Annotated in this window: 51 protein-coding genes (1 of these 51 only partly in view); 27 read left to right on the top strand and 24 right to left on the bottom strand. The window is 67.1% G+C overall.

What is annotated here, in order from left to right; translation table 11 throughout:
- Positions 1-2,560, top strand: the 3' portion of a protein-coding gene (locus ACY34H_RS12745; protein WP_464977872.1) for a sensor histidine kinase. The gene continues 374 nt to the left of window position 1, outside the view; the window shows 2,560 of its 2,934 coding nt (coding positions 375-2,934); its start codon lies off the left edge, out of view; its stop codon occupies positions 2,558-2,560.
- 47 nt (positions 2,561-2,607) lie between these two features.
- Here ACY34H_RS12745 and ACY34H_RS12740 read toward each other — a convergent pair whose 3' ends face one another.
- From ACY34H_RS12740 to ACY34H_RS12680, 13 genes are all read right to left on the bottom strand, one after another.
- Entirely contained in the window at positions 2,608-3,546 is a 939-nt protein-coding gene (locus ACY34H_RS12740; RefSeq protein WP_464977871.1) for a type II secretion system F family protein, read from the bottom strand.
- Between the two features lie 30 nt (positions 3,547-3,576).
- Positions 3,577-4,551 (bottom strand): type II secretion system F family protein, encoded by a 975-nt coding sequence (locus tag ACY34H_RS12735; protein WP_464977870.1) that lies wholly within the window; start codon positions 4,549-4,551, stop codon positions 3,577-3,579.
- Positions 4,548-5,906 (bottom strand): CpaF family protein, encoded by a 1,359-nt coding sequence (locus tag ACY34H_RS12730; protein WP_464977869.1) that lies wholly within the window; start codon positions 5,904-5,906, stop codon positions 4,548-4,550. Before ACY34H_RS12730 ends, ACY34H_RS12735 begins: the two co-directional genes overlap by 4 nt.
- Positions 5,907-5,974: 68 nt before the next feature.
- Positions 5,975-7,147: an AAA family ATPase gene (locus ACY34H_RS12725; RefSeq protein ID WP_464977868.1), complete on the bottom strand. Its 1,173-nt coding sequence runs from the start codon at positions 7,145-7,147 to the stop codon at positions 5,975-5,977.
- A 9-nt stretch (positions 7,148-7,156) separates the two neighbouring features.
- Positions 7,157-7,417, bottom strand: coding sequence for a hypothetical protein (locus ACY34H_RS12720; RefSeq protein ID WP_464977867.1), 261 nt, complete (start codon positions 7,415-7,417; stop codon positions 7,157-7,159).
- Positions 7,414-8,877, bottom strand: coding sequence for a type II and III secretion system protein family protein (locus tag ACY34H_RS12715; protein WP_464977866.1), 1,464 nt, complete (start codon positions 8,875-8,877; stop codon positions 7,414-7,416). Before ACY34H_RS12715 ends, ACY34H_RS12720 begins: the two co-directional genes overlap by 4 nt.
- Before the next feature lie 9 nt (positions 8,878-8,886).
- Entirely contained in the window at positions 8,887-9,732 is an 846-nt protein-coding gene (cpaB, locus tag ACY34H_RS12710) for a Flp pilus assembly protein CpaB (RefSeq protein ID WP_464977865.1), read from the bottom strand.
- A complete protein-coding gene (locus tag ACY34H_RS12705; protein WP_464977864.1) occupies positions 9,732-11,108 on the bottom strand; it encodes an ATP-binding protein in 1,377 nt (458 codons plus the stop codon). Before ACY34H_RS12705 ends, cpaB begins: the two co-directional genes overlap by 1 nt.
- A complete protein-coding gene (locus tag ACY34H_RS12700) occupies positions 11,105-11,671 on the bottom strand; it encodes an A24 family peptidase (protein WP_464977863.1) in 567 nt (188 codons plus the stop codon). Before ACY34H_RS12700 ends, ACY34H_RS12705 begins: the two co-directional genes overlap by 4 nt.
- Positions 11,672-11,756: 85 nt before the next feature.
- Positions 11,757-11,933: a Flp family type IVb pilin gene (locus ACY34H_RS12695; protein ID WP_464977862.1), complete on the bottom strand. Its 177-nt coding sequence runs from the start codon at positions 11,931-11,933 to the stop codon at positions 11,757-11,759.
- Between the two features lie 29 nt (positions 11,934-11,962).
- Positions 11,963-12,097 carry a hypothetical protein gene (locus tag ACY34H_RS12690; RefSeq protein WP_464977861.1) on the bottom strand — a complete coding sequence of 45 codons (135 nt, stop codon included), beginning with the start codon at positions 12,095-12,097 and terminating at the stop codon, positions 11,963-11,965.
- 163 nt (positions 12,098-12,260) lie between these two features.
- Complete coding sequence (locus ACY34H_RS12685) at positions 12,261-12,914, bottom strand: response regulator (RefSeq protein WP_464977860.1); 654 nt, start codon at positions 12,912-12,914, stop codon at positions 12,261-12,263.
- A gap of 41 nt (positions 12,915-12,955) precedes the next feature.
- Positions 12,956-14,617, bottom strand: coding sequence for a sensor histidine kinase (locus ACY34H_RS12680; protein ID WP_464977859.1), 1,662 nt, complete (start codon positions 14,615-14,617; stop codon positions 12,956-12,958).
- A gap of 137 nt (positions 14,618-14,754) precedes the next feature.
- Here ACY34H_RS12680 and ACY34H_RS12675 point away from each other — a divergent pair, with 137 nt between their 5' ends.
- The 14 genes from ACY34H_RS12675 to ACY34H_RS12610 all read left to right on the top strand — a co-directional run bounded on the left by ACY34H_RS12675 (position 14,755) and on the right by ACY34H_RS12610 (position 29,555).
- Positions 14,755-15,219: a TadE/TadG family type IV pilus assembly protein gene (locus ACY34H_RS12675; RefSeq protein ID WP_464978091.1), complete on the top strand. Its 465-nt coding sequence runs from the start codon at positions 14,755-14,757 to the stop codon at positions 15,217-15,219.
- On the top strand, positions 15,216-15,818 hold the full coding sequence (locus ACY34H_RS12670) for a TadE/TadG family type IV pilus assembly protein (protein ID WP_464977858.1): 603 nt from the start codon (positions 15,216-15,218) through the stop codon (positions 15,816-15,818). The genes ACY34H_RS12675 and ACY34H_RS12670 overlap by 4 nt, the downstream gene beginning before the upstream one ends.
- Positions 15,818-17,131 (top strand): VWA domain-containing protein, encoded by a 1,314-nt coding sequence (locus tag ACY34H_RS12665; RefSeq protein WP_464977857.1) that lies wholly within the window; start codon positions 15,818-15,820, stop codon positions 17,129-17,131. The genes ACY34H_RS12670 and ACY34H_RS12665 overlap by 1 nt, the downstream gene beginning before the upstream one ends.
- Positions 17,132-17,518: 387 nt before the next feature.
- The gene (locus ACY34H_RS12660; protein WP_464977856.1) at positions 17,519-18,613 is read left to right on the top strand and encodes an LLM class flavin-dependent oxidoreductase; all 1,095 of its coding nucleotides are present in this window, start codon (positions 17,519-17,521) and stop codon (positions 18,611-18,613) included.
- Between the two features lie 38 nt (positions 18,614-18,651).
- Complete coding sequence (locus ACY34H_RS12655) at positions 18,652-21,081, top strand: beta-glucosidase (RefSeq protein WP_464977855.1); 2,430 nt, start codon at positions 18,652-18,654, stop codon at positions 21,079-21,081.
- Complete coding sequence (locus tag ACY34H_RS12650; RefSeq protein ID WP_464977854.1) at positions 21,078-21,683, top strand: NADPH-dependent FMN reductase; 606 nt, start codon at positions 21,078-21,080, stop codon at positions 21,681-21,683. The genes ACY34H_RS12655 and ACY34H_RS12650 overlap by 4 nt, the downstream gene beginning before the upstream one ends.
- Before the next feature lie 7 nt (positions 21,684-21,690).
- Entirely contained in the window at positions 21,691-22,386 is a 696-nt protein-coding gene (locus tag ACY34H_RS12645; RefSeq protein ID WP_464977853.1) for a gluconate 2-dehydrogenase subunit 3 family protein, read from the top strand.
- Positions 22,387-22,394: 8 nt separating this feature from the next.
- Complete coding sequence (locus ACY34H_RS12640; RefSeq protein WP_464977852.1) at positions 22,395-24,113, top strand: FAD-dependent oxidoreductase; 1,719 nt, start codon at positions 22,395-22,397, stop codon at positions 24,111-24,113.
- A gap of 20 nt (positions 24,114-24,133) precedes the next feature.
- Entirely contained in the window at positions 24,134-24,808 is a 675-nt protein-coding gene (locus ACY34H_RS12635; protein WP_464977851.1) for a TetR/AcrR family transcriptional regulator, read from the top strand.
- Between the two features lie 30 nt (positions 24,809-24,838).
- Complete coding sequence (locus ACY34H_RS12630; RefSeq protein ID WP_464977850.1) at positions 24,839-25,783, top strand: sugar phosphate isomerase/epimerase family protein; 945 nt, start codon at positions 24,839-24,841, stop codon at positions 25,781-25,783.
- Positions 25,784-25,792: 9 nt separating this feature from the next.
- The gene (locus ACY34H_RS12625) at positions 25,793-26,797 is read left to right on the top strand and encodes a sugar phosphate isomerase/epimerase family protein (RefSeq protein ID WP_464977849.1); all 1,005 of its coding nucleotides are present in this window, start codon (positions 25,793-25,795) and stop codon (positions 26,795-26,797) included.
- Between the two features lie 12 nt (positions 26,798-26,809).
- On the top strand, positions 26,810-28,018 hold the full coding sequence (locus tag ACY34H_RS12620) for an MFS transporter (RefSeq protein ID WP_464977848.1): 1,209 nt from the start codon (positions 26,810-26,812) through the stop codon (positions 28,016-28,018).
- Positions 28,015-28,794, top strand: coding sequence for a TIM barrel protein (locus ACY34H_RS12615; protein ID WP_464977847.1), 780 nt, complete (start codon positions 28,015-28,017; stop codon positions 28,792-28,794). Before ACY34H_RS12620 ends, ACY34H_RS12615 begins: the two co-directional genes overlap by 4 nt.
- 113 nt (positions 28,795-28,907) lie before the next feature.
- Positions 28,908-29,555, top strand: a complete 648-nt coding sequence (locus tag ACY34H_RS12610; protein WP_464977846.1) for a TetR/AcrR family transcriptional regulator — start codon at positions 28,908-28,910, stop codon at positions 29,553-29,555.
- Positions 29,556-29,570: 15 nt separating this feature from the next.
- On the opposite strand, the gene ACY34H_RS12605 is transcribed toward ACY34H_RS12610, so the two are convergent.
- The 3 genes from ACY34H_RS12605 to ACY34H_RS12595 form a co-directional block, all read right to left on the bottom strand.
- On the bottom strand, positions 29,571-30,503 hold the full coding sequence (locus tag ACY34H_RS12605; protein WP_464977845.1) for a TIM barrel protein: 933 nt from the start codon (positions 30,501-30,503) through the stop codon (positions 29,571-29,573).
- 78 nt (positions 30,504-30,581) lie between these two features.
- Positions 30,582-32,063 (bottom strand): MFS transporter, encoded by a 1,482-nt coding sequence (locus ACY34H_RS12600; RefSeq protein ID WP_464977844.1) that lies wholly within the window; start codon positions 32,061-32,063, stop codon positions 30,582-30,584.
- Positions 32,064-32,120: 57 nt separating this feature from the next.
- A complete protein-coding gene (locus tag ACY34H_RS12595) occupies positions 32,121-33,029 on the bottom strand; it encodes a LysR family transcriptional regulator (RefSeq protein ID WP_464977843.1) in 909 nt (302 codons plus the stop codon).
- A gap of 257 nt (positions 33,030-33,286) precedes the next feature.
- Between ACY34H_RS12595 and ACY34H_RS12590 the strand changes: the two genes are divergently transcribed.
- The 4 genes from ACY34H_RS12590 (at position 33,287) to ACY34H_RS12575 (ending at position 38,592) form a co-directional block, all read left to right on the top strand.
- On the top strand, positions 33,287-34,501 hold the full coding sequence (locus tag ACY34H_RS12590; protein WP_464977842.1) for an MFS transporter: 1,215 nt from the start codon (positions 33,287-33,289) through the stop codon (positions 34,499-34,501).
- A 114-nt stretch (positions 34,502-34,615) separates the two neighbouring features.
- Positions 34,616-35,605 (top strand): sugar phosphate isomerase/epimerase family protein, encoded by a 990-nt coding sequence (locus tag ACY34H_RS12585; protein ID WP_464977841.1) that lies wholly within the window; start codon positions 34,616-34,618, stop codon positions 35,603-35,605.
- Between the two features lie 17 nt (positions 35,606-35,622).
- On the top strand, positions 35,623-36,027 hold the full coding sequence (locus ACY34H_RS12580; protein ID WP_464977840.1) for a C-glycoside deglycosidase beta subunit domain-containing protein: 405 nt from the start codon (positions 35,623-35,625) through the stop codon (positions 36,025-36,027).
- Between the two features lie 336 nt (positions 36,028-36,363).
- Positions 36,364-38,592 carry a TonB-dependent receptor gene (locus ACY34H_RS12575; RefSeq protein WP_464977839.1) on the top strand — a complete coding sequence of 743 codons (2,229 nt, stop codon included), beginning with the start codon at positions 36,364-36,366 and terminating at the stop codon, positions 38,590-38,592.
- A 29-nt stretch (positions 38,593-38,621) separates the two neighbouring features.
- Here ACY34H_RS12575 and bluB read toward each other — a convergent pair whose 3' ends face one another.
- From bluB to ACY34H_RS12560, 3 genes are all read right to left on the bottom strand, one after another.
- A complete protein-coding gene (bluB, locus tag ACY34H_RS12570; RefSeq protein ID WP_464977838.1) occupies positions 38,622-39,290 on the bottom strand; it encodes a 5,6-dimethylbenzimidazole synthase in 669 nt (222 codons plus the stop codon).
- A 59-nt stretch (positions 39,291-39,349) separates the two neighbouring features.
- Positions 39,350-41,374: an AsmA family protein gene (locus ACY34H_RS12565; protein ID WP_464977837.1), complete on the bottom strand. Its 2,025-nt coding sequence runs from the start codon at positions 41,372-41,374 to the stop codon at positions 39,350-39,352.
- Positions 41,375-41,857: 483 nt separating this feature from the next.
- Entirely contained in the window at positions 41,858-42,763 is a 906-nt protein-coding gene (locus ACY34H_RS12560) for an alpha/beta fold hydrolase (protein ID WP_464977836.1), read from the bottom strand.
- Positions 42,764-42,892: 129 nt separating this feature from the next.
- Between ACY34H_RS12560 and ACY34H_RS12555 the strand changes: the two genes are divergently transcribed.
- Together ACY34H_RS12555 and ACY34H_RS12550 are read left to right on the top strand one after the other, a co-directional pair.
- Complete coding sequence (locus ACY34H_RS12555) at positions 42,893-43,489, top strand: CGNR zinc finger domain-containing protein (RefSeq protein ID WP_464977835.1); 597 nt, start codon at positions 42,893-42,895, stop codon at positions 43,487-43,489.
- Positions 43,486-44,289: a TlpA family protein disulfide reductase gene (locus ACY34H_RS12550; protein ID WP_464977834.1), complete on the top strand. Its 804-nt coding sequence runs from the start codon at positions 43,486-43,488 to the stop codon at positions 44,287-44,289. The genes ACY34H_RS12555 and ACY34H_RS12550 overlap by 4 nt, the downstream gene beginning before the upstream one ends.
- A 13-nt stretch (positions 44,290-44,302) precedes the next feature.
- Here the strand turns inward: ACY34H_RS12550 and ACY34H_RS12545 are convergent, their stop codons facing one another.
- Genes ACY34H_RS12545 through sugE form a run of 3 tightly spaced genes read right to left on the bottom strand, consistent with a single transcriptional unit; the run spans position 44,303 to position 45,158 of the window.
- Complete coding sequence (locus tag ACY34H_RS12545) at positions 44,303-44,470, bottom strand: hypothetical protein (RefSeq protein WP_464977833.1); 168 nt, start codon at positions 44,468-44,470, stop codon at positions 44,303-44,305.
- The gene (locus tag ACY34H_RS12540) at positions 44,467-44,841 is read right to left on the bottom strand and encodes an NADH-quinone oxidoreductase subunit A (RefSeq protein WP_464977832.1); all 375 of its coding nucleotides are present in this window, start codon (positions 44,839-44,841) and stop codon (positions 44,467-44,469) included. Before ACY34H_RS12540 ends, ACY34H_RS12545 begins: the two co-directional genes overlap by 4 nt.
- Entirely contained in the window at positions 44,838-45,158 is a 321-nt protein-coding gene (gene sugE / locus ACY34H_RS12535) for a quaternary ammonium compound efflux SMR transporter SugE (protein ID WP_464977831.1), read from the bottom strand. The genes ACY34H_RS12540 and sugE overlap by 4 nt, the downstream gene beginning before the upstream one ends.
- A 121-nt stretch (positions 45,159-45,279) precedes the next feature.
- Here sugE and ACY34H_RS12530 point away from each other — a divergent pair, with 121 nt between their 5' ends.
- Entirely contained in the window at positions 45,280-46,182 is a 903-nt protein-coding gene (locus ACY34H_RS12530) for a LysR family transcriptional regulator (RefSeq protein ID WP_464977830.1), read from the top strand.
- Between the two features lie 32 nt (positions 46,183-46,214).
- Here the strand turns inward: ACY34H_RS12530 and ACY34H_RS12525 are convergent, their stop codons facing one another.
- The gene (locus ACY34H_RS12525) at positions 46,215-49,586 is read right to left on the bottom strand and encodes a glycosyl hydrolase (RefSeq protein WP_464977829.1); all 3,372 of its coding nucleotides are present in this window, start codon (positions 49,584-49,586) and stop codon (positions 46,215-46,217) included.
- A gap of 288 nt (positions 49,587-49,874) precedes the next feature.
- Here ACY34H_RS12525 and ACY34H_RS12520 point away from each other — a divergent pair, with 288 nt between their 5' ends.
- The 3 genes from ACY34H_RS12520 (at position 49,875) to ACY34H_RS12510 (ending at position 53,727) form a co-directional block, all read left to right on the top strand.
- Entirely contained in the window at positions 49,875-52,583 is a 2,709-nt protein-coding gene (locus ACY34H_RS12520) for a bifunctional diguanylate cyclase/phosphodiesterase (RefSeq protein WP_464977828.1), read from the top strand.
- Between the two features lie 109 nt (positions 52,584-52,692).
- The gene (locus ACY34H_RS12515; protein WP_464977827.1) at positions 52,693-53,229 is read left to right on the top strand and encodes a carboxymuconolactone decarboxylase family protein; all 537 of its coding nucleotides are present in this window, start codon (positions 52,693-52,695) and stop codon (positions 53,227-53,229) included.
- 60 nt (positions 53,230-53,289) lie between these two features.
- On the top strand, positions 53,290-53,727 hold the full coding sequence (locus tag ACY34H_RS12510; RefSeq protein ID WP_464977826.1) for a MerR family transcriptional regulator: 438 nt from the start codon (positions 53,290-53,292) through the stop codon (positions 53,725-53,727).
- 94 nt (positions 53,728-53,821) lie between these two features.
- On the opposite strand, the gene aqpZ is transcribed toward ACY34H_RS12510, so the two are convergent.
- Positions 53,822-54,574, bottom strand: a complete 753-nt coding sequence (aqpZ, locus tag ACY34H_RS12505) for an aquaporin Z (RefSeq protein ID WP_464977825.1) — start codon at positions 54,572-54,574, stop codon at positions 53,822-53,824.
- 250 nt (positions 54,575-54,824) lie between these two features.
- Here aqpZ and ACY34H_RS12500 point away from each other — a divergent pair, with 250 nt between their 5' ends.
- On the top strand, positions 54,825-55,397 hold the full coding sequence (locus tag ACY34H_RS12500) for a TetR/AcrR family transcriptional regulator (protein ID WP_464977824.1): 573 nt from the start codon (positions 54,825-54,827) through the stop codon (positions 55,395-55,397).
- 85 nt (positions 55,398-55,482) lie between these two features.
- Positions 55,483-56,685: an efflux RND transporter periplasmic adaptor subunit gene (locus tag ACY34H_RS12495; RefSeq protein ID WP_464977823.1), complete on the top strand. Its 1,203-nt coding sequence runs from the start codon at positions 55,483-55,485 to the stop codon at positions 56,683-56,685.
- Positions 56,686-56,688 lie beyond the last annotated feature (3 nt).

Below are 56,688 nucleotides of genomic sequence, written 5' to 3'. Positions count from 1 at the left end.
AGGCTCCGTGGCCGCGTTGACCGTGGGACCCGAGCATGCCCTGTACGCCGGCAGCAGCACCGGCCTGGCAAGGCTCGATGCAACAGGGGGGCGGTGGACCCGCATGACCGGGCTGCATGCCCCGCGCAGCTACATCGAGTGGATCCGGTTCGATGCCGGCGGTACGCTGTGGGCCATGTCGGACTCGCACCTGTATGCAAAGGAGCCGGGCGCCGCACGATTCCGGCACGTGGTGCCGCTGCCGCGGAACACCACCCCGGCCATCGTCGGCGGCGTGCTGGCCGTCTACACCGGCCGTGGCCAGCTCACCCGCTTTTCATCCAGCGCCGTGCCGGCAGCGTGGCGCAACGCTGTCGGCTACAGCGAGGACCATACGCTGTTCGAAGGGCCCGATGCCAGCGTGTGGGCGTGGCTCGGGCAGGGCACCACGCTGTTGCGCGCCGGACCGGACGGCACCCTGCATGCGGCCCAGACGTTCGACGGCGGCAGCCTGCCCGGCCGGATGGTCGCGCGCACGCTGGTCGACCGCGAAAACAACCTGTGGGTCACCACGCTCGATGGCGTCGAGCGTTATCGCATGCGCCGCCTGCATGAAGTGCCGCTGCCCGCGACCGGTCAGCAATTCCTGGCCGGGCCGGGTCTCGGCCATGGCATGCTCGTCGCCAGCGGCGCCGGCGGCCCCGTATGGCAGGTCGAGACTGGCACGGCGAAGGTCCTGCCGGGGTTGGCGGGCACCAGGGCCATGTACCGCGAACATGCCGGCAGCGTGTGGCTCGGCGGACAGTCGGCGCTGCACCGCATGACGCCGGCGGGCGTGACGTCGTGGCCGCTGCCGGCCGATATCGGCAGGGATTTCGGCGTGCAGGCGATCGTCGCGGACAAGGCTGGAAAACTGTGGGTGTCGGTCGTCCGGCATGGCCTGTTCCACTTCGCGAACGGCACGTGGACCAGGCTGCCGCCCGCGATCCCGGGCGCCGACGAAACGCCGATCACCATGCTGACAGCTGCTTCCGGACGCACCTGGCTTGGCTTCACCAGTGGCCGCCTGGGCGAACTGGCCGACGGCATCATCCGCCCCATCACCACCGGTCTCGCCGGTTCCGTTGGCAACATCCTCAGCCTGCTGGAGCACGGCGGCGGTCTGCTCGTGGCCGGCGACCGGGGCATCGTCTGGCTGCACCACGGCGACGCCCGGCCGCTGGTGCCCGAGCACATGCCGGCATTCCTCGGCATATCGGGGATGGCGATGGACCGCCGCGGCGACCTGTGGCTGCACGGCCCGGACGGGCTGTTCCACGTCGCGGCCGAAGCCCTCGGCCGTTTCCGGGCCGATCCGGCGCACCGCCTGCCGTGGGAAGTGTTCAGCTTCGAGGATGGCCTGCGCGGCCAGGTGGCGCAGATCCGCCCACTGCCGTCACTGAGCGTCGCCACGGACGGCAAGGTCTGGTATGCGACCGGTTCGCAGGTGGGCTGGATCGATCCGGCCGCCATCCGGCGCAATACCCGTCCACCGACCGTTCTGGTGCAATCGCTGCGCACGCGCCGCGGCAGCTGGAACGCCGTGCAGGCGATGACGCTCGCGCCAGGCACCACTGGCGTGGAAATCCACTTCACCGCCACCGCGCTGTCGATCCCGGAACGGGTGCGCTTCCGCTACCGCCTTTCCGGTGTCGACGCGGAGTGGCAGGAGCCGCAATCCGAGCGCGCCGCCCGCTACACCAACCTCGGGCCGGGCGACTACCGCTTCCAGGTCGTGGCGGCCAACGAGGATGGCGTCTGGAACGAAGAGGGCGCCACGCTGGATTTCCACATCGCGCCCACGGTCTGGCAGACCACCTGGTTCCGCAGTATCGTCGTCATTGGCATCGCATCGCTGCTGTTCGCGCTGTACCGCTGGCGCATCGCGGCGGCGGCGCGCCGCGCCGCCGAAAAAATGGCAGCGCGGACCGAGGAGCGCGAACGCATCGCCCGCAACCTGCACGACAACCTGCTGCAGGGCGTGCAGGGCCTGGTACTCAGTTGCCATGCGGTGCTGATGCGCATGCAGAAGGGGACACCCGAGGAAAAAGCGCTGGACAAGGCGCTGGCGCGGGCCGATCTCGTGATCGAGGAAACCCGCGACGAAGTCATGAACTTGCGGCGCGAAGCGGTGCAGCCTTCGCTGGCCGCGCGCCTGGCGCACGCCATCGACGGACTCGAGCCGGCGGTGAAACGCCGGGTGGAGCTGGCGCTCTCCGGCTGCGTCGACCTGCTCGGCGATGACATCGCCGACGAGCTTTACTTCGTGCTGAACGAGGCCCTCGTCAACAGTGCCAGGCATTCGGGCGCGGCGCGTATCGTCGTATCGCTGCATGCTTCGGCCAGCGGCGTCGAAGGCGCGGTGGCGGACGATGGCTGCGGCATCGATGCCGACCTGGCGCACGCCGGCCGGCCGGGGCACTGGGGCCTGGTCGGCATGCGCGAGCGGATCGCCCGGCTCGGCGGCACGCTGCGCATCGACAGCGGAGCAGGGCGCGGCTGCACGGTGTCGTTCACCGTGCCGGCACGGCTTGCCGACTGAACCGGTGGTGAAGCCCTGCCAGTCCGCACAGGATGGCGCCGGCGCGCTTACCCCGGCACGCCGGACATCGGCGACATCGCCTTCATGATCTGGATCATCGATGGCCCCAGCAGTACCACCAGCAGGCTGGGGAAGATGAAGAAGATCAGCGGGAACAGCAGCTTGGTGGCGATCTTCGCGGCTTGTTCCTCCACCAGTTGCCGGCGCCGCGTGCGCAGCTGTTCCGACTGGATGCGCAGCGCCACGCCGATGCTGGTACCGAAGCGGTCCGCCTGGATCAGCATCTTCGCCAGCGCATCCACATCCTCCACGCCGGTGCGCAGGGCCAGGTTGCGCAGCGCCTTGTCTTTCGCGCTGCCGGCACGCAGTTCCAGCGTGACCAGCTGCAGCTCTTCCGCCAGCACGGCGCTTTTCAGGCCGATTTCCGCGCCGACGCGTGCCAGGGCCGCGTCCATGGCCAGTCCGGCTTCCACGCATACCGTCATCAGGTCCAGTGCATCCGGGAACGTCTCGAATATCTCGCGCTGGCGCCTGGCGATGCGCCGCTTCAGTACGAGATCCGGCGCGTAGTAGCCGCATGCGGCGGCGACCGCCAGGCTCAGGATCGTCATGCTGCCACTGCGCTGGGGATCGTCGCCCAGAACCAGCCAGGTCGCCAGCGGCAGGCCAATCGTCAGCGCGGTTTTCCCGGCGTGGAACAGGCCAGGCGTCGACGGCGCGCGCCAGCCCGCGTTGATGAAGCGCATCCGCACGGGCGAGTTCTCCCAGCCCTCCGTGGGCACTGAGAGCTTTGCCAGCGGCTCGGCCAGTTGCGACAGCCTCTGCAGCCAGTTGCTGGCAGGCGGGACGACTGTCGTATCGCGTTCCTCCAGCGTGGACAAGCGGTGCTTGACGGGGTCACGGGTCAGCGCGAGCATCGCCAGCACGGCGGCGCCGAAGATCAGCACGAACACGGCGGCCAGGACCAGGATCTGTACGTTATTCATTGATTGGCCTATGCGGACTAATACTCATATTCATACTCGGAGGCGAATGATCTTGCGGATGGCCAGCACCCCCACGATCATCATCACCACGGCAATGCCCACCATCTTCCGGCCATCGGGATCGGTTGCCAGCACAGCCATCGATTCCGGGTTTGCCGCGTACATCATGGCGCCGGCGCCGAAAGGCAGCAGGCACAGGATCCACGCGGACATGCGCCCCTCCGCGGACAGCACGCGAACCTGGCCCAGCAGGCGATGGCGGTCGCGGATGATCGCGCTGATCGAGGACAGCAGCTCGGTCAGGTTGCCGCCCGTCTCGCGCTGGATCAGCACGGCGACGACGAAGTACTGCAGGTCCATGCTGGGCACGCGCTGGGCCAGGTTGTTCAGCGCATCGCCCATGCCGATGCCGAAATTGACTTCGTCGAACGCCGCCTTGAAATCCTCGCCGAGCGGTGCGGGGATTTCGTCGCCGACCAGCTTCAATGCGGTGGGAAACGCATGGCCTGCACGCATCGCGCGGCCCATCATGTCCAGCGCGTCGGGCAACTGGTGCTCGAAACGCACCAGGCGGCGATCGCGGGCGCGCGCCAGCCGCAGCAGCGGAAGGCCGGCCACCGCGGCGCCGGCGACCGGCCACGCCAATACCGGCAGTCCCAGCCACGCGGCCAGCAGCAGCCCCGTGCCGAAGCCGGCGGCGCAGAAAGCCAGCAGGCGAGCTGCCAGGTAGCGAGCACCGGCCTGCACCAGCATGCGGTCCAGCAGGCGGATGCCGGGCAGGCCGCGCAGCAAGGCGTCCAGGTCGGCACTTTCGCTGAGCCGGCGCTCCTTGACGATGGTGACATCCGACTGGCGCGTTTCGCCGCCGATGATGCCGCGCAGGCGGCGCGCCACGCGTTCCGCTTCCGGATCGCGATGCGCGGCCCAGCCCGTGTAGATGCCCCATACGAGCAGCATCACGGCGGCGAACAGCAGCACCACGAACAGCGCGAACGTGGTGTTCATCGCACTGGCTCCATGCGCGGCTCGAACACGCCCGGCGACAGGGTGATGCCGAACGTGCGCAACCGCTCGGCGAAGCGGGGCCGCACGCCGCTGGCGCTGAAGTGGCCCTGCACGGTGCCGTCCTCGGCCACGCCGGTCTGCTTGAACGAGAAGATCTCCTGCATGGTAATGACGTCGCCTTCCATGCCCGTCACCTCGGAGATCGACAGCACCTTGCGCTTGCCGTCCGTCAGGCGCGACACCTGTACTACCACGCCGACGGCGGAACTGATCTGCTGGCGCATGGCGCGCGGCGGCAGCGTGCCGGCCGCCATGCTGACCATGTTTTCCAGGCGCGTCAGCGCATCGCGCGGCGTGTTGGCGTGGATCGTCGCCATCGAACCCTCGTGGCCGGTGTTCATCGCGCCCAGCATGTCCAGCGCCTCGGCACCGCGCACCTCGCCGAGGATGATGCGGTCGGGGCGCATCCGCAGCGCATTGCGTACCAGCGCGCGCTGCGTGACTTCGCCCTTGCCTTCGATGTTGGGCGGCCGGGTTTCCAGGCGCACCACGTGCGGCTGCTGCAGCTGCAGTTCGGCGGCGTCTTCCACCGTCACGATACGCTCGGTCTGGTTGATGAAGCCGGAAATCACGTTCAGCATCGTGGTCTTGCCGCTGCCGGTGCCGCCCGAAATCAGGATATTCACCTTGGCCTTGCCCAGCCCTTGCAGCACCTCGGCCATGTCGGCCGTCACGCTGCCGTACGACACCAGGTCGGCCAGCCGCAGCGGGTCGGCGGAAAATCGCCGGATCGACATCACCGGGCCGTCGATCGCAAGCGGCGGAATGATCGCGTTGACGCGAGAGCCATCCGGCAGGCGCGCATCGACCATCGGGCTCGACTCGTCGATGCGGCGGCCCACGCGTGAGACGATCTTGTCGATGATCTTCATCAGGTGTGCATCGTCGGTAAACGTCACGTCCGTCAGTTCCAGGCGGCCGCGCCGTTCCACGTAGACCTGCTTGTGGGTGTTGACGAGGATGTCGGAAACGGTCGGATCCTCCAGCAGCGGTTCCAGCGGACCGAAACCCAGCATCTCGTTCTGGATATCGCGCGTCAGCGTCTTGCGCTCGGCATCGTTGATAACCACCATCTCTTCCTCGAGCAGGCGCTCGACCAGCAGGCGAAGTTCCTGGCGGATCTGGTCCGGCGTCAAGCGCTGCATGCTTTCCAGGTCGATCCTGTCCAGCAGGGCTTCGTGGATGCGGCTCTTCAGCTGGTGATACGCACGGTTGTCGATGGCGCCGCGCTGTGCGGTGGGGCGCGGCAGGCCGTTGCCGAGGCGTTCGCGCAAGGAGGAGGAGGGCATGTTCATCGTATGGCCTGGTTCAATCTCAATCGTTAATCGTCAATCGTTGAATCGGTCGGTCGGAAAGCCACCGCTCAGGCGGCACGGCGCGCGAACAGGCGCGACATCAGGCCGCCGACCTGCTTCGGTGCGGATTCCCCGGTCAGGTCGCGGGCCATGTCTTCCAGCGCAGCAGACAGCGGGCTGTCCGGCGCCAGGCGCGTCACCGGCACGCCCTGGTTGACCGATTTCGCCGCCGCGTCGTAGTGGTTCGGCATGGTGCGCAGCACGCTGGTCTCGAACGCGTCCTCCAGGTCCTTCAGGCGAATGTCGCTGTTCTTGTCGTGCCGGTTGACGATCAGCTCGACCTTGTCCTTGCCGTAGTCGAGGTTGCGGAATACCGTCAGCAGGCGCTTGCCGTCGCGGATGTACGGCAGCGTCATCTGCAGCACCGGGTAGATCGTGTCGGCGTGGTCGAGCGCGCGGATGCTCACCGGGTCCAGGCTGCGGCCCACGTCCAGAACGACGAAGTCGTACTGCCGCCGCGCCAGCTTGACGATGGCATCGATATGCTCGGGCTTCACGTCGCTGGCGTGGGCCGGATCGGAAGGCGCCGCCAGCACGCTGTAGTTCGGCGTCACGCTGACCATGCTCGATGCCAGGAACGACGGGTCGAGACGGTGGATCTGTGTCGCCACGTCCGACAGCGTGGCCAGCGGCTTGACGTCGGAGACGAACAGCGACGCGTCGCCGAACTGCAGGTTCATGTCGATCAGCGCCACGCGCCGGCTGCCGCCGGCCGACAGCGCATAGGCCAGGTTGGTGGCCAGGAAGGTCGAACCGCTGCCTCCCTTGCACGAGATGAACGCCAGCACCTTGCCATTGCTACCGCCCTGCGTGCCGAGCTTCTCGGCGATGCGGTCGAGCGCCTGCCCCAGCGCCTCGGTGGCCGGCTTGGCCGGCAGCACTTCGCGCACGCCGGCGCGCATGGCGCGCAGCAGGAATTCCTGCGACAGGTCGCTCGTCAACACCACGAACGCCATGTGCGGGAACAGGTGGCCAAGGCGTTCGAGCTGGTCGAGCTCACCTTCCTCGGCGCGCGGCTGGTCCACCACCAGCACATCGGGCACGGCATCGTCGGCCAGCGTGGTCAGGCGCGCCGGGGTGCCGGCGATCATGTCCACTTCATCGGTGCCGGGACGGTTGCGCAACTGGCGCGCCACCTCGATCAGGTGGCGCTCGTCGCGCGACAGGACTGCAATTTTCATGATTTCCCCTTACTTTCCGCCGATGCTGCCGCCGATCATGGCGCTGTCGTTCTGCGGCGTCGGCGACACGTAGGAACGCTGGTAGTTGGCGTAGCCCGCCATCGCGGACGCGGCATCCGTGCCGCGGTCCGGCTGCGGCGCCGGCGGCAACACCTGGCTGGCCATGATGGCGCGCACGCTGGCGCCGCTTCCCGCCTGCTCGCGGGTGGCGCAGCCGCCCAGGGCGGCAAGGCAGGCCATCATCATGGCGGCGATCCGGATGTGGTTCATGGCTGCTCCTTCGAAGCGGAAGCGGAATCGGTAGCGGGATTGGAACGGGCCTTGCCTTCGTGCTGGCCGCCGATCAGGAACTGGGCGCGGCTCGGCTGCACGTAGTCGTCGGTCGGCAGGCGCGGCGCCGCCGGCAGCGGCTTGGCCAGGTGCGGCGTCACGATGAATACCAGTTCGGTGCGGTCGTTCTGGAAATCGCTGCTGCGGAACAGCGCGCCCAGCACCGGAACGTCGCCCAGGAAGGGAAAGCGCTTGATGCTGCTGGTTACGTTGTTGCGGATCAGGCCACCGATGGCAAAGCTCTGGCCATCCTGCAGCTGCACCGTGGTACTGGCGCGGCGCGTGGTGAACGCCGGCAGGATCGCCGTGGCGGCCGACGTACTGCTGCTGATGCCGATGCCTTCGCGGTTGAGTTCCGACACTTCCGGCGCGACGCGCAGGTTGATGCGCCCGCCCGCCAGCACGGTGGGCATGAATTTCACGGCCACGCCGTACTCCTTTTCTTCCAGCGTGATCAGGTTGCCGCCGGCGTTCGACGTCTGCGCCACGGGGATGAAGATCTTGCCGCCCGCCAGGAAGCTGGCTTCCTGTCCGCTGATCGCCATCACGGTCGGTTCGGCGAGGATCTTCACCAGGCCGTCGCGCTTCTGGCCGTCGATCACCAGCTGGGTCGTGGCGTTCTTCACGGCGCCCAGCGTGTTGCCGGTGCCGGCCAGCATGCTGGACAGGATGCCGTAGCTCCAGCTGCCATTGGTCTTCGAGTAGCCCATGCTGGCACCCAGCTGGTCGACCAGCGATTTCGATACTTCGGCGATCTTCACTTCCAGCAGCACCTGCTGTGGTGCAGCCACCTGCATCATGTTCAGGACTTTCGCAGCATTGCCGGCCGGCGCGATGGCGGGCGCCGTGCTGGCAGCCGCGCCCACGCCGCTGGGCGGCGGGCTGCCGGCGCCGGCAGCCGATGCCTGGGCGCTTTCCTGGAACGCGGTGGCCAGCGCCACCAGCTGGCTGGCCACGGCGGAATCGCTGACCATGCCGGACAACACCAGCGTATTGCCGGTACTGTCGACGCGCACCTCCTTCTCTGCCGGGAACAGCGTGTCGAACTGCGCGCGCAGCGGTGACGTATCGATCGCCACGGCGATGTCGAATACGGTGGAGCGGCCGTCGCGGCTGGACACGATCAGGTTGGTCGTGCCCACGCTGCGAGCCACGATCACTACTTCGCTGGCATTGGGAACGACCACATTGGCGATGTCGGGTGCGCCGACAGTGACCTGGGCGGCGGGCGTGCAGAAGCGTTTCAACGTGGACTTGCCGCGCACCAGTTGCAGCGTCTGCGCATCGGCGCGGCCGTGCAGGTCGATACAGTCCGGCGCTGCGGCCAGGCTTGTGCCCGCGGCCAGCGCGAAGGCGCCGGCCAGCAGGGTCTTGTTGCGTAATTTCGGAAGGTGGTTCATGACAGGCTTTTAGTGAATGGCTTGCGGAGCGGCGTCGAGGCCGCGGATCACGAGTACACCTTCGGTCCGGCGTACGGGAGCGGGGGCGGCGGCGCGTTGCGGCGCCTCCATGCGGGCAGGCGCCGGCTCCGCCGCTACCGTTTTCAGTGGCGGCAGGCCCAGCACGGATTCACGCGTGGCACCGGCCGTGTTGGCCGGTTGCGGGTCCACCTGGTTGCGCAGCACCAGCGACAACGAACCGATGCTGCGCGCCAGGTCGAGCTTTTCCACCTGGTCGGGCGCCAGTTCCAGCGTCACGGCGTTGACCACGCGGGGCTTGGTGTCGTCCCGGTTCGACTCCTGCGCCACGGCCAGCACCAGGATGCGTTCCAGCACGATCTTCGAGACCGACTGTTCGCGGCCGCCGGCGTCGCTGGCCATGGCCTGCAGGTTGACAAGGATGTCGACATAGTTGCCCGGCAGCGCGAAGCCGGCCACGCCCACCACGTCGTTGACGCGCACCGTCATCGCCCGCTTGCCGGCGGCGACGACGGCGGACAGGCCGCCGGTGGTGCCCGGCGGCGCCAGTTTCGATTCCAGTACCGGCTCGCCCTTCGAGATGTCGGTGCGGGTGACACGCTCGGCCAGCAGCTTCGGGTCGGCGATGGCACCGGCCGGCACGGAGCCGGACGGCCAGTCCACCAGCTGGACGCTGGCGGCGGCCAGGCGCGTGCCCTGGCCGATGTCGGCGGCTGCCACGGCCACGCGCGTGCCGGCCGCGCCCTGTTCGCCCATCCACTTGGCGGCGACCAGTACCGCGGCCAGCGCCAGGAACAGCGCCACGCCGATGATCAGCAGTGCTCGGGAATTTCTCATCAATGATTCTCCAATCGGTTTTCCTGCGTGCCGCGCTCGCGGCGTTCGAGTTCCGGCGCGCAGCCATGCTGGCGACCCGCGGCAAAATAGTTGTCCCACGCCCACTCGAGCGTGCGGCGGCTCAGTTCCGGCGCGCGGTCCTCATAGCGCGCCAGGTCGCGCAGCTGGCGCACCAGGTCGCGCGGATAGCACGCCAGCAGGGGCACGCCGCGCTCGCGGTGGCATGCCAGCAGATACGCGAACGCGTCGGCAAAGACATCGCCGTCGGCGCGGATGCCGGCCTGCGCGCAGGCCTGGCGGAACAGCTGTGCATATTCGTCGGTCGAGGCGGGCGGCACTTCGATCTTGTAGCCCAGCCGGCGCAGGAAGGCGCCATCGCTCAGCCGGTGCGGCACGAAGTTCGACGAGAACACCACGATCACGTCGAACGGCACCAGGAAGGTATGGCCGGTATGCAGCGTCAGGTAGTCGACGCTGCGGTCCATCGGCACGATCCAGCGGTTCATCAGCGCCTCGGGCGAGCAGCGCTGGCGCCCCAGGTCATCGATGATGAAGATGCCGTTGTTCGACTTTAGGTGCGGCGGCGCCTGGTACAGCCGGGTGTGCGGGTCGAAGCGCAGGTCCAGCATGTCCAGCGTCAGTTCGCCGCCGGCAAGTGCCGCGGGACGGCGCACGCCGCGCACCCAGCGCATGTCCGGCGCGGTACCCCGGTCGATGCCGGTGCTGGTGGCCACGGCATCGGCGGCCGGCAGGTGCTGCACGCTGTCGAAGAACGGGATCACTTCGCCGTCCACCATCAGTGCGTAAGGTACGGCGATGGTGCCCGTCAGCAGGTCGCGCAGGCGCTCCGCCAGGTAGGTCTTGCCGCTGCCGGCCTGGCCGTGCAGGAACAGGGCGCGGCCGGAGTTCATGGCCGAACCCAGTTGCGCCAGCACGCGCGGATTGGCCACGATGCCGTCGAACGCGGCGGCCATGTGGGCGCGCGTCACCTGCACGCCGGCCACGCTCTGCGCCTGCACCTGGGCCGTATAGGCGGCCAGCGTCACCGGCGCCGGCCCCGCATACGCATTGCGGCCAAGTGCCGCCGCGGCGCGTTGCCGGCCGCCTTCGGTGAGGAAATAGGAGATATCGGCATCGGTACCGCTATTGCCCACCCGCGCCACTTCGCACAGTTTTTCCGAGCGCAGGAAACCGATCAGCGGATCGATGACGCCGACGCCGAGCTTCAGGTACGATGCCAGTTCCGGCAGGCGCAGCTGGCCGCGCTGGTGCAGTACCTTCGCAACCAGTTCGGTAAGGAACAGGAAGGGCAGGCCGGTGTCTTCCACCGTGCGTGGCGCGCGCGCCTCGGCCGGCGCCAGGGGCAGGTCGGTCACAGCGGCAGTTTTCCGACGAGGCGCAGCCAGGCCACGCACGCCACGGTGCCGGCGGCGATCGCCACGGCATACGGCAGGCGTCCGCTAGGGGCGGGCAGGGCGATGCCATCCTTCATCTGCGACAGGCCGGCATGCAGCACGGTATGGTAAGTGCCGTTCAACACCCGGCGCAGGATGCCCTGGTGCGCCGCAACCGCCAGTGCCAGCAGCCCGCCCGCGAGCAGCGTGGCGATCCCCACCGCGGCGATGTCGCCGGCGCCGACAAAGGCGCCCACCATCGCCAGCAGCTTCGCATCGCCCGCACCCATCAGGCCGAAGGCGTACATCGGCAGCAGGATAGCCAGGCCGATGGCCAGGCCGCCCAGTGCGGAGGCGATGCCCAGGCCACCCATCGGCGTGCCGAACAGGCCGCTGCCAGCCGGCAGCAGCGCGTGCAGCGCCAGGCCCAGCAGCGCGCCGGGGAAGACGATGGCGTTCGGGATGCGGCGCGCGCGCACGTCGTGCCACACGGCGAGGCCGAGCAGCGCGAGCAGCAGTACGAAGGGAAGCTGGGATGGCGGCATTGTCAGGAAACGGTGGGGTTGAAAATAAAAATCCGGAACGGGCTGGCCTGTTCCGGATCGTTTATCCGCCGGGTGGCGGGCTTGCTTAGGTTGCGCCGGGCGTCGTCATCTTCGCAACGATGCCAGTGAAGACGCCCTTGATGCTTGCGCCCAGGCCACCGAAAGCGATGCCGATGATGCCGGCGATGACCGCGGCGATCAGTGCGTACTCGATTGCCGTGACGCCGTCTTCTTCCTTGATGAAGTTCTTGATGAATTGCATGATGTGTCCTTGAAGGGGTTGGTCGGTGCTTATGCGCCAGTCCAGGCGGCCAGGACCGCTATGAGACCGACGACCGCAACGAGAACCGCCAGCACCACGTACGGCATGGTCGACGTTCCCGTACGCTCGTACTGCTGTTCCGGGAATTCTTCCTTGTCGTGCACGTTCGCTCCAGTTCGGTTGCAGTCGCGCCGCTCGAATTGGCGCAGCGCATGAACAGCATCGTACCGGCGGGGTCCCTGCCGCACATCCGTCAAAGCTCCCCTTCTGCATGGGACATTGCGGCAGCCCGGCGTGGGACATATGTCCTACGCCGCAGGACAAGCCTCAACCGAGGCCGTGGCGGGTGGCGTACATGTACAGCTCGAGCCTGTTGGCCACGTCCAGCTTGCCGTAGATGGCCGTCAGGTGGTTGCGCAGCGTGCGCTCCGAAATGCAGGCGCGGTCCGCCAGTTCCTTGTTCAGCGCGCCGTTGCCCTGCACGATCATGCCGATCACCTCGCGCTCGCGCGCCGTCAGCGCGGCGATGCGCTGCGCTTCCGGGCTGGCGGCCGGCGCCGGCGCCACCAGTTGCCCCAGCAGCGCCTGCATCAGCGGCTGGTCGAGCCACAGATCGCCGCCATGCACCTTGCGCACGGCCGCCAGCACGTCCTCGGTCGGCGATTCCTTGCTGACCACGCCGCGGGCGCCCAGCTTGACGGCGCCGGCCAGCGTGGCGTGGTCCCGGTTGGCCGACAGGATCACCACGCGGGTCATGCCATTGGCCACCAGTGCGGGCAGGATATCGAGCGAACTGCTGCCCTTCAGGTCGAGGTCGAGCAGCACGATGTCGGGCGCGTGCTGCGCGCACAGCGCGGTGGCCTGGGCCGCATCGCTGGCGCTGGCCACCAGCGCGAACGCCGGTGCCTCGGCCTGGATCAGGCGTTCCAGGCCCCACAGCATGGTCTTGTGGTCGTCGACCAGCATGATGCGAATGGTCATTTGCTCTCCGGTTCTCTCATTGTCTGGGTTCTCTCGTTGCCTTACAGCGGCATTCGCACGCGGATCACGGTCTGCTCCGTATCCGGTTGGACCTCCAGGCGCCCGCCCAGCGCATACACGCGCTCGGCCAGCGACACCGGCAGGAAAGGCGCGCACCGGCCGGCGCCATCCGCGGGATTAGCGATGTCGATCGCCAGGTGGCCTGCCTCTTCCGCCATGCGCACATGTGCGCTGCGCGCGCGGGTGTGCTTGCAGATGTTGCTGATGCCTTCGCTGACGACCTGGAACACCTCGGCCGCCATGCGGTCGCTGATCAGCGGCGCATGCCGCGCATCGAGCGTCACGTTGACGTCGAAGAACGAGCGCACCTTGCCGAGGTGGCGGCGCAGCGCGATATGCAGTTCCGGCTCTTCCTGCCGGCCATTGCGAAAGCGGTGGGCGAATTGGCGCATGTCGCCGATGACTTCGGTGCACATGGCCAGCAGGCGGTCCAGTTCAGGCGCAACGGCATTGCCGGCGCCAGCGCCGTTGCGGATGGCCGCTACCGCGTTGCGCAGGCCAATATACGGCTGGATCGTGCTGTCGTGCAAGTCGCGCGCGATGGTCTGGCGTTCGCGGAACGCCGCTTCGGATGCCAGCCGGTCCAGCAGGTCGATGGTCTCGATGACCGGAAACGCCTGCTGCACGATGTGGTTCAGGAACGTGGCGTCGGCGCGACGCAGCTGGTGCGGCGCCGTCACGAAGATACGGCCTGCACCCTTGCGCAATGGCAGCGCGGCACTGATGAAGAAGTTCGTATCGAGCAAATCGGCGATCCAGGTGCCGGGTGCCGGGTCGATACCGCTCCAGCCATGCACGCCGGCCGCCACGCATTTGGCGCGCCTTGCCGTGCCACGGAACAGCACCGTGGCGGCGTCGCCGAGCGCCAGCAGCGGCTGCACGGCATCTTCGCGCACCGTGCTGCTACTGGCCGGCCGGCCGGCCGCCGGGTGGTGGACGGTGTTGAGCGTCCAGCGGCCGGTCGCATCCTGCATCAGCAGCACGCAGGTGGTGCCGCCATAGAAGCGCAGGATTTTTTCCATCAGCGAGTCGAGCGTGTGCTGCACGCCGAAACGGGGATTGGACAGCCGGCTGACGTCACGCAGCAGCGACAGCCGGCGCCGCTGGTCGACGGCCAGGCCACCCCAGTAAGCGATCATGTAGCCCAGCGCCAGCACGAAGGTCGCGCGCAGCAACAACAGCTGGATGGAAGCCAGTCCCTGCGCCGCCAGCACGGCGACCGTTACAGCGACGGCGGCACCCAGCGTCAGCCGGGCACCGTCGTCGAAGCCGCGCTGGAACGACGCTGCCAGGATCGCAAAGAAGAAGAACGAGAAAAACGGGCTGGGCGCGCCGCCCGTGGCATAGACCATCAGGCCGTACCAGGTGATGTCGACCCAGTAGACAACCGGGCCATGCCAGAAGCCCGCGCGCATACGCGCCACGCCCAGCAGGATCATGCTGTGCACCACGTAGGCCAGGAAGAATACCCAGGTCCAGCTGTCAGTGGTGATGAGGTTGGCGGGGCCGATATACAGCGTCAGCAGTGCGGAGATGGCCAGCACCATGCGCATGCCGAACACCATCCAAGCCTCGGCGTCGGACGCGGCCGCGCGCGGAAGTAGGGCGGAGGATGTTGCTTCCTGCAATGAGGGTTCCTGCATGCCTTAATTTCATCCTTCGTTGTTGCGACCCGACAGCGGGACATTTCCCCCACGGTAACACTCTACTGGAAGGAAACTTGCATTGTAGAATGTCAAGCTTACCGCATACAACCCGCCCGATTGGCCAAACTTTCTCAATGTTTAACAAATGCCGTCAGTCTGGCGCCACAATCGTCGAAATGGCGATCGTCATGCCGGTTTTTCTTTTCCTGCTGCTGGCATTGGTCGAGTTCGGCACGATGTTCTTCGTCACCCTGACGATGCAGTATGCCGTGCGCGAAGGCGCGCGCTATGCGATCACTGGCCAGAGAAACCTGGATCCGAATACGGCCAGCCGGCAGCGCTACGCTGCCGTCATCGAAAAAATCCGCGACAGCTCCTTCGGCATGTATGCCAAGGTCACGCCGGTCATTTCCGTCAACGGCACCTCGTACAAGCCATCCGGCTACAGCGACGCCATGTTCGGCAGTGCGGGCAGCATCATCGTGCTGCGGCTGGATTGCTCATGGACGGTGACGACGCCGCTGATTTCGCAAGTCTTCGCCGATGGCAAGTACCGGTTCGCCGTGGCGGCAACGATGCGCAACGAGTACTTCGAATGAGCCAGGCAGCCATGCATTTCCGCCAGCGCGGGATCGCCGCGGTCGAATTCGCGCTGATCCTGCCGACGCTGCTGTTGCTGTTGTTCTGCATGATCGATGCGGGCCGCGCATTGCAGGCCAATATCATCATGGTCAACATTGGCCGCGAAGGTGCCAACCTTGTAGCACGCGGCAACACGCCGCTGGAGACAGGCAGCCAGGACATCATCTATGCGCTGATGGCCAGCGCGCCGCCGCTCGACGTCAACGGCCGCGGCATGGTGTATATCACCCGCGTGATGGGGGTGGTCAGCGGCAGCACATCGCGCAGCGTCGTGCTCGACCAGTACCGCTGGGATGACAGGGAGCGCGGCCTGGGCTATGGCTCCAGCAACTATGCGCCGGCAAGCAAGGCCTATGCGTGCACGTCGTGGACCACGGCGACATGCACCAGCATCAGCAGCAAGTCGCGGCCGGGCACGGACATCATGAACGGCCAGCTGGACGACGGCGAGGTGGTCTACGTCGTCGAGACCTTCTACAACTTCGACATGCTGCTCACCGGCGGCTTCAACGTGTTCGGGTCCAGTCCCGACCTGTATTCGATGACGGTATTCTGATGACTCCACAACTTCAACGGCAGCGCGGCGCCGTGGCCATCATGGTCGCGCTGGCGATGCTGGTCCTGCTGGCAGTGGCCGGCCTCGTGGTCGACTCGGGCCTGGCCTACCTCGTCAAGGCGCGGCTCAACGCGGCAGTCGATTCCGCCGCACTGGCCGCGGCGCGCGCCGTGCCGGCCGGGAATAACCAGATGGAACAGCGGGCCAGTGCGGAGGCTGCGGCAAATCAGTTCTTTGCCGCGAACATTCCCGCCAGCTACCTGACCTCGAAGCCGAACCTGCTGGCTACCAAGGTCGCTTTCGATGCCGGGACGGTCACGATCGACGTGACGGCCGAGGCGCCGATGCGCGTGTCGCTGATGCAGGTGCTGGGCTTCGAGTCGCTGACGCCGAGGGCCTACGCGCAGACCGTGCGCAAGGACCTGGACATGGCGCTCGTGGTCGATACTTCCGGATCGCTGCAGCCTGTCGAAACAACGGTGCGCAACTCGGCGAAAAGTTTCCTGAACAAGTTCAACATGACGCAGGACCGGGTCGGGCTGGTGCATTTTTCTTCCGGCGTCGTGGTCGACCACCCGATCGCCAGGTCGGGGCGTGGCTTCAAGCGCGATGCCATGCTGTCCACCATTACCGCCTATGGTTTCGAAGGTGGTACCTCGTCGTTCGAAGGCATGCGGCGCGCGCGCGACGAGCTGAACGCGATCCCCATCCTCAACCGTTCCAGCCTGCGCGTGATCGTGTTCTTCTCGGACGGCGCACCGACGTCGTTCGGCGTCAACATGGCCGTCGGCGGGTGCCCCAGGCCCTGGGTGCTCGACGAGGTCGGGGTGGCGATGCTCAGGCTCGACGCCCAGTATGACTACGTCAGCAGCACGTGCAGGCTGCAAAGCAAAGCCTGGAATACGCTGGAGACGCTGCCCAGGTTCTATAACGCCGTTGATCCGGCCGCAAAAGAATTTCCAATCGTTACGTCGGCGCCGCGTGTGGTGACAGATGATATCAACGACCAGACAATGTACGAGCGCAATGTCGACCGCGCCGCCCGTAACCTGGCCGAAGCCGTTGCCGCCAAGGCGCGCGACGAAGGCATCTACGTGTTCACCCTGGGAATGGGCGCTGCGTTGAAGACCAGGAACGCCGACAATGAAACGGGCGAGTCGGTCCTGAAATGCATGGCCAACGTGGCCGACGGCCCGTCGCGCTGCCACAACGCGGCCAAGCCGGTCGGCATGTACTGCTACGCGGCCACGGAGGCGGACCTGACGCCGTGCTTCTCGAAGCTGGCGTCGGCGATCACGCGCATCGCCAAATAAACGCCGAAAGCGTTACTTCTTCGGAGCCGGCTTCGACTCGCGCAACGGGCTTCTTCGCCGCCTCGGCAATCGCCACCCAGCGATTCGTATCCGGCACCTTGGTGACAATCACCAGCGGCCGCACGGCCACTTGCAGCGACACCGCGGCCAGCGCAAGGCCGCGCCGGCCATCAACGTTCGCGGGCCCTCGTACGGTCGCTCTCCTTATCGCCCGCAGCCCGGGCCGGTACCCGGCGGTGCGGCGCCCCGTGGATCCCAGGTATCCATGCAATCCATACCCGCCGTACCCCGACGCCATTGACTTGGAAAAACACCGGCAATACTATAACTGTAATTCGGATTCTAAATAACAGGGTCCGCTTCCGCCACCAAGTCAAAGGAACCACCATGCGCTTTTCCGTCTTCCTCAACGCGCGCACCATGAGTGCCGACGCGGACAAACAGCTGATCACCGACCTGGAAGAGCATGCGCTGCTGGCCGGCGAGCTGGGATTCGATGCCATCTTCCTGCCGGACCACCATTTCAACGGCTACATGCCGGTGGCCAGCGACAGCTACATGTTCGCCTCGTACCTGGCGGCCAAGCTGCCGCAGATGCACTTCGGCTTTTCGGTCACATCGGTGCCGCTGCACCACCCGGTGCGCTTCGTCGAGCGGATCAACATCCTCGACCACCTGACGAAGGGCAAGCTGCTGGTCGGCATCGGCTCCGGCACCACGCCGGAAGAGATGATCGGATTCGGCGTGAACTACAAGGATGCCGGCCGCATCGCGGAAGAGAACCTCCAGGCCGCCGAAGCCCTGTGGAACAAGACGGTCGACGGCGCGCCCGTCGAACTGGACGGCTTCCACAAGGGCAGGGTACTGCAGCGCATCGCGCCGGCCCCCTACGGCCAGAAACACGCGCGCCTGATGCCGGTGGCGATGAAGGAAAGCAGCGCCACGCGCGCCGCCGTCAATGGCTGGCCCGCATTCATTCCCGCGTTCACGCCGCCGCAGATCGGCGGTACCGACCCGCTCAGCCACGTGAAGAAGTACTTCGGCCGCTACCACGAGCAGCTGCTTGCCGCCGGCCACCCGGAGGACACCGTGGCCGATGCGCTGTCGTGGACGACGCACAGCTACCAGTGCGTGCACCTGGCACCGACCGACGAGCAGGCGCACGAGGAAGTGCTGGCGATCCTGGCCGCGTACCAGGAAGCCATCGACCGCGAAGCGGCCTTCAATGCGAAGGCGGAGGCGGACGAGGCGAACAAGAAGACCGACCGCACCGGCCATGCGTTGACCGAGGAGTGGATGGCCACATGGTGCCTGTACGGCAGTCCGGAAACGGTGATCGCCAAGCTGCGCGCTTACCAGGAAGTCGGCATCGGCAACATCCTGTGCGGCACGGTGACCGGCCCGCTGACCGGCCAGCGCCTGGCCTGGGCCAACCAGACCTTGCGCCTGCTGGCCCAACAAGTGCTGCCGGCCTTCAAGTAACCGCGCCGCATCCAATAAAAAGAGTCGGGGAGACAGGCATGAAGAAAGAGCGAAGCCCGGAGCAAGGCCCAAAGCAGAGCCGGGAGCTGACCGTCGTGGAGATGGCCACACTGACCGCCGGCGCGACGATGTGGACCACGCCGGCCATTCCGGATGCCGGAATTGCCTCGCTGTCGATGGCGGACGGGCCGATGGGCGTGGCCGGCGCCCGCATCGACGAGCGCGATGTTTCGCTGCTGACGCCGGCGCCAATGGCGCTGGGCGCCAGCTGGGACCCGGCGCTGGTGCAGAGAGTCGGGAGGCTGGTGGGCGGCGAGGCGGTGCGCCGCGGCGTCGACCTGATGCTGGCACCGAACCTGAACCTGGCGCGCAGTCCTCTGGCCGGCCGCGCCTTCGAGTACTTTTCCGAGGACCCGCTGCTGTGCGGCACGCTGGGCGCCGCGTGGGTGCAGGGCTGCCAGGCCGCCGGTACGGGCGCCATCGCCAAGCACCTGGTCTGCAACGACAGCGAAACGGAGCGCGACCGCATGAATGCCGTGGTCGACGAGCGAACGCTGCGCGAAGTCTACCTGCTGCCGTTCGAGATGGCCGCGCAGGCCGGGTGTGCCGGCATGCTGACCGCCTACAACCGCATCAACGGCCAGTGGTGCGCGGAGGCCGGCCCGGTGGTGCGCGACATCGTCAAGGACGAATGGCGCTTTCCCGGCGTGTTCATGAGCGACTGGTTCGGCACCCACTCGACGGCGGCTTCGCTGAACGGCGGTCTCGACCTGGAGATGCCGGGACCGGCGCGTTTCCTGGGCGAGCGCAGCGCCAGCGCCGTGGCGGAAGGGCAGGTGCCACTGGAGCGCCTGCAGGATGCCGCCCGGCGCGTGGCCGCCGCGGCGCGGCGCTTCGGCGCCGAAAAAGGCCAGCCGCTCGATGACGGCGCGGCCACCGCGCTGCTGGTCGAAGCCGCTGCCGCCGGCTTCACGCTGGTGCGCAACGAAGGCGGCCTGCTGCCGCTCGACCCGGCGCGCGCGCAGCGTATCGCCGTGATCGGCCCGAACGCCAGCGCGCCGTGCTTCCAGGGCGGCACCTTCGCCAAGATCGCCGTCAAGCCCGATGCCGTGCTGCCGATCGATGCCTTGCGCGCGCGCTTCGGTGGCGCCATCGCCGGCTATGCGCCCGGCGTCGACCCGCAGCCCAAGCTGCCGCGCATGCCGGTGCGCCCGGTGCGCATGCTGGCCGACGGCTGCACGCGTGGCATGACCATCGACTACTTCGACAATGCCGAATTCGCCGGCGCGCCGTTGCTGAGCGAGACGCGCGATACGAACTCGCTGACGTGGTTCCATGGCGTGCATGAAGCCGGGGCGCTGCAGGCCGATGCCGGCACCCGCGCCAGCGGCATCTTCACCGCCACGCAGACCGGCGTGCACCGCTTCCACGTGGGCGGCACGGGCGCGCTGCGGCTGCTGGTCGATGGCGTCGAAATGTTCCGCCGTGACGAGCAGCTGGCGCCGGGCGACGTCATGGGCCGGCTGAAGAGCGGCGACGCGGACAGTGTCGCCATCGTGCTGGAAGCCGGCCGCGCGGTGGAAGTGGTCGTCGAACTGCGTTACACGGCGGCGCGCTGCCAGGGCCTGTGGTACGGCGTGTGCGCACCGGGAACGGCCGAGGCAATGCTGGCCGATGCCGTGCAGGCCGCCGGCGATGCCGATGTGGTGATCCTGGTGGTCGGCGAAACATCCGATGCCAGCGTGGAGAGCAAGGACCGCGTCGATACCTGCCTGCCGGCCGAACAGCTGGTGCTGATCGAACGGGTGTGCGCGGCCAATCCGCGCACGATCGTCGTCACCAATGTGGGCCATGCCTTCGATACGCGCTGGGAAGGCCAGGCCGCGGCGGTGCTGCACTGCTGGTATCCGGGCCAGGAGTTCGGCACCGCGCTGGCGCAGGTGCTGGCCGGCGACCGCGAGCCGGGCGGCCGCATGCCCGTCACGATCGCCCGCAACGACGGCGATTACCCGGCGTTGTCGCTGCGGCCGGATGCGCAGGGCGACCTGCACTACAGCGATGGCGTGCGTTTCGGCTACCGCGGGCTGGCGGCACGCGGCATCGCGCCGCGCCAGGCTTTCGGCGGCGGCTTCGGCTATGCCGCCTTCAACCTGCGCGATGCCCGCGTGCGTGCGGCCGGTGACGGCTGCGAACTGACTGTCACGCTGTGCAACACCAGCCCGCGTGCCGGCGCCGAAGTCGTGCAGGTGTACCGCACGGTGCCGGAACTGACGCTGGCCGGCCACGCCAAGGTGTGGCTGGAGGCAGGCGCCGCGACGAACGTCGTCATTCCCATTCCGCTGCGCCGCCTGCAGGCCTGGCGCGGCGGCTGGCACACGCTGGAAGGACCCATCCACCTGCTGGTGGGCCATTCCAGTGCCGACCTGCCACTGTCGGTATCCATCACACTACAAGGAGACGCATCATGAACCACACCACCAATGCGGCGCGCGCCAGCGGCCGGACACCCTTCGTCGTCGGCATCGGCGGCACCACGCGTCCCGGATCCAGCACGGAAAGCGCACTGCGCGCCACGCTGCGGCACGCCGAAGAACTGGGCGCCGAGACCCGCCTGTTCGGCGGCGAGGCGCTTGCCGCACTGGCCGGCTACTCGCCGGAACAGGGCGAACGCACGGAAGGCCAGCGCGCGCTGGTGGAAGCGGTGCGCCGCGCCGACGCGGTAATCTTCGCTTCGCCGGGCTACCATGGCGGCGTCTCCGGCCTCGTCAAGAACGCCATCGACCTGCTGGAAGACCTGCGCGCCGACGAGCGCGTGTACCTGGACGGCATGCCGGTGGGCTGCATCGTCACCGCCGCCGGCTGGCAGGGCTGCAATACCACGCTGGCCGCCATGCGCTCGATCGTGCATGCGCTGCGCGGCTGGCCGACGCCGCTGGGCGTGACGCTCAATACCGCCGGCGTGCGCCTGTTCGACGGCGACGGGCAGTGCCTCGACGCGCAGGTCGGCATCAGCCTGCGCATGCTGGCCGAACAGGTGGTGGGCGTGCGCAAGCCGGCCGTTGCGGCGTGAGGCGGCCATGAAGATCAGTAAAGTGCTGTTCGCCCGGCGGAGGCCGGCCGCCGATAACGACGCACATGCGCATGCACATGAGCACGCGCATGAGCACGCCCACCCGGGTGGCGTGTCGCGCCGCGACGTGCTGGCCGCGCTGCTGGCCGGCGCCACACTTGCTTCCACATGGACCGGTTCGGCGGCGGCTGCCGCGCTGAAGGCCGCGGGTGCGGCCGCCATCGCGCGGCCCGGCCTGAGCGCGAGCGAGACCGCCATCCTCGCGGCCGCGGCGCAGGTGATCATTCCCGCCACCGACACGCCCGGCGCGAAAGAGGCGGGCGTGCCGCAGTTCATCGGCGCGCTGGTGGCGGGCTGGATGACGGATGACGAAGCGGCCCTGTTCCGCGGCGGCCTGGCAAGCCTGGACGACAGCGCGCGCCAGCGCTGGCAGCGCGGCTTCGCCGACTGCACGCCGGAGCAGGGCGCGGAGCTGATGCAGGCCTTGCGCGCAGCCAGCCCTTATGGCGGGCGCACGTTCTCGCTGGCCGACCGCATCCTTGATCCGAAAGCGCCGTTCTACCTGCGGCTGCGCGACCTCGCCGTGCTGGGCTACTTCACGTCCGAGGCGGGCAGCAACCAGGAACTGCGCTACCTGCCGGTGCCAGGCAAATTCGAATCGAACGTCGACATCAAGACCTGGCCCTACCAGGTCGTCATCTGAGGACCGCCATGAGCAACAAGGGGAACAAAAGCGACAGCAAGGGAACGCAGTTCGACGCCATCGTCATCGGTTCCGGCATTACCGGCGGCTGGGCGGCGAAGGAACTGACCGAAAAAGGCTTGAAAGTGCTGGTGCTGGAACGGGGCGCGAAGATCGAGCACCAGACCGGTTACGTGCACGAATTCACGCCGCCATGGCAGGCGCCCAACGGCGGCTTGCCGGAGCGCGAACTGTATGCGCGCGACTATGAGATCCAGAGCAGGATCGAGCGCGGCGCGTTCAGCTGGGCCAACCGCCACTACTGGATCAACGACCGCGAAAATCCGTATGAACAGGTCAAGCCGTTCCGCTGGCACCGCACCAACGTGCTGGGCGGCCGGTCGCTGACGTGGGGCCGGCAATCGTACCGCTGGGGCAACGACGACTTCCTCGCCAATGCCCGCGACGGCCACGGCAACGACTGGCCGATCCGCTACGCCGACCTGGCGCCGTGGTACAGCCACGTGGAAAAATTCATCGGCGTCAGCGGCCAGCCGGAAGGGCTGGAGCATTTTCCGGACGGCGAATACCTGCCGCCGATGGAAATGACAGTGGTCGAGCGGGCGCTCAAGGAGCGCATCGAGGCAAAGTGGAAGGAACGCCGCGTCACCATCGGCCGCGTGGCCAACCTGACGGTCGAGCACAACGGCCGCGGGCAGTGCCAGAACCGCAATATCTGCAACCGCGGCTGCTCGTTCGGCGCCTATTTCAGCTCGCTCAGCTCGACCTTGCCGGCGGCGCAGAAGACCGGCCGGCTGACGATCCGCACCGACAGCGTGGTCGAATCGATCGACATCGATCCGCGCACGAAGCGGGCCACCGGCGTGCGCGTCATCGATGCGAAGAGCGGCGAACGGATGACCTTCAAGGCGCGCGTGGTGTTCCTTTGCGCTTCCACCTACGGCACGCTGCAGGTGCTGCTGCAGTCGCGCAGCGCGGCCCATCCGAACGGCATCGGCAACCACAGCGACATGCTGGGGCGCTACCTGGTCGACCACCACGGCGTGGCGGCGTTCGGCGAGATCAAGGGTTTCGAAGACCGCAACTACAAGGGCCGCCGTGCCACCGGTATCCTGATTCCCCGTTTCCGCAATCTCGGCCGGCAGGACGACGATGCCGACTTCACGCGCGGCTACGGCTTCCAGGGCGGCGCCATGCGCGACGACTGGACCAATACGGCCGCGCTGACGGACGACTTCGGCGCCGGCATGAAGCACAACATCGCCCGCCCCGGCAAGTGGGTGGCGTTCCTCGGCGCGTTCGGCGAGCAGCTGCCGCAGGCGCACAACCGCGTCACGCTGAACGACAAGAAGCCCGGCAATTTCGGCCTGCCGCAACTGAGCTTCGACGTGGCCTACGGCGAGAACGAGCGGAAGATGGCGGTCGATGCGGGAAGACAGGCAGAGGCGATGCTGAAGGCCGCCGGCGCCGAGCGCGTGCAGCTGATCCCGGTGCGCACGATGCCGGGCGTGTCCATCCACGAGATGGGCGGCGCGCGCATGGGGCACGACCCCGCGGACTCGGTGCTCAATGCGCACAACCAGGTGCACGGGGTGGACAACCTGTTCGTCACCGATGGCGCGGCCATGGCGTCGGCCGGGACCGTCAATCCGTCGCTGACGTACATGGCGCTGACGGCGCGCGCGGTCGATTACGCCGTCGCGCAGCTCAAGGCCGGCCGCATCTGAGCCGCCAGACGGGATATCCCATGCACACCATCGACGGCCATGTCCGCCCACCGAAGCAGGACCGCAGCCAGCGTTCGTTCGAACGCATCGTCGAGGCCACCATCGGCCTGCTGCGCGAGCGCCCCTACGAGCAGGTGCGGCTGGCCGAAATCTGCGAACGCTCCGGCGTCTCCACCGGTTCGCTGTACGGGCGTGTCGGCGGCAAGGAAGACCTGCTGCGCGCCGTGCAGCAAGTCTTCCTGGAGCGGCTCGGCCTGCAGTTCGATGCCCATGCGGCACGCATCGCCCGCGAAACGGATGGGCTGGCGCAGACCGTGCCTGCCGTGGTGGCCGCGCTGGGCAAGCTGCTGGGCGAAAACGCCGGCGTGCTGCGTTCGTTCATGCTGGCCAGCGCGGCGGACGCGGCGATCCAGCAACGCGGCAAGCAGTCGGCGCAGCAAAACCATGCGCGGTTTTCCGCGCTGCTGATGCGGCATGCGGCGCAGATCCGGCACCCGCAGCCCGAGCGTGCCGTGGCCAGCGGCATGCTGCTGATCTATTCCGCCCAGGCGCGTTCGCTGGGGCTGGACAACTCCACCGGCGAACTTGCCGCCGGCGAGTGGGAAACGCTGTTGCAGGACCTGGGCGACATGATGCTGGCGTACCTGACGTTTGCGCCATCCGCGAAGCCGGCAATGCAGCCGAAAAATTTATAAGCAGAATTCCAATTATTGAAAGGGCAGGAGATGACCACCCCGAAACTGCGCTGGGCCTACATGGACCATTGGCGCATCGACACGCCGCAGGGCCAGCTGTCGCAATACACGTCGGTAAAGCGCTTCGACGCATTCCTGAAACAGGTGTCCGCCCTCGGCTTCGAGGCGATCGAGACGTTCGACTTCCACCTCGGCCCGCTGCGCGAGCTGTTCGGCTCGCTGGAGAACGCCCGCGCCTTCATGCAGGAGCGCGGCATCGACCGGGTGCTGAGCCTGTTCCATGCGGTGATGTACGACGAGCGCCAGAGCGCCCCGCACGTGCGCTCCACGCATGACCACATCTTCAACTATGCGCAGCACATCATGCGCTCCAGCGCCGGGCTGGGCGTCGAGAACTTCATCGTCATGCCGGCCGGCCTGTACTACGACGTGGAGCCGGTCACCGACGACAAGCTGCGCGCCTGCGCCGAACTGTGGAACCGCGTCGGCAAGATGACGCTTGAGTACGGCGTGAAGACCTGCTGCCACCACGAGTTCTTCTGCGGCATCCGTTCGGCCGAGCAGCTGCGCAAGTTCTACGAATGGACCGACCCGCGCTACGTGTTCCTGTGCCTGGACACGGCGCAGCACGTGATCGCCGGTGTCGACCCGGTCGACCTGTACCTGTCGCTGCACGAGCGCTGCGGCGGCTTCCACATGAAGGATACCAAGCACGTCGACCTGACGGGCGACTACCGCCGCAAGCCCGATGCCGAGGTGATGGCGCCGACCACGCCGCGCTGGTTCCACGAGATGGGCACACCGGGCGGCCTTGTCGATTTTCCTGCACTCATGGCGGCGATGAAGGAGTGCCGCTACGAGGGCTGGGTCGGCGTCGAGCACGACAAGGCCGATGTCGGCGGCGGCAACTACCCGGAAAGCACGGCACTGTCGGCCTGGTACATCCAGCATGTGCTGAAAAAAATCTATGCATGAGGTGAACGGATGAATCAAGAGATCGACCATCAACAGATCGACCATCAGCAGATCAAATGGGGTTATGCGGTCAACCAGTGGAAGGCCGGCTTCACGAGCTTTGCCCGCCTGGAGGAAATCGAGCGGGCGCTGAAGGTCACGGCCGCCTGCGGTTTCGATGCCGTCGAGCTGAATGCGGGGAGCGGGCGCTGGGACCCGATCGGGCGCCCGGAGAACGTCGCGATCAACTACGGTTCGGCGGCGCATTTCCGCCTCAAGCTGAAGGAACTCGGCATCAACCGCGTGCCCAGCACGTTCTTCGATCCCACCGTGATGAGTTTCGAGGAACTGCATTTCGGCCTGATGAGCACCCAGCCGGGCGACCGGGCCCGCATCGTGGCGCAGGCGCGCATCCACGCGGAGATGCTGGCCGAACTGGGGGGCGAGGTGCTCGTGGTGCGGCCATTCCCGTCGTTCTGGAAGGAGGGCGCGCTCGACGATGCGCGCATGGCGGCCGCTGCGGCGTGCTGGAACGAGGTCGGCGCGATGGCGGCGGCGCTGGGCCTGAAGACGGCGCTGCATGTCGATGCGCTGTCCGCACTGCGCTCGGTCGCGGAACTGGAAAGCCTGCTGGAGCTGTGCGACAAAGACCATGTCGGCCTGGCGATCGACACCGCGGAACTGACCATCGCTGGTCATGACGTGGTGGCGCTGTACCGCCGTTTCCATGAACGCGTGGTGCACTTCCACTTCAAGGATGCGCTGGCCGTCGACACGCTGGGCGAATACCGGCTGCCGAACGCCGAGCGGGCGATGATCGCGGCGGGCGGCGAGCGCGAGGTACCGCGCTGGTTCGGTGAAATGGGCACCGGCCTGGTGGACTTCCCGGCGCTGCTGGCGGCAATGCGCGAACTGGGCTACGCCGGCTGGGTCGTCGTCGAAAGCGACAAGGGGCCGGAGCCGATCGCGTCAAGCATGATGCTCAACGCCTGGTACCGGCAGAACGTGCTGGATCCGGTGCACGCACGGCGCTGACCGGGAGCCGCCATGCATCCGCACCAGACTACCCAGGCGGCCGGCGCCGCCGGCAGTGCAGCATCGCCGCGCCAGGCCGGCACGGCGCAGGGCATCGCGCTGATGGCGATCATGGCCATGCCCACGCTGGCGCTGGCCGCGCTGGTACCGGGCCTGCCGCAACTGTTCCAGCAGTTTTCCTCGGTGCCGAACTTCCAGCTGCTGGTGCCGATGATCATCACGATTCCCTCGCTGTGCGTGGCGCTGTTCTCCGGGTTCATGGGCGCCATCGCCGACCGCTGGGGGCGGCGCAGGCTGCTGCTGGTATCGCTGTTCGCCTTCGCGCTGCTGGGCCTCGCGCCGATGCTGTTCGACAGCCTGCTGCTGATCGTCGCCAGCCGCGTGATCGTGGGGCTGGCCGAGGCGGCCATCCTCACGGTGGGCAACGCGCTGATGGGCGACTACTTCGAAGGCGAGCAGCGGCAGAAGTGGCTGGGCTACCAGAACATGTTCGCGCCGCTGATCGGCTCGGCCATCCTGCTGTCCGGCGGCTTCCTGGCCGGCATGCACTGGCGCTATCCGTTCCTGCTGTACCTGAGCGGCTTCGCCGTGTTCGCGCTGGCGTTCTTCGTGTGCGCCGAGCCCCGCCGGGCCGCCGCCGGCGCGGCGCGGCCGGCGGCGACGCCGTTCCCGTGGCGCGTATCGTTGCTGGTGTGCGGCGTGACGATCCTGTTCGCGCTGGTGTTCTTCGTGCAGGCGGTGCAGCACGGCCGCATCTTCGCCGACATGGGCGTCGCCTCGCCGGAACGCATCAGCGTGCTGGCCACCGTCGCCAGCCTGGGCACCGTGCTGGGCGGCTACCTGTTCAAGCGCTTCGCCGGCATGACGGTGACGATGTGGATGGCTGTCGTGCTGGCCTTCTATGGCGCCAGCTACATCGGCGTGGCCTGGGCGCCCAGCCTGTTCACCGGCCTGCCGCTCGATGCGCTGGGCCAGGTCGGCGGGGGCCTGATGCTGCCGGTGCTCGTCACGTGGGCGCTGCAGCACTATGGCTTCGAACACCGCGGCCGCGGCATGGGCCTGTGGGGCGGGGCGTTCTTCCTGGGCCAGTTCCTCAGCCCGCCGCTGCTGACGCTGATCGGCAGCTTCGGCTTCACTTTCCTCGGCAGCGTGGCCGTGGTGGGCGCGCTGTGCGCCGCCGCCGCGCTGGCCATCGCCATCACTCACCTGAAAGAACAATGACCATGCAACTGGCAGCCTGTATCGAATGGATGTTCGCCGACGCCGGCGCGGACCTGGCCTCGCGCATCCGCGCCGCCGGCGCGGCGGGCGTGACTTCCGTGGAATTCCACCTGTGGCGTGACAAGCCGCTGGACGCGATCGAAGCGGCGCTGCGCGAGGGCGGCGTGCGCCTGCGCAGCTTCTGCGTCGACCCGCGCCGCAGCCTCGCCGATCCCGCCGACCACGATGCCGTGCTGGCGGCCGTGGCCGACGCGATCCCGGTGGCCCGGCGTTTCGTCGGAGCGGCGATGATCGTCGCATCCGGCTTCACCCGGCCCGGCGTGCCGGAGCGGGAGCAGTTCGACGCGGTGGTCGCGGTACTGAAGCGCGCCGCGGCGCTGGCGGAAGCATCGGGCACCATGCTGTGGCTAGAACCCGTGTACATGATCGTCGGCGGCCAGCGCATGTTCGTCGACACGATCGGGCGCGGACTCGATATCGTCGCCGCCGTCGACAGCCCTGCGCTGCGCCTGCTGGCCGATGCCTACCATTCCGCGCAGACGGGCGAAGCGTTCGGGCCGGCCATCAAGGGACGCATCGCGCTGGTGGGCCACGTGCAGGTCGCCGACACCGAAGGCCGGCACGAGCCGGGCACGGGATCGATCGACTGGGGGCAAGTGATGTCGGCCCTGCGCGACGAAGGCTATGGCGGCGAGATCGGGCTGGAATATTTCCCCACGCTGCCCGATGTCGACTCGCTGGAAGCGGCGCGGAGGGCGCTGGGCCTGGCACGCTGACGCGCCTTCCTGGACTTCCCGCCCCAGCGCACCGCAGGGCGGGGAGTGCTTCTTCATAACCGGAGTTCTGGTTATAATCCCACGCTGTTCCGCCAACCTCACTCCGCGACTTCATGCCACCCATCAGCGCCCATGCCCGCGTGCCCAAGCAGGGCCGCAGCCGCGAATCATTCGAGCGCATCATCGGCGCCACGATCGAACTGCTGCGCGAACGCGCCTATGACCAGATCACGCTGGCGGAAATCTGCCAGCGCTCCGGCGTCTCCACCGGTTCGCTGTATGGCCGTGTCGATGGCAAGGACGAGCTGCTGCGCGTGGTGCAGGTGCGCTTCCTGGAAAACCTCGCCGGACAGTTCACCGTCGAAGCGGACCGCATCGCCGCCGAGGCGCGCGGCCTTGCGCAGGTCGTGCCGGCCGTCGTGGCGAGCCTGGGCAACCTGCTGAGGGAACACGCCAGCGTGCTGCGGTCGTTCATGCTGCGCGGCTCCACCGATCCAGTGATTGGCGCGGCCGGCAAGAAGTCCGCGCTGGAAAACCACGGCAAGTTCATCCGGCTGATCCAGTCCTGCCGCGACGAGATCCGCCATCCCCATCCGGACCGGGCCGTCGAAACCGGCATGCTGCTCATCTACGCCACGCAGGCCCGCTTCCTGGGCCTGGACAGCATCGGCCGGCTCGACGAGGCGGGCAGCTGGAACCAGCTGCTCGATGACCTGTCGGACATGATGCTGGCCTTCCTGCTGTTCAAGCCCAAGCGATAGGGAACGTCCGGCGGCCTAGACGTCGATGATCTCGATGCATTTCCGCAGGACCGCCAACTTGTCCGCGCCTGCCGAAGGACTCCATTCATGGCTGACGAAACCGGTAAAGCCCTGTTCGGCGATGACACGGGCGACGTGCCGGTAATTCAGTTCCTGTGTGTCGTCGATCTCGTTCCGCCCGGGCACGCCACCCGTATGGAAATGCCCGATCCACTGCATATTCGCACGCAGGAAGTTCGTGATGTTCCCGTCCATCAGCTGGGCATGGTACAGGTCGACCAGCAATTTCACGCTGGGTGAGTTCACTTTGCTGACCACGTCCAGCCCCCAGGACAGGTGATCGAACATGCTGCCGGGCGGAACAGGGGGGCCGCCGCTATGGCCCGAGTTGATATTCTCGATCGTCAACGTGATGCCGCGCCGTTCAGCCTGTGCGCTGACCCGGCGCAGGAAGGCGATTGCATTGCGTTTGCCCTCTTCATAGCCGATGGCGGCACGGTCGCCGCAGGTAAGGATGATGTTCGGGATGCCGTGCAGGGCCGCGGCATCGATCCGGTCGCGCAGCGCCGCCTCGAATGCCCCACCCTGGTCCGGCGTGCCGATCGCATTCCAGCCGGGCGGCCCCGCGGGCGCCCTGCCGGGGCGGGACAGACCGCCGCCATGATCCACGCGCAGCATCGTCATCGTCAGCCCGTGCCGCTTCAGCAGTGGCCAGTCGGCGGGGTTGCTGACGAAATCCAGCCCTTTGATGCCCAGTGCGACGGCCATCCTGCAGGTATCCTCGAGATCGGCATTGAAAAGGTGCGGCGTCAGGCCCTGGCGCAGCCTGCCGCGCAGTGGCGGAAAAGACGGGTAGGCGTCTGCCGGCCTTGCCGGAAGAAGCATGGCGGCACTGGACGCGCCGAGGAACGCCAGCAGTTGCCTGCGGTGGGAATTGACTGATTTCATGGTTTGCCTTTTGCAGGGGTTATGGAAACGCCGGAACCGCCATCGCCGGGCGCGGCCGGCCGCGATGCCGGGAAGGCCTCAATGGCCGTTCACCGGCCGCTGTCCCGCAGCCGGCATCACCTTCGCCAGCCGCGTCGTCAGGTACATCGCCGTCGCCAGCAGTACCAGCAGCACCGGCAGTGCCCGCAAAAAGGCATCGGCATAGCGCGCGGCCGCGCCGCTGCCGATCCCCGCCGCATTGAAGAACACCCAGCCCGTCAATGCCACGCCCACCGCGCCGGCAATCTGCTGCACGGCCGTGAACAGGCCGGCCGCCACGCCGGCATCGGCCATCGGCACGTCCTGCAGGGTCGCGTTCGACAGCTGCGGCCCGCACAGCCCCATGCCCAGGCCCATGCCGAACTGCGCCAGCAGCAGGGGCACATAGGCCAGCTGGCCGCCGTGCACGGACCATGCGGCCAGCAGCAGGCTGGCGCAGGAAACGGCGGTGCCGACCAGCATCACGCGCACGCCGAGCCGGCGGAACAGCCAGGGTCCCAGCAGCACGATGCCGCCCATCGCGCCGGCGGCGATCGGCGCGCAGGCGTAGGCCATGTCGGCGGCGCTCATGCCGAGCCCGGTCTGCAGCACGAACGTCATCGCCAGCAGGTGGCCGGGCAGGATGGGGTTGATGCACAGCGTGCACAGCAGGCCCAGCGCCACCTTGCGGCGCTTCAGCAGTGCCGGATCGACGAGGGCGTTGCCGCGCGTGGCCTGGCGCCAGCGCAGGTAGCGCACCGTGCCCCAGGCCAGCGGCACCGTCGCTGCGAGCAGGGCCACCAGGCCGGCCGGCCAGCCGCGTGTCGGGCCTTCGATCAATGGCGCCAGCAGTGCGAACAGCACCAGCACGGACAGCGCGGCGCCGCCCAGGTCGATGCGGCCGGCGTTCACGCCCCGGCCGGGCGGCAGCAGCAGCCAGCCGGCGGCCAGGCTGAACAGGCCGATCGGCAGGTTGATCAGGAAGGTCAGCCGCCAGCCCAGGCCGAACCAGTTCGCGTCGATCAGCAGGCCGCCGACGATCGGCCCCAGCGCGGCGGAAAAGCCGCCCAGGAAGCCGAACACGGTGTACACCTTGTAGCGCTGCTCGGGCGGGTACATGACCTGCACCAGCGCCATCACCTGGGGCACCATCAGCGCCGCGCTGACGCCCTGCAGCAGCCGGGCCAGCTGCAGCGCCAGCGCGTCCGGCGCCAGGCCGCACGCCACCGAGGTCAGCGTGAACAGTGCGATCCCGGCCAGGAACATGCGGCGGTAGCCCAGGCTGTCGCCGAGGCGGCCGCCGACGATCAGCAGCACGGCGAACGCCATCGCATAGCCGGCGATGATCCATTCCAGTGCCGACTTGCTGGCGCCCATGCCCGATTCGATCGACGGAATCGCCACGTTGATGATGGTGGTGTCGAGCAGGTCCATCACGAAGGCCAGCGCCACCGCCACGAGGGCCAGCGTGCGGCGGCGCGGGGTGAATGCGGCGGCGGCGGCAAAAGCGCTGCCCTCCGTGGCGGTAACGGTATCGTTCATTTCTTATCCAGGTTGTTCAGGCGCCGTTTGCAACGTTCGCAACGGCGCCGCGGTTGGTCAAACGGTGGCGGCGATGGCGATGACCTGTTCGCGGATCCAGCGGATCGCCGGGTCGTTGTTGCGGTGCTTGTGCCATTGCAGCATCTGCACCAGCCGCGGGATGCGCGGCGGCGGTTCCCACAGGCGGATCGGCAGCGTGCGCTGCGCCTGCAGTGCGATGCGCCGGTGCACGGTGGCGATGCGGTCGGTGCCGACCACCAGCGAGGGCAGGGCGGTCAGCGTCGGCGCCGTGACCTCGACGCGGCGTTTCACATCGAAGCTTTCCATGAACCAGCCGTCGAACGTGGCCAGCGGATTGCCCGTCGTGAAAGCGGCCGCGACGTGGCCGCAGGCCAGGTAATCGTCGAACGTCAGGCGGTCGCGCACGCGGTTGTTGCCTTCCCACGTCACGCACAGGTAGTCGTCCTCGAACAGCGCGGCCGACGGATGGTCCTTCGACAGGTATTGCGACGGGATCACGAGGAAGTCGGCCTCGCCACGCTCCAGCAGGTCGGCCGGTTTTTCCTGCTGGTGGCGCAGGTGCAGGCGCAGGCCGGGGGCCTCACGGTACAGCGTTTCCAGCAGCGGCGGCACCAGCACCGCCGTGGTGTAGTCCGAGACCAGCAGGACCACGTCGCGCGACTCGCTGGCCGGGTCGAACAGGGGCTGGGCGGCGATCGTCGTATCGATGCGCATCAGCACTTCGCGCACCGGTTCCACCAGGTCGCGCGCCCGCGGCGTGAGCATCATCTGGCGGCCCGCCGCCACCAGCAGTTCGTCATTGAAATAGGCGCGCAGCCGTGCCAGCGCACTGCTGGTGGCGGACTGGCTGAGGAACACCTTTTCGGCCGCGTGGGTGATGTTGCGCTCGGTGAGCAGCGCGTTGAGGATCACCAGCAAATTCAGGTCGAGCTTGTTGAAACGCATTGCTTCTCCAGTGCGCTCGGGTGCGCGGATGGGTGAAAAAACGCTCCGAATATAGCCAAGAAACAGCCCGCCGGCAGGGCCGGACGGCTATTCAAGTTTTGGATATCAGCTATCCATACAATCCGGTAGCGTGGATAAACTTTTTGATGGGAAAAGCCCAAGGAAAGCGATATCATAATTCGAATTCTGATTTTTAACCAGTTCGAACGGCCGCAGAGCCGCACAGGTAGAACTACCTACAACCGACGGAGACAAAGATGCAGAACAACGGTCCTCAAGCAGTCCGCCAGGCCGACTGGCGCCAGGGCTGGATCCTGGTGTTTTCAGGCTTCCTGCCCGTGATGGCGATCATCGCCCTTGCTCCCACGCTGCCGACGCTGCTGGCGCATTTCCACGACGTTCCCAATGCAAAGCTGATGGTGCCGCTGCTGATCACGGCCCCCAGCGCCTGCATTGCGCTGTTCGCCCCGGCCGCCGGCGCGATCGCCGACCGCTTCGGCCGCCGCAAGCTGCTGCTGTGGGCGATGGCGTTCTACGGCTGCGGCGGCCTGATGCCCTTCTTCATCGACGACTTCTGGGCCGTGGTGGCGGGGCGCTTCGTGATCGGCATCGGCGAAGCGGGCGTACTGACCGTCGTCAACACGCTGCTGGCCGACTATTTCGAAGAGCAGGCGCGGCACCGCTGGCTGATGATCCAGGGCGTGGTCGGTTCGATGCTCGGCACGCTGACGATCGCCGGCTCCGGTTTCCTGGCCGCGCAGGGCTGGCAATTCCCGTTCCTCGTATATGGCGTGGCCATACCGATCTTCCTGGCCAGCCTGGTCTACCTGTTCGAGCCGGGCACGCGCGGGCCGAGGCAGGCCAGGGCGCCGGGTGCCGCGCCGGCCACGCCGTTCCCCTACAAGGTGGCGCTGATGGTGTGCGGCGTGACGGTGGTGCTGTCGACGATCTACTACGTGCAGGTCATCAACTTCTCGCTGCTCCTGAAGGAAATGGGTGTGGGCGATCCGAAATCGATCGGCCTGTGGATGGCCATTCCCAGCATCGGCGTGCCGATCGGCGCCGTCGTGTTCAAGCTCACCACCCGCTTCGGCGCCGGCGCGCAGATTTTCCTGGTCTTCCTGTGCTACGCGATCGGCCTGGGCGGCATCGGCATCGCACCCGACTACAAGGTGGCGCTGGCCTTCGCCTTCGTGCAGCAGCTGGCCAACGGCATCATCGTGCCGGCGCTGATCGCCTGGACCCAGAGCAAGTTCTCGTTCGAGCATCGCGGCCAGGGCATGGGCTGGTGGGCCAGCTCGTTCTTCGTCGCCCAGTTCCTGTCGCCGGCCGCCGTGAACGCGATGCGGGGCCTGGTCGGCGACCTGCAGACCGCATTCCTGGCCTTCGGCATCGTCGCCGGCGTATTCGCCATCGGCGCCTGCCTGCTGCGCCTGCGCCGGCCGCCCGCGCCATCGGGCGCGTTCTCCTAGCGCACCCATTCATGTGCCGGACCGCAGTGGCGGGCCGGCCTGTTTTCCAGTCTGGATCAACCATGGCCCCACCCGGCCAGGGACTTCTGCATCCCAAAACAAGCGAGGATCACTATGAGCAAACCCCACGACATCAAGCGCGGCGTCTCCCTGTACAGCTACCAGTACGAGACGTTCCTGCGCAGGATGACCCTCGACGACTGCATCGCCCATGCCGCCGGCCTCGGCGCGCGCGGCATCGAAGTCGTCAGCGAACAATCGTTCACCGGCTTCCCCGACGTGCCGCAACGGCAGATCGACGGCTGGTTCGCGTCGCTGGAACGGCATGGCGCGTATGCGCAGTGCCATGACATGTTCCTCGACGTGAAGCTCTACAAGGACCGCAGGCTGAACTTCGACGAGATGGTGGCGTCGCTGCAGCGCGACCTGCGTTTCGCCAAGCGCCTCGGCTGCCGCAACGTGCGCGTGATCGTCAATACGCCGCCCGAAGTGGTGGTGGCCTGCGTGCCGCTGGCCGAGGAGCTCGACGTGCGGATGGGCATCGAGGTGCATTCGCCGTTCCACTTCGACCATCCGTGGATCCTGCGCTACACGGAGCTGACGCGCGCCACCGGTTCCGACCACGTGGGCTACGTGCCGGACATGGGCATGTACACGAAACACTACCCGCCGGTATTCCGCGACCGCTTCCTGCGCATGGGCGCCACGCCGAAGATCGTCGAACACATCCTCGAAGCGCATGCCGCGCGCGTGCTGGCAGACTACGTGCTGATGGACGTGCGCAAGCTGGGCGGCAATGCCGTGGACCTGCAGATGGCCGAGACGCTGCGCCACAACATCTGGAGCAATCCGCGCCGCATGCTCGAATTCATGCCGTGGATCTTCAACATCCACGCCAAGTTCTACGAGATCGACGACAGCGGCCGCGAACCGGCCATCCCTTACGACGAGATCGTCGCGGTACTGGTCGAAGGGGGCTACCAGGGCCACCTGTCCAGCGAATACGAGGGCCAGCGCCATATCGAGGACGCGTTCGAGGTCGATGGCCGCGAACAGGTACGGCGGCAGCAGGAAATGTTCAAGCGCCTGCTTGGCGAAGACTGAATAACAAGGAGAAAACCATGTACGACCAGCACATCATCTATCCCGGCAGCGTGCGCAACGCGGACGACGGCACCGGCTGGCAACTGGGCGTGCGCCTGCCGTATTACCGCGGCCAGATCCTGTCGGCCGTCGAGGATATCGCGCTGACCGTGGACGGCGAAAAGGTGCCGCGCGAGCAGGTGCGCTTCACGGTGCGCGGTCGCACCTACACCCTCGACGAACTGGAGACCGAGTACGTGGAGCGGTGGGAATTCGGCGAAGTGGCGCAGGTATCGGTACTGCAGCCCGGCGGCCTGCCCGCCGGTGAACACCAGGTGACGGCGGCGGTGCAGCTGCGCATCTCCTACCTGCCGTGGAGCCCGGTCACGAGCTGCACGATCGGCGCCAACGTCGGTGCCAACATCGGCGCCACGCAGCCCTGACCACCGCGGCCGCGGGCACGGCGGGCCTGTTCGCCGCCGCGCCATCGATGGCCGCGCACTGAAGCTGTCCCGGCACCGCCGCGCATCGGCGGGGCAGGCAACGTATTCCAACTGACCGGCGCCACCGCGCGGCACGCATGGCCTGACGCCGTGCGGGCGCGGCGACGTCCGCGTGCGTCCGCCGCGCATGCTTGTGTATTCACCGTATCGATGCCAGCCATCCAAACAATCACACTGGAAGGCACACCGAAACGGGCAGTCCAGCAACTATCATTTTTCGCACAAACACAGAACTTAACGGCGGATTCCAAGCTGCCGGATGACCAGGAGACGAAAATGAAACACCCCAAGCTCAGCTCGATCACCCAGGCCCTTTGCGCGGCAGGCTGCCTGTCGCTGGCCGGCGGCGCCGCCGCGCAGGCCGGTGACGCCAGCCAGGAAGCGCGGCCGGACCGCGGTGCCATCGCCGAGGTGATCATCACCGCGCAGAAGGTGGCGCAGCCGGCCAGCAAGACGCCGCTGGCGCTGTCCGTCATCTCCGGCGACGACCTGAAGAACGCCGGCACCAACGATCCGCGTGCGCTGGCCGAATCGCTGCCCAACGTGGAAATCGCCCAGGAGAGCGGCATGCTGCAGGTGTCGATCCGCGGCGTGACGAGCCTGGACATGACGGAAAAGGGCGACCCGTCGGCCGCGTTCCACGTCGATGGCGCCTATATCCCGCGCTACGAAGCGCAGGCCGCCGCGTTCTTCGACCTGGACCGGATCGAAGTGCTGCGCGGCCCGCAGGGCACGCTGTATGGCCGCAACGCCACCGCCGGCGCGATCAACCTGATCACGAACAAGCCGACCCGCAAGCTGGAAGGCAAGGTCGGCGTCGAACTGGGCAACTACAGCACGCGCCGCGTCGATGCGATGCTGAACGTGCCGATCGGCGACAACTGGGCGATGCGCGCCGCCATCAACACCAACCGTCACGACACGTACTACAACGCCGGTCCGAACACGATCGAGCTGGAAAGCCAGGACGACAAGTCGGCGCGCCTGCACCTGCTGGGCAATTTCGGCAAGGACACCAGCCTGCTGCTGACGGCCGAGAAAAACAAGATCGGCGGCGGCGCCTCGTCGCCGGTGCCGATCACCAATTTCTTCGACGGCGAACTGATCGGCACGCTGGGCTTCACGCCGGCCGGCCGGGGCAACCACATCAAGGACCCGGTCTACGTCGACCGCGGCAACGACGTGCAGCGCACCGCCTACTGGGGATTCAAGCAGGACGCCAACTCGCACCGCGACAACGAAGCCACGTCGCTGCGCGGCGAATTCAAGACGCGCCTGGGCGCCGTGGACCTGACGTACCAGCTGGCGAAGATGTCGCTGAACCTGGACCAGCTGAACAACGGTGTCTACTTCGGCTTCCCGTTCACCACGCTGAACGTGGGCGACAGCGATGCGGTCTCGCATGAGTTCCGGCTCAATTCCACCGGCACCGGGCCGCTGCGCTGGGTGGCCGGCGTGTACAAGTTCGACGAGGACATCTTCCGCCGCGCCGCCTACACCACCTACGTGACGGCGCCGTTCGGCCAGTTCAACATCGTGCTGCCGTTCCTGGCCACGCTGAACAACAAGTCGACGGCGGCGTTCGGGCAGGCCACGTATGCGGTGCGCGACGATACCCGCGTGATCGTCGGCGTGCGCCGCACCCGCGACCGCAAGTCCGGCTACGATCCGCTGAGCGGCGAAGCGGCGGTGGCGCCGGCTACCGAAAGCTCGAAGGCGTATTCGGAAGACGTCCGTTTCAGCAATACCAGCTGGAAGATCGGCGTCGACCACGACCTGCGGTCCAATGTGATGGTGTACGGCAGCATCTCGACCGGCTACAAGGCCGGCGGCTTCAATGCCGAGCGCGATACCGGCGTGTACCGCCCGGAGACGCTGAAGGCGTACGAAGCGGGCATCAAGGGCCGCTTCCTGGAGAACCGCCTGCAGCTGTCGGCCAACGTGTTCCACTATGCCTATGAAGACCAGCAGCTGACGACGACCACCTGCCGCACCAACGATCCGGCATCGTGCCACTCGTTCACGGCGAACGCGGCCAACTCGGAAGTGGACGGCGCCGAGTTCGAGGGCCAGCTGCGGGTGCTCGGCGACGGCACGCTGCGCGCCAGCCTGGCCTTCACGGATGCGAAATACAAGCAATACCATCCGACCGCGACGATCGATTTCTCCGGCCAGAAGCTGGACCGGGCGCCGACGTCGACGGTCGGCATGGGCTACACGCACCATTTCGCGGTGGCCAACGGCGGCGAGATCACCGCTTCCGTCAACACGCGGCACTCGACGTCGTACTACATCAGCGACCCGGTCGAAGGCATCCGCTACCGCCAGCCGTCGTACTGGAAGTCCGACGCGTCGATCGGCTATGCCAATCCGGACGGTACCTGGAATGTCCAGCTGTTCGTGAAGAACATCGAGGACACGGTCAAGATCGAAAGCCGGGTGCCGGGTTCGTTCTTCCTCAACGATCCGCGCACCTACGGCGTGCGTGCCGCGTACAACTTCTGACGGCGGGCAGGAGAGACGCGCATCGCCCGTCAGTCCGCGTGGGGAACGGCCGGCACGCCCCACGCATTGTCGTACAGGAGTTCGCCGATATCGCGCCGGCTGTCCCAGCGCTCCGCCTGCAGCATCGGCTCCGGGTAGAACGCGTCGACATGCCCGACGCACAGCAGGGCGATGGGGCGGGCGCCTTCCGGCATGCCGCACAGCGCGCGCACCTGCTCGGGATCGAACAGCGATACCCAGCCCACGCCGATGCCCTCGGCGCGCGCCGCCAGCCAGAAGTTCTGGATCGCGCACGAGGCCGACGCCAGGTCCATTTCCGGCATCGTGCGGCGCCCGAATACATAGCGCTCGCGGCCCTCGGCCAGGCCGACGACGAGCAGCTCGCCGCACGACAGGATACCCTCGACCTTCAGGCGCATGAACTCTCCGGACCGCTCGCCCAGCGCTTCGGCGGTGAGCACGCGCTCCGCATCGACATGGGCGTGCAGCGCGCGGCGCAATGCGCCATCCGTAATCCGCAGGAACCGCCATGGCTGCATGTAGCCGACGCTGGGCGCGGCATGCGCGGCACCGATGAAGCGCGCCAGTTGCGCGGGATCGATCGGGTCGGGCAGGAAGTGGCGCATGTCGCGGCGCTCCCGGATCGCGCGGTACACCGCGTCGATCTCGTGCTGTTCGTACTGGTGGGGATTCGTCATCGATCGTTATGGAGCGGGGCCATCGCGGCCATGGGGACGGGACTGTATCATGGCCGGCATCACTTCTTCGCGGCGGACTTGGGCAGCTCGCGCACTTGCGGCTTCTTCTCCGCCTCGGCAATCGCCGCCTTGCAGTTGGTATCCGGCACCTTGGTGACATTCACCAGCGGCAGTACCGCCGCCAGCGGCGACACTGCGGCCAGTGCGACGGCCGCGCCGGCCTTCAGCGCCAGCGGGCCCTTGTACGGCCCCACGTCCGGATCGGCGAACGTGCCCTTCGCATACAGCGGCGTGCGCAGCGAGAAGATGCGCGTGCCCTTGGTTTTCGGCCGCACGTCCAGGTTCAGCTGTTCCTGCGCCAGGTCCACATAGCCGCTCACGTCCACCACCGCTTCGTCCGTATCGAGCACGAAGCGCTGGACGTTGGCCCGGCCGTTGCGCACCGCCGCTTCGGCGGCCAGGCAGTTCATGTTGATCTGCTTGTCGCCGAACACCTTCACGAAGACCGCGTTGGCCACGTTCAGGCCGGCCAGTTCCAGCATGAACTGGCTGACCGAGCCCTCGGTCACCACGGCATTGAGTTCGCCGTTCGACGTGGCCAGCATCGATGCCACCGTATTGCCCTTGCCGGCCAGCGCCGCGTCGCCGTTGATCTCGCCGAAGCTGCCGCGCATCGATTCCAGTTTCGGGAACAGCTGGTTGATCTTCAGGTGCCGCGCGGCCACGCGAGCCTGCGCGTCGATGGACTTCTGGCGCCCGTCGAGGGAGATATTGGAGATCACCTGGCCGCCCGCCATGCCGAACTGCAGAGGCGTGAGCTTCAGGACCTTGTCCTTCATGTGCAGGTCGGCCACGAGGTCCCGCAGCGGGATGTCGTTGGTGCGAACGATGCGCTTGCCGGTGAATTTTACGTCCGCGTCGAGCGCGCCCCATTTCGACGTGTCGAATTCGTCGACCGGCAGTGCCTTGCCGGCCGCCGGTGCCTTGACCTTGCCGGCCTGTTTCGTGCCGGCGCCGGTGTCGGCGCCCACCGAAGGCCCAAGATCCGCCAGGCGCAGCTGTTGCGACGTCAGCTCGCCGCGCAGCAGGGCGCGGGGCTTGCGCTGCGAATAGGACAGCGTGCCGGCGATATCGCTGGCGCCGACCTTGCCGCTGAATTTCTGGTACGTGAACGTCCACGCACCGGCATCGTTCTTTTCGCCCAGCAGCCGGCCCTGCGTCGAGTACGGTGGCGTTTGCGGCAGCAGCACGCCGGTCAGCGGATACAGGTCGCGCATGCTTTGCCCCGCCAGCTTCAGTTGCAGGTCCATGCCGGACAGCGTTTTGGGATCGCTCAGCGTGCCTTTCACGCTGACGCGGTTGCCGCCGAGATCGGCGTTGGCTTCGACCGGGAACGTGATGTCCGAACCGGTCAGCGTCAGCACCGCGCCGGCCTTGCCGCCGCCCGTGACCGGCGCCTTGTTGTACCTGCCGCCCAGCGTGAACGCCAGGCCGTAGGGCTGCGCGCCCTTCGCGGCGGGCGTGGTATTGCCATTGATGGATCTGGCGTCCGCGCGCATGTCCAGGTCGATCGCGTCGTCCAGGTAGCGCAGCGTGCCGCTGGAGAACGCCAGCCGCTGGATGTCGACTTCCCATTCGGAGGGGCCGTTGTCCTTCAGCGTCCACGAATTGCTGCCGTCCTTGCGGCGCTGCAGCGCCACGTTCGGCTCGGCCAGCCGCAGGTCGGTAATGACGAACTCCTTGCCCAGCAGCGGCAGGATGCGGAAGCCCATGTCCACCCGTTTCGCTGTCGCCATCTGCTGGCCGACGGTGCTCCACGCCGGGTTGCTCATGCGGATGTCTTCCGCGCTGACATAGGGCCGCGGCACATAGCGGCGCCAGCCCGTCTCGCTGTCGAGGCCACGGTGGAACTTCACGTCCAGGTTGCCCTGGATGGCGAATTCGCGCCCTGTGGTCTCGGAGACTTTACGGTTGATGTATGGCCGCAGCATGTTCCAGTCGAACAGCGCGAACAGGATCAGCAATCCCACGATTGCCGCGAGAACGGCGCCCCCGATCTTGAGAGCCCTGGAGTTTCTTTTCATAGCACTCGCTCACCTGGTTGTACGGCGCCCCACAGCCGAGGCTGCTTTTGTACGCCAGAAAACATAAGGGTACTGCCGTTGCCGTATCCCGTTTGTTAAACACACAACCATGCGTGCACATCGGCCATGCCGCCTTGCCAACTGTGTGCGCCGCAGCCGACAAATGCCGACAAAGCGATTAGCAAAGATCATGGATTTGCAGCTTTCGCTGGACACACTTTCCAAAGGAAAGTTACCTATTGCCGATAGGAATCATCCATCCACGACGAGGTGGGCATCCTGATATCACCGGCGTGATCGACGGCATCGCGTTCCAGACCAATATCCTGGCGCTCAGGCGGCCGGCCTGTCGCAGGCCGTCGGCAGTTTCCGGCTGCGCGAATTCGTCGCGCAGGGCCACGCGGCCGCCGCGGGGCACAAGCTGCTGCCGGTGCACTGATCCAGTCCTTCCGGCCGGCATCGGCCGGAGGATGACTGCCTTCTTCAGCGCGCCACGCTGCGCCCGAGGAACTCCAGCATCGCCTCGCCGATCTCCCGCCCATGCGTCTCGATGGCGAAGTGGCCCGAATCGACGAAGCGTACCTCGGCCTTGCCGTTGTCGCGCCTGAAGGCTTCGGCGCCGGCCGGCAGGAAGAACGGATCGTTGCTGCCCCAGATCGCCAGCGTCGGCGGCTGGTAGCGGCGGAAGAACGCATGCAACTGCGCGTAATGCGCGATGTTGCTGCCATAGTCGAGCAGCAGGTCCATCTGCGCGTCGACGCCGATGCGTTCGATGGCCGCATGGGCCAGCTGCCAGGTTTCCGGCGCGATCAGGGAAACGTCCGCGCCTTCCGCGCCTTCCACGCCTTCCACGTACTGCCAGCGCAGCATCTCCAGCGTGTTGAATGCGCGCAGCGCTTCGCGGTTGGCGGCGCTCGGCTCGGCCCATGCCTGGCGCATCGGCGCCCAGCCCGCGCTCAACCCTTCCTCATATCCGTTGCCGTTCTGGCTGACGATCGCGGTGATTTTCTCCGGATTGTTCACGGCCAGGCGCCAGCCCACCGGGGCGCCGTAGTCGAACACGTAGATGGCATAGCGTTCCAGCCCCTTGGCGCGGGTGAAGGCGTCGATCACGCTGGCCAGGTTGTCGAAGGTCCAGGCGAAGCCGGCCTGCACGCTGGTCTGCCCGAAGCCCGGCAGGTCGGGCGCGATCACGTGGTAGCTGCCGGCCAGTTGCGGGATCAGCTCGCGAAACATGTGCGACGAGGCGCCGAAGCCGTGCAGCAGCAGCACCGCCGGCGCGTCTGGTGCGCCGGCCTCGCGGTAGAACAGGTCGACCCCGTCGATGTCGATCGTGCGGTAGCGGACTTTGGTGGCATCTGCGGTGGCGCTGGCGGTGAGTGCGTTCATGACTTCTCCTCGGGTATGCGGATCGGGGTTGGCTGGGATAACCTGTATAATTTCATTTAAATGGTTATGTAAGCCGGAGTGTGCGCCGCCTTTCGTAACCTGTCAATCTAATTTTTAAAGGTTACTTCCATGTCGAACGCGGAACACCCGCCGGCCGATGCGCCGCTGCTGGCCGATCACCTGGCGCTGGACCTGCTCAATACCGAAGCCCGCGACGATGGCGCGGCCGTCGAGTTCTGGCACGGCGGCGGCGACGTGCTGCGCTGGCTGGCGCGGCAGGGGATCGTTCCGGCTCCTGGCGCCGCGGCGGCCGATCCGGCCGCGCTGCTGGCGCATGCGCTGGCGCTGCGCACGCTGGCGCGCGAACTGATCGGCCGGCGCAGCGAAGGGAAGACGATCGCTCCGGACGGATTGAATGCATACCTGCACGCCCATCTCAGCGCGCCGCACCTGGCGCTCGATGCCGCCGGCGGCCTTGTGCTGCGCCGCGTGCCGCGCGGCGACGCGATCGCGGCGCTGCTGGGCCCTGTCGCGGAGGCGGTGGCGCAACTGCTGGCCGAAGGCGATTTCACCCTCGTCAGGCAATGCGAGCATCCCGAGTGCGTGCTGTGGTTCTACGACCGCACCAAGGCGCACAAGCGCCGCTGGTGCAGCATGGCCCTGTGCGGCAACCGTCACAAGGCGGCCCAGTTCAGGAAGAAAGCCAGCCAGGGAGCGGGGGCATGAACGCGGTCTCGCTCGGGCCGCTGGTGTTTCCGGTGCACGTCCTGCTGGCATTGCTGGCCATCCTGCTGGCGACCGGGGTGGCCGGCTGGTTCCAGCGCCGGCGCGGCGTGGATGCCGGCCCGCTGCTGTGGAAAATGATCGTTGCGGGTTTTGTGTGTGCGCGCCTGGTGTTCGTGTTCAAGCACCGCGACATCTATGCCGCGGCGCCATGGACCGCCTTCGACATCCGCGATGGCGGGTTCGAGCCGGCGGCCGGACTGGTCGCCGCCTGCGTGATCGGCGTGGAGCTGGTGCGGCGCAGCGAAGCCTTGCGCCGTCCGCTGCTGGTATCGGTGCTGGCCGGGCTGGCGGCATGGGGCGGCGGCACGCTGGCGGTGCAATGGATGGCACTGCCCCATGCGCCAATGCCGAACGTGGCGGTGCGCCAGCTGGACGGCACCGAAATCGCGCTGGCGCGCTTTGCCGGCAAGCCGCTGGTGATCAATTTGTGGGCCACCTGGTGCCCGCCCTGCCGGCGCGAGATGCCGGTGCTGCAGGCCGCGCAGGCGGCCAACGCGGACATCGGCTTCGTCTTCGTCAACCAGCGCGAATCTGCCGACACGGTACGCCGCTTCCTGGCCGGCCAGCGGCTGCCATTGCAGAACGTGGTGACCGATCCGGCCGGGCAACTGGCGGCGGCCACCGGCTCGGTGGCCTATCCCACTACGCTGTTCTACGATGGCGCCGGGCGGCTGGTGCTGCGGCACGTCGGGGAGCTGTCGCAGGCGACGCTGCGTGACAAGCTGGAACGCATACGCTGACGATATGCCCGCGTCAGCCGGTCCAGGCGACGGCGGTGGTAACGGCCGCCGCGCCGATCGCCACCGTGCCCAGCAACCGCGCCACGCGGTGGTTGCCGGCACGGTGTTCGTGCCGGGCAGCCAGCGCCAGTCCGACCCCGAGCAGGACGTTCAGCATCAGCAGCGACATTGGCGGCGTCATTCCCAATCCATCGCGCCTTTCTTCCACTCGTAGACGAAGCCCACCGTGACCAGGGCCAGGAAAACCATCACGGCCAGGTAGCCCGTCATGCCGACCTCGCGGAGTGCCGCCGCCCACGGCACCAGGAACACCACTTCCAGGTCGAACAGGATGAACAGGATGGCGACCAGGTAGTACTTCACACTGAATTGCATGCGTGCATTGCCGAACGCCTCGAAGCCGCATTCGTACTGGGATAGCTTTTCCGCATCAGGCCGGTGCGGCGCGAGGAGCCGCCCAAGTAGCTGGGGCAGGACGCCCACTGCGATACCCACGCAGATGAACAGCAGGACAGGGAAATAGGCGGAAATATCCACGGTCGTGTCGCTCATTGCGCGCTCACCAGTTTCAGGCCGATAATGCCGCCGCCGATCAGTGCGATGCACAACAGCCGCGCCGCCGACGCGGATTCGCCGAACAGTACTATGCCGGCAATGGCCGTGCCGACGGCGCCGATGCCGGTCCAGATCGCGTAGGCGGTGCCGACCGGCAGCGTACGCATCGCATACGACAGCAGGCCGAAGCTCACGGCCATCGCCGCCACCGTGCCCACGGTCGGCCACAGCCGGCTGAACCCTTCCGTGTATTTCAGGCCCAGCGCCCAAACTATCTCAAACAATCCCGCTACCACCAATGCCAGCCACACCATGATCTTTCCTTTGTCAGCGGCTGGATCTCCAGCCCGGTGCCGGGATGGTATATAGTGAAAGCTGAGATTAAAAGTCAGGTTCTTTCAGTATTTTTGATAGGTTGATCTTTCAGGGTATATCGTGGCATTCGATACTGACAACATCCGGCTGCTGCTGGCCGCCGTGGACAGGGGCTCCTTTTCAGCGGCGGCGCGTGCGCTGAACCGGGTGCCGTCCGCCGTCAGCATGGCGATCGCCAGCCTGGAGGCGGAGCTGGGCGTGCAGCTTTTCGATCGCGGCGGCCGGGAGCCGAAGCCCACCGCCGCGGCGCTCGCGCTGCTGCCGCAGGCGCGCCTGCTGGTCGAACAGCTGCACCGGCTGGACATGCATGCGCGCGCCTTCACGCAAGGCCTGGAAACATCGCTGGCGCTGGCCATCGTGCCCGAGCTGGCGGCGGCCGCGCCATGGAGCGAGGCGCTGCGCCAGCTGGCCGGCGAGTACCCGCTGCTGCAGGTGGAAGTGCTGACCGCGCCGCAGCAGGACGCGCTGGCCATGGCGCAAAGCGGGCGGGTGCAGCTGGCGCTGGTGTTCGAGCGCTACGGCATGACGGCGGAGGAAAGTTTCCAGGAAATCGGCGAGGAGACGCTGGTGGCCGTGGTGGCGCCGCATCACCCGATGCTGTCCGGAGCGGGCGCCGCCGGCATCCGCGACGAGGACCTGCAATCGCAGCGCCAGATCGTGGTGGCCGGGCGCGATGTGCCGCACGTCGACAAGCGCTTCGCCATCTCGGCGATCCAGTGGCGCACCGACAGCCCGTCGGCGGCGCTGAGCCTCGTGGCGGCGGGGCTGGGATGGGCATGGCTGCCGTCCGGCTTCGTGCGCGACGCGGTAGCGGGCGGCAGCCTGGTGCAACTGCCGCTGCAGAACCTGACCAACGTCCTGCGGCTGTATGTCGACGTGGTATGGGCCAGCGGGCGCCCCCTCGGGGTGGCGGCACGCCGCTTCGTGGAACTGCTCAATGCCCATCGGGCCGGGCTGGCCTGACCCGGCAGGCATGTGCCCCGGACCCCCACAGGTCATCCGCCGGCGGCGCTGCCGTGGCGCAGCGTGACGGGCCCCAGCAGGCCCGAAGGAAACAGCGCATCGCCCGACCGGTAGGGATTGAAGGTGGTCCAGGCGACGCGCTGTGCGGGAGGCAGGCCGGCATCGGCGATCAGCCGGTTCGCCCACAGGTTCGTGACGCGAATCTCGAGCCGGTTGCGGCCCTTGCGCAGGTGCGGGCCGATGTTGGCGGCATACGGCGCCATCCACAGCGTCGCCGCCTCGATGCCGTTGACGAACACGGTGGCCGCCACTTCCACCTGGCCGAGATCGAGCCATGCGGCCCCTTGCGGCAGCCGTGGAAGGTCGAACTCCTTGCGGTAGACCGCCGTGCCCGAATAGTGGCGCACGCCGTCCAGCGGATGCGCGGACCACGAACCGAGTTCCGCCAGCACCAGCGACGAGGGACCGCCCCAGGCAGGGTCGAAGCTGACCTGCCAGGGCCCGCGCAGCGTCCGGCGGATGGGGACATCGGCAATCAGGGGCGGCGGCGCCGGCAGCGGCGTCGCCGGCGGCATGGCCGGCACGCCGAACACCACGAACACCGACGCATGCTGCTCCAGCCGCAGCGGCACCGACATGCCGCCCGGCGTGGTGCGCGCACCGGGCAGTGCGTAGCGCCGGCCGGTGGCCGGGTCCCATGCCTGCGGCGTGCCGGTGCCATCGCGGAACAGCGCCTCCACCGTGACGGACCGCGGCCGGTGGTTGGCGACGAAGTACAACTCCATGCTGCCCACTTTGCGGTGCACGGCAAGCATATCCAGCGGGTCCAGGCCCGGCGCATGGAAATCCCGGCCGATGCCCAGCCGCGCCAGGTGCGCCGCCGGTTCCTCGCCCCACAGTACCAGGCCCGCGCCGACGCGGCGTTCGCCCCGCGCCGGCTGCGGAGCCGCGCCCCATAGATCGTCGGCGATGCGCAGCAGTTCCACGTCCCCGTCGCCATCGGCGAAGGTGGGCGTGCGCCGCGCCCGCACCGGGCCGATCACGCGCGCACCGCGCCGCACCAGGTCCAGCACGTGGCGGGCGGCCGCCAGCGTCATGGCGTCGCCGCCGGCCAGCACGAGCACCGGGTAGCGCATGCCGCCCGGCATGACGAGGCAGCCATCGTCGACGCTGGCGCGCAGCAGTTCCTCGTCGCCGCAGACGTCGTAGTCGTGGCCGGGCGGCGGGGCGGGGCGCATGCGCGCGGTGGCGATCTTCAGCGGCGTGTCGCTGCCCAGGTGGTACAGCAGGTCCGCCACCGGCTGTCCCAGTGCCAGCAGGTAGGAAGCGCGGCCCAGCATGTGCCAGAACGGCGCACCCTGTTCCCACCACGTATTGTTGCGCTGGTAGGGCAGGAAGAATTTATCCTCGGTGACGCCGGGCTTGCGCCGCTCGCCATAGGGCTGGTGGTTGCCGGCCAGGACCACGATGCGGTTGATGCCGTTCGCGAACGCGGCATCGGCGAACGGTTTCAGTACGGCAGGGTGGATGTGCGCCGGGCTGCCCGTGAATGCCTCGGCGGCCGCCAGCCGCTTGCTGTACAGGTGCGCCGCGCTGGCGGCTTCGCGGCAATCCATCGTGCCTTCCGGCTGGCTCTCGCCGCCGAACTGGTTGACCCAGAACTCGCCCATCGGGATGTCGACCCGGCCCTTCGCCTGGATGTTGTCGCTGGGCAGGCAGGTGGCGATGCCCGGCGCCTGTGCCGTGACCGTCATGCCGGCCGCGTGGGCGAGCGCCGTGAAGGTGCCGAAGTATTCGTCGCTCATCAGGTCGGCGATGGTGCGGCGCACGTCGAACAGCACGCGGTCCGTGGTGCCCGCACTGGCCACCGGGATGCCGGCCATCGCCGGCAGGTACGGCAGCAGCGCGTAGCCGCGGCGCTTGCGGAACTGCGCCATGAAATCCGGCGTCCAGTTCTGCGAGCCGTGTTCGGCGCTGTCGATGCCGATGCCTTCGATGCGCGCGCCCGGCACCGAACGCACCGCCGCCAGGATCGGGCCAAGGTAGTGTTCGAACTGGACCCGCGTGGCGTGCGCGCTCAGCTTGTCGCATTCGAGGCCCAGCGCGCCCGGGTAGCCGTGCTTGGTGCGCGCGCCGGTGGGCGTGTGGCCAAGGCGCAGGATGGTCCAGTCGCCGGGCGGCGGCGTCCAGTCGAGCGAGCCGTCCGGCGCCAGGCGCGCGCTCAGGTCCACGATGGCGGCGGGATCGGCCACTTCGTGCGGGCCGTAGCGCGGCGTCCGGTCGGCATCGGCGAAGTCCGCCAGGTTGCCGGCCTTGCTCTCCCAGCGGTCTACGCGCGCGGCGCCGCGCAGTACCAGTCCGCCGATCAGCAGGTCGTCGTCATTGGCCGGAATGTTCCTGCCCCAGCCGCGCAGGTTCAGCCGGAAGTGGCGCGCCGTGGCGGCCGCGAACGACACGGTGAGCCGGTCCCACGATCCATGCTGGTAGCCCATGGCCGGCAGTTCGGCGACCGCCGTCCACCGCTCGCCGTCCGCGCTGGCTTCCAGCGTGCCGAGCGGCGGATTGCGGCGCATGCCCTGGCCCAGCGCATCGGGCCCCCAGCGGCCCGGCACCTGCGTGGCGATGACGGGCGCCTTGGAGTTCTTGCGTTGCGTGAAGGTCAGGCTGCGCAGCGTCACCGGGCTGCCGTAGTCGAATGCGATCAGCACTGCCTGGCCGTCGGCGCGCGGGCGGATGCGTGCCTTGCGCCGCCCCGCGTCGGCTTCGCCCGCCGCCGGCACGCTGGCGAACAGTGCATCGAGATCGATGTCCGGATCGTTGCTGGAGGTTTTCGGCAGCGGCAGCGGCGCGGCACCGGCGGCGGCGGGCCAGGCCAGGCAGGCCACGTCCCGGCAGTACGCCAGGCTGGTTTCCGGCTGGCGCAGTTTCAGCATGAGGCGCGCACCTCCCGTCACATGCGTTTCGCTGGCCACCAGCCGCTGCATGCCCAGCGCCGGCGTGATCCACGGCCCGCCGGCCACGTAGCCGTTGCCGGCATTGATTTCCAGTGCCAGGCCCAGCCTTGCGCATTCCGCGGCGGCGAAACGCAACCGTGCCAGCCATTCGGGCGACAGGCTCGCCAGCGAATCCGGCGCCGCCTTGAACACCTGCTCGTACAGCACCACGCCGCCGAAGCCGGCCTTGCGGTAGGCTTCCAGGTCGCGTGCGATGCCTTCGTCGGTCGTGATGGATTCGCCCCAGAACCACCAGATGCGCGGCCTGGCCGGCATCGGCGGATCGGCGAAGCCCGCATCGATGTCAATGCGCCGTGCTTGCAACGAGCAGGGCGCCAGCGTCAATGCCAGCGATGCGCCTGCCGTCGTCGCCAGGAAGGCGCGGCGTGTACAGCCTGCCGGTTCGTCCATGTCTTTTCTACCCCTTGACTTGCCACCGTTGAATGCCACTGCTGACCGCCGGAGCCGGCCCGGCACCCTGCATGAGCGGTGTCTATAATAGATTAAGTACCATCGAGCGATGGCGGGCAGTGGAGATTCTCATGGGATTGAGTGGAACGGCCAAAGCCCGCACCGTTCCCGGTTCCGGAACACTTGCGGCTTGCAAGTCCCAGGCGTATGCTTGGCCCATCCACGGTTGAGGTTTAACCGGCTCGACTGGATTTGAGACGCGTAAGCAAATACGCGCAAGGGGAATCAATGGACGGGCCAAAGAGCATTGCGCTCGCATCGCGCGCCCTGCGCACGACCCGGGCGGCGGCTTTGCCGGTCTTCGCCTGGCCGTTCTTCGGCCTGATCGTGGCCTGCACCTGCTGGGTCTACCTGATCCAGGTGCTCGACGCGGAACGCCTGCAATTCGAGCGCGGTGCCTATGAAGCCGCGGCAAGGGTGGCCGAAAGCCAGGCCGCGCAGCTGTCGCGTGACCTGACGATGATCGACCAGATCCTCGTGCTGGTCGGTTCGCACTGGCAAGCCGTCGGCGGCAAGCCGGAGCAGCGGGCGCTCGACGAAGTCATCGGGCCGGACAAGGCCATCCTCAACATCTCCGTGTTCAGCCCCGATGGCGCCTTGCTGTTTACGAACAACCGCTCCGCCTGGCCGCAGCAGGAACTGGACAGCGTGCGCAGCCTGGCTTTCTTCGCCGAACAGAAACACCATCCCGCCGACATGCTGTTCATCGGTGCGCCAAGGACGATGGCGGGGCAGGAGCAGCACTTCATTCGCTTTTCACGCAAGATCCTCGACGTCCACGGCAGGCTCGCCGGCATCGTTGTCGTCGCCCTCGACAGCGAGGGGCTGATCGCGCCGTACGACAGCAGCGTGCTGGGCAGGCATGGCTTCGTCATGTCGGTCGGGCTCGACGGCATGGCCAGGGGCTTCCGGGGCGGCGGCCAGGCGCAGCAACTGCCGGCCCTGCCGCCGTCGCTGCGCTTTGCACTGGATAGCGCGGCAGGAAACATCTACTTGTCCGGCAAGGATTTCGGCGACACCTTCAGCCGTTTCATTTCGTGGGCACGCGTCGACGGATTTCCGGTCGTGGTGCTGGCGGCCGCCGACCAGGCGGACGCGCAGGCGGCCCTGAACGAACGGCGCATCGCCTCGATCCGCGTTGCCGCCGGGGCGAACCTGGTGCTGATCGTCTTCGTGTTCATCGCAACGATGATGTCGATGCGCTTCCACCGCGAGCGGCGCCAGCTCGAAGTGTCGCAGGCCGCCTACCGGAAGGCAACGGAGGGCGGCACGGAAGGCTTCTTCATTTGCCAGCCCATCGTCGGCGCGGGCAGCGCCACGGAGGATTACCGCGTGATCGACTGCAATGAGCGGGGCGCCGGATTCCTCGGCTCGTCGCGCCAGGCGGTGACCGGCGCGCGCCTGTCCGGCATGCACGGCATCCTGGCCGCGGGTCCATTCCGGCAATTGCTGGACCAGGCGTTCCGGCAAGGTTCGGCCGGCGACGATTTCGCGCCGGAGATCGGCAGCCGCCGGGAGCCGCAACACCTGAGGGTAGGCGTGGTCAGATCGGACGATGTGCTGGCCGTAACCGTGCGCGATGTCACGCTGGAAAAATCGCATGTGGCGGACCTGGAGCGGCGCGGCAACGAAGACCTGCTGACCGGCTTGCCGAACCGGGCCTGGATCCGCCGCTACCTGCCGGCCATGCTGGAGCGCGCGGACCGGGCCGGTGCAAAGGTGGCCGTGCTGTTCGTCGACCTGGACGGTTTCAAGCTCGTCAACGACACCTTCGGGCACGGCGCCGGCGACGAGGTGCTGCAGCATGTGGGCAAGCGCCTGAAGGTGGCGGTGCGGCCGAACGACCACGTGGTACGCCTCGGCGGCGACGAATTCGTCGTCGTGCTGGAACTGGTCGGCAACCAGGCGGAGGCGGAACACGTGGCCGAACGCATCCTGCATGCCTTCCATGCGCCGTTTTCCACGTCGAAAGGCACCGCTTCGGTCGGCACGTCGATCGGCATCAGCCTGTACCCGGTCGATGCGAAGGACATGGAAACGCTGTACCAGCACGCCGACCTGGCGATGTACCAGGCGAAGACCTCGGGCAAGAACCGCTACCACCTGTTCAATCCGGCATTCCATGAAACGATGCGCCAGCGCACCCGGCGCGAGAAGGAATTGCGCGCGGCCATCGCCGAGAACCAGTTTGTCATGCATTACCAGGCGCGGGTCGACTGCAAGAGCGGCAAGGTGACGAGCCTGGAAGCGCTGGTGCGCTGGAACCACCCGGCCGAAGGCCTGCTGGGGCCGGACGAATTCATCGGCCTGGCCGAGGAAACGGGCCTGATCCTGAACCTGGGAGAACTGGTGATCGACCTGGTCTGCACGCAGATCGCGCAATGGGCACACGGCGTGTATGGCCGCGTGCCGGTGTCCATCAATGTGTCGAGCCGCCAGTTCAACGAGCGCGATATCCGCGAAAGCATCGCCGGCGCGATGGATCGCCATGGCATCGATGCCTCGTCCGTCGAGATCGAGCTCACCGAGTCGTCGATGGTCGTCGATCCGCGCCGTACGGCCGACAACCTGCAGGCCATCCACGCCCTTGGCGTCAAACTGCTGGTGGACGATTTCGGCACCGGCTACTCGTCGCTGTCGATGCTGCACAATATGTCCTTCGACGTGCTGAAAGTCGACAAGTCGTTCACCAGCCGGCTGGGCGTCGACGAGAACGGCGAAGTCTTTTTCCGGGCCATCATCACGATGGCCCATTCGCTGGGCATGCGCGTGGTGGCCGAGGGCGTCGAGACCGCCGAGCAGCTGCGCATCCTGGAAGCGCTGCAATGCGACGAACTGCAGGGGTTTCATCTGTTCCGGCCGGTGCCGGCAGACGAATTGCCGCAAACCCTGGAATTCAGGCCGGCCGAACTTGGTGTAACAGCAAACTTGCCTTGACTTCGAGCGCGCTCTAACGCCTAGCCTGTGAAGGTGCATGAGGCCATGCACCCGCGCCATCGCGCGCGGCCCCTCACGGTATTCACGGCATTCACGGAGGCAACGAGCAATGGCAAACAGGACATCGGCAATCTCGGCGGGTTTATTGCTGGCGGGCGCACTGGCGGATACGCCGGCCAGCGCGGCGGAAGCACCTGCGGCACAGGATGCACGGCGGGCGCGCGGCGAAGCGGCCCTGGCTAAAATTACTGGCGCCGAAGGCCGCTCGGTGGTGGAGTCGATCCGCCGCACGTCGCCGGAACTGGGCGACTGGATCGTCGACTTCGCCTACGGCGATGTTTTCTCTCGTCCGGGTGTATCGCTGTGCACGCGGGAACTGGCCACCGTGGCGGCCCTGACCGCCATGGGCAATGCCCAGCCGCAGCTCAAGGTGCACGTCGAAGGCGCGCTGAACGTGGGCTGCACGCCGGAAGAAATCGTGGAAATCGTCATGCAGATGGCCGTCTACGCCGGCTTTCCCAGCGCATTGAACGGCATTGCCGCGGCCAGGGAAGTATTCGAGAAGAAGGGCGTGCAGACGTCCGCGATGAAGGCGGCGGAGGAAGCAGCGGTGCCGGCCGCCCGGCCCGCGGCGCCCGGCCGGTAACGCTTGTGCCGTGGCGCCGGGGGCCCTACAGTAGCGGGGCCATCCACTTTTTCCGCCATCATGGAACCACACCTGAGCATCGACGAAGTCGCCCGGCGCACCGGCCTGACGGCGCACACGCTGCGCTACTACGAACGCATCGGCCTGATTGCGCCGGTCGGCCGCGCCGGCGGCGGCCAGCGGCGCTACGCGGCGGCCGACCTGGCCTGGATCGAATTCCTGCTGCGGCTGCGCACCACGCGCATGCCGATCAGCAAGATGCGCGCGTTTGCCAGCTTGCGGGCCGCTGGCGATGCCACTATCGCGGAGCGCCGCGTGCTGCTCGAGAAGCACCTTGCCGACGTGCTCGCAGAAATCGAAGCGATGCGCAGTGCTGCCGGCGTGCTGGAGGAAAAGATCGGGTATTACCGGGCTGCCGAGGGCGAATCAGCCCTGGATGCGGCCTGCCGCGCAAAGGCGCGAACGCGCGCACCTGCAGGCGCCAAAGCACCTTACTGATACACCGCTTCGCCCTCAGGCGTGGCAGCGGATGCCGCCACCATCTCCAGCAGACAGGCCACCAGCGACTGACACCGCAAACCACGTTGCCTCATTACCGGGCTTTTTCAAGCTGGCTGGGGTCCGCCGGCCCTTCGATACCTGCGGCCTGGCTGCGTTCACCGCTGACAATACGGTAGGTGACACCCGCTAACGCTGCACCCAGCAGTGGGGCGATCCAGAAAAGCCACAGCTGCGATATCGCCCAACCGCCCACGAAGAGCGCCGGCCCGGTGCTGCGTGCGGGATTGACCGATGTGTTAGTCACTGGAATGCTAATCAGGTGAATCAGGGTGAGAGCCAGGCCGATGGCAATCGGTGCAAAGCCCGACGGCGCCCGCTCATCCGTCGCGCCGAGAATGATCATCAGGAAGAAGAACGTCATCACGAACTCGCATACCAGGGCAGCGGTAAGCGAGTAGCCGCCAGGGGAATGCTCGCCATAGCCGTTCGAAGCGAAGCCACCCGAGACGTCGAATCCCGCCTTGCCCGAAGCGATCAGATACAGCACGCCGGCTGCCACGATTGCGCCGGCCACCTGGGCGACGATGTACGGCAACAGGTCTTTCGCCTTGAAGCGCCCGCCGATCACCAGTCCCACCGAGACGGCAGGATTGAGGTGGCAGCCGGAAACATGGCCGATCGCATAGGCCATCGTGAGAACGGTGAGACCGAAGGCAAGTGAAACGCCGGCAAAGCCGATGCCCAACTCCGGGAAGGCGGCCGCCAGGACGGCGCTGCCGCACCCTCCCAGAACAAGCCACATGGTGCCGAAAAACTCGGCGGCAAGACGGTTTGTCAGGGGCATGTCGAGCTCCGATACTGTTGGTTCATGGCAGGGGTACAACTGATCCCGTGTCGCGATCCGTCTGATGCAGGAAGTAACGGCATTATTGCAGGAGAGAAAACATATGTCTATAACAATGACAATCCATTGTCGTACGCCTGCACTGGAACGAGGGTCCATGCGAGGCGGACGCGCTGTCGCACGCATTTGCGGCGGTGGGCTTCTTTTGCTATACTGAGTGCTCACTCATTAATTTCACCCACTTTCCACCATGGCCCGCCCCAAAAGCGAAGAAAAACGCCTGCACCTGCTGCACGCCGCCGCCGAAGCCATCGCGCAGCGCGGCGTCGGTGCGCCGACGGCGATGATCTCGGGCATGGCGGGCGTGGCCGAGGGCACGCTGTTCCGCTATTTTCCCAACAAGGAAGCGCTTTTCAACGAGCTGTACCTGTACCTGTTCGAGCACATGTGCGCCGCGCTTGCCGAAGCACTGGACCTGTCGCAGCCCCTGGCGCAGCGCGCCCAGGGGCAGTGGAACGCCTATATCGACTGGGGCATTGCCCATCCGGTCTGGAACAAGGCCATCAACCAGCTTGGCGTGACGGATATCCTGACGGCGCAAACGCGCGAGAAGGAGCTGTCGCTGTTTCCCGATGTGGCGCTGGTCGAAGCGGGATCGAAAAGCGAATTGTTCGAACACCTGCATCCCGACTTCAGCGATGCAATGTTCCTCGCCATCGCCAATGCCACGCTGGCCTTCGTTGCACGCGAGCCGGCGCGCGCCGAGGAGTACAAGCTCAGCGGTTTCAAGGCCTACGCGCGCATTTTCCTGCCGCACGCATGAAAGCTTGTTCCTGAAAAATTTGGCTATTAAATGAGTGAGTAGTCGCTAATAAATAATGAATAATCAAGTCCAAAACGGAATCCACATGACACCAGCAACGATTTCCCGGCCAGCCGCCGGCATCCTTTTCCTCGCATGCGCGGCGGCGCTGACCGCCGGCTGCGACTCCGACAAGCAGCAACAGGCCGGCGCGCCGGGCGGCAAGATGCCGCCGCCGCAGGTGGCCGTGTACACCGTGAAGCAGGAAGCGCTGCCGGTGGTGACGGAACTGCCGGGCCGCACGTCCGCGTTCCAGATTGCCGAAGTGCGCCCGCAGGTGGCCGGCATCGTGCAGAAGCGCCTGTTCACGGAAGGGGCCGACGTCAAGGCCGGCACCCAGCTGTACCAGATCGATCCGGCCACGTACCAGGCGTCGTTCAGCGCCGCCAGGGCCGCGCTGGCGCGTGCCGAAGCAAACCTGCTGACGGCCGGCCCGAAAGTGAAGCGCTACAAGGAGCTGGTGGAAATCGAGGGCGTGAGCCGCCAGGATTACGACGACGCGGTCGCCGCCGAAGCACAGGCGCGCGCGGACGTGGAATCGGCCAGGGCGCAACTGCAGACGGCCCGCATCAACGTCGAGTACACCAGGGTGCACGCGCCGATCTCGGGCCGCATCGGCCGTTCGAACGTGACCCCGGGCGCGCTGGTGACGGCCGGCCAGGAAACCGCGCTGACCACCGTGCAGCAGCTGGACCCGATCTATGTCGACGTGACGCAGTCGAGCGAAGACCTGCTGCGCCTGAAGAAATCGCTGGAAGGCGGCGGCGTGACGAAGGCCGAAGGCAAGGTCACGCTGAAGCTGGCCGACGGTTCCACGTATGCACAGGCAGGCAAGCTGCAGTTCGCCGACGTGGCCGTGGACCCGGGCACCGGCAACGTGACGCTGCGCGCGCTGTTCCCGAACCCGAAGCATGACCTGCTGCCGGGCATGTTCGTGCGCGCCGTCGTCGAGAACGGCGTCAACGAGCAGGCCATCGCCGTGCCGCAGCAGGGCGTGACCCGCAACCAGAAGGGCGAAGCCACCGCGCTGGTGCTGAACCAGCAGGGCATCGTCGAGCAGCGCGTGATCGCCACTACCGGCACGCTGGGCGACAAGTGGCTGGTGAAATCCGGCCTGGCCGCCGGCGACCGCGTGATCGTCGAAGGCATCCAGAAGGTGAAGCCGGGCGCGCCAGCAGTGGTTGCCGCTCCTGCCGCACCCGCCGCGGCCAGCACCGCCGCCGCCAAGCCGGCCGCCGCCGCTCACTAAGCA

The organism is Pseudoduganella sp. jia 9 (assembly GCF_055502615.1).
The sequence above is the reverse complement of the archived record's forward strand: the minus strand, read 5'-3'. Positions and strand labels throughout refer to the sequence as shown.

Bases quoted from the DNA above. Each gene is read 5' to 3' on its own strand.
- ACY34H_RS12665 (WP_464977857.1), top strand. From the start codon at position 15,818: ATGACTCCACAACTTCAACGGCAGCGCGGCGCCGTGGCCATCATGGTC.
- ACY34H_RS12730 (WP_464977869.1), bottom strand. From the start codon at position 5,906: ATGAACATGCCCTCCTCCTCCTTGCGCGAACGCCTCGGCAACGGCCTG.
- ACY34H_RS12675 (WP_464978091.1), top strand. From the start codon at position 14,755: ATGTTTAACAAATGCCGTCAGTCTGGCGCCACAATCGTCGAAATGGCG.
- ACY34H_RS12610 (WP_464977846.1), top strand. From the start codon at position 28,908: ATGCCACCCATCAGCGCCCATGCCCGCGTGCCCAAGCAGGGCCGCAGC.
- ACY34H_RS12625 (WP_464977849.1), top strand. From the start codon at position 25,793: ATGAATCAAGAGATCGACCATCAACAGATCGACCATCAGCAGATCAAA.
- ACY34H_RS12695 (WP_464977862.1), bottom strand. From the start codon at position 11,933: ATGCAATTCATCAAGAACTTCATCAAGGAAGAAGACGGCGTCACGGCA.
- ACY34H_RS12520 (WP_464977828.1), top strand. From the start codon at position 49,875: ATGGACGGGCCAAAGAGCATTGCGCTCGCATCGCGCGCCCTGCGCACG.
- ACY34H_RS12515 (WP_464977827.1), top strand. From the start codon at position 52,693: ATGGCAAACAGGACATCGGCAATCTCGGCGGGTTTATTGCTGGCGGGC.
- ACY34H_RS12660 (WP_464977856.1), top strand. From the start codon at position 17,519: ATGCGCTTTTCCGTCTTCCTCAACGCGCGCACCATGAGTGCCGACGCG.
- ACY34H_RS12540 (WP_464977832.1), bottom strand. From the start codon at position 44,841: ATGAGCGACACGACCGTGGATATTTCCGCCTATTTCCCTGTCCTGCTG.
- ACY34H_RS12620 (WP_464977848.1), top strand. From the start codon at position 26,810: ATGCATCCGCACCAGACTACCCAGGCGGCCGGCGCCGCCGGCAGTGCA.
- ACY34H_RS12615 (WP_464977847.1), top strand. From the start codon at position 28,015: ATGACCATGCAACTGGCAGCCTGTATCGAATGGATGTTCGCCGACGCC.
- aqpZ (WP_464977825.1), bottom strand. From the start codon at position 54,574: ATGCCCCTGACAAACCGTCTTGCCGCCGAGTTTTTCGGCACCATGTGG.
- ACY34H_RS12735 (WP_464977870.1), bottom strand. From the start codon at position 4,551: ATGAACACCACGTTCGCGCTGTTCGTGGTGCTGCTGTTCGCCGCCGTG.
- ACY34H_RS12500 (WP_464977824.1), top strand. From the start codon at position 54,825: ATGGCCCGCCCCAAAAGCGAAGAAAAACGCCTGCACCTGCTGCACGCC.
- ACY34H_RS12510 (WP_464977826.1), top strand. From the start codon at position 53,290: ATGGAACCACACCTGAGCATCGACGAAGTCGCCCGGCGCACCGGCCTG.
- ACY34H_RS12575 (WP_464977839.1), top strand. From the start codon at position 36,364: ATGAAACACCCCAAGCTCAGCTCGATCACCCAGGCCCTTTGCGCGGCA.
- ACY34H_RS12685 (WP_464977860.1), bottom strand. From the start codon at position 12,914: ATGACCATTCGCATCATGCTGGTCGACGACCACAAGACCATGCTGTGG.
- ACY34H_RS12640 (WP_464977852.1), top strand. From the start codon at position 22,395: ATGAGCAACAAGGGGAACAAAAGCGACAGCAAGGGAACGCAGTTCGAC.
- ACY34H_RS12565 (WP_464977837.1), bottom strand. From the start codon at position 41,374: ATGAAAAGAAACTCCAGGGCTCTCAAGATCGGGGGCGCCGTTCTCGCG.
- ACY34H_RS12545 (WP_464977833.1), bottom strand. From the start codon at position 44,470: ATGACGCCGCCAATGTCGCTGCTGATGCTGAACGTCCTGCTCGGGGTC.
- ACY34H_RS12715 (WP_464977866.1), bottom strand. From the start codon at position 8,877: ATGAACCACCTTCCGAAATTACGCAACAAGACCCTGCTGGCCGGCGCC.
- ACY34H_RS12550 (WP_464977834.1), top strand. From the start codon at position 43,486: ATGAACGCGGTCTCGCTCGGGCCGCTGGTGTTTCCGGTGCACGTCCTG.
- ACY34H_RS12630 (WP_464977850.1), top strand. From the start codon at position 24,839: ATGACCACCCCGAAACTGCGCTGGGCCTACATGGACCATTGGCGCATC.
- ACY34H_RS12585 (WP_464977841.1), top strand. From the start codon at position 34,616: ATGAGCAAACCCCACGACATCAAGCGCGGCGTCTCCCTGTACAGCTAC.
- ACY34H_RS12740 (WP_464977871.1), bottom strand. From the start codon at position 3,546: ATGAATAACGTACAGATCCTGGTCCTGGCCGCCGTGTTCGTGCTGATC.
- ACY34H_RS12720 (WP_464977867.1), bottom strand. From the start codon at position 7,417: ATGAACCACATCCGGATCGCCGCCATGATGATGGCCTGCCTTGCCGCC.
- ACY34H_RS12595 (WP_464977843.1), bottom strand. From the start codon at position 33,029: ATGCGTTTCAACAAGCTCGACCTGAATTTGCTGGTGATCCTCAACGCG.
- ACY34H_RS12680 (WP_464977859.1), bottom strand. From the start codon at position 14,617: ATGCAGGAACCCTCATTGCAGGAAGCAACATCCTCCGCCCTACTTCCG.
- ACY34H_RS12650 (WP_464977854.1), top strand. From the start codon at position 21,078: ATGAACCACACCACCAATGCGGCGCGCGCCAGCGGCCGGACACCCTTC.
- ACY34H_RS12580 (WP_464977840.1), top strand. From the start codon at position 35,623: ATGTACGACCAGCACATCATCTATCCCGGCAGCGTGCGCAACGCGGAC.
- ACY34H_RS12645 (WP_464977853.1), top strand. From the start codon at position 21,691: ATGAAGATCAGTAAAGTGCTGTTCGCCCGGCGGAGGCCGGCCGCCGAT.
- ACY34H_RS12605 (WP_464977845.1), bottom strand. From the start codon at position 30,503: ATGAAATCAGTCAATTCCCACCGCAGGCAACTGCTGGCGTTCCTCGGC.
- ACY34H_RS12700 (WP_464977863.1), bottom strand. From the start codon at position 11,671: ATGCCGCCATCCCAGCTTCCCTTCGTACTGCTGCTCGCGCTGCTCGGC.
- ACY34H_RS12655 (WP_464977855.1), top strand. From the start codon at position 18,652: ATGAAGAAAGAGCGAAGCCCGGAGCAAGGCCCAAAGCAGAGCCGGGAG.
- ACY34H_RS12555 (WP_464977835.1), top strand. From the start codon at position 42,893: ATGTCGAACGCGGAACACCCGCCGGCCGATGCGCCGCTGCTGGCCGAT.
- ACY34H_RS12495 (WP_464977823.1), top strand. From the start codon at position 55,483: ATGACACCAGCAACGATTTCCCGGCCAGCCGCCGGCATCCTTTTCCTC.
- cpaB (WP_464977865.1), bottom strand. From the start codon at position 9,732: ATGAGAAATTCCCGAGCACTGCTGATCATCGGCGTGGCGCTGTTCCTG.
- ACY34H_RS12560 (WP_464977836.1), bottom strand. From the start codon at position 42,763: ATGAACGCACTCACCGCCAGCGCCACCGCAGATGCCACCAAAGTCCGC.
- ACY34H_RS12600 (WP_464977844.1), bottom strand. From the start codon at position 32,063: ATGAACGATACCGTTACCGCCACGGAGGGCAGCGCTTTTGCCGCCGCC.
- ACY34H_RS12590 (WP_464977842.1), top strand. From the start codon at position 33,287: ATGCAGAACAACGGTCCTCAAGCAGTCCGCCAGGCCGACTGGCGCCAG.
- ACY34H_RS12725 (WP_464977868.1), bottom strand. From the start codon at position 7,147: ATGAAAATTGCAGTCCTGTCGCGCGACGAGCGCCACCTGATCGAGGTG.
- ACY34H_RS12670 (WP_464977858.1), top strand. From the start codon at position 15,216: ATGAGCCAGGCAGCCATGCATTTCCGCCAGCGCGGGATCGCCGCGGTC.
- sugE (WP_464977831.1), bottom strand. From the start codon at position 45,158: ATGGTGTGGCTGGCATTGGTGGTAGCGGGATTGTTTGAGATAGTTTGG.
- ACY34H_RS12525 (WP_464977829.1), bottom strand. From the start codon at position 49,586: ATGGACGAACCGGCAGGCTGTACACGCCGCGCCTTCCTGGCGACGACG.
- bluB (WP_464977838.1), bottom strand. From the start codon at position 39,290: ATGACGAATCCCCACCAGTACGAACAGCACGAGATCGACGCGGTGTAC.
- ACY34H_RS12635 (WP_464977851.1), top strand. From the start codon at position 24,134: ATGCACACCATCGACGGCCATGTCCGCCCACCGAAGCAGGACCGCAGC.